Genomic DNA, 46897 nt, shown 5'->3' with positions numbered 1-46897 from the left:
GAAGGGCCGCGTAGCGGTCCAAGAAATCGTCCGCAGTCCCAGTCTCCACAACTGGGACACATGGCCCATTTTTCATCCGGCACATAGGGACACTCCTTGCCGCGGGTAGTCATTGGGCGCTCATTGGGGACGTACTTAAATGAGTGGTGCTTAAATGAGTGGTGGAGGCCGCGGGGCCCACGTCCGATGAACGCTTCGATGCCTTCGTCGTCACCTTTGGGCTTACAAAGCGCGAGCGCGATATTCTTGAGGTCTTGGTCGTTTCGGACCAGAGCGTCCAGGACATCGCCACAACGCTTTTCCTCTCGCGCTCCACCGCCACATTTCCTTGATCAACAAAAAGACCGACACCGCCTCGCGTGTGGCCCTTATCAACTTCTTCTGGTCCTGGACACCCAAGGACTAGCTAATCCCCCAATAAGTTGCGGTGGAATAGTCCCTAAATTAAAGTCACGGGGCTTTAAGCGGGAACTATTTCACCGCAACTGCTGAGGGGATAGACTGCGACAGCGGCAGAGGCAGCGGCATCGGTGGCGGCAGAGGCAACGGCAACTGGCAGGGTGTTTTCCGTCTGCTTGCTACAGCAGCTCGCCGTGGCGGGCGATGTAGTGGCGCTTGGCCAGCTGAGTGAGTGCGATGTAGGCGGCGACGATGCCGATGAGCAGCGCGAAGAAGCTCGTCGGCAGCGGCGTGAGGCCCAGTGCATCGGCGATGGGGCTTGCCGGTAGCCAGGTGACGAGCACCAGGCCCAGCACGGTGAGGAGGCACAGCGCGGGCGCGGCGTGGTCGCGCGGGCGTGGCAGGCGCGGGGAGCGCAGCATGTGGACCACGAGCGTCTGCGACCACATGGACTCGACAAACCAACCGCTCTGGAAGAGCGCCGTAAAGGCCGCCATGCCTGCGACGTCGCCTATAGCGGCAAGCTCTGCCCAGCTTGCGCCCACGGCGGCGGGGCACACCACAAAGAAGAGCGCGGCGAAAGTCACGATATCAAACAGCGAGCTTACGGGGCCCAGCTCGAGCATAAAGCCCTTGATGGACGCAGCGTCCCAAGCGCGCGGGCGGGCAGCCCAGGCGTTGTCGACGGTGTCCCACGGCAGCGCGATGCACACGATCTCGTAGACCAGCGACAGCAGCACCAACTGCAGAGCGCTCATGGGCAAGAATGGCAAGAACAGGCTCGCGACGGTCACGGATAGCACGTTGCCAAAGTTGGAGCTCACCGTGGTCTTGAGGTACTTGAGCAGGTTGCCGTAGGTGCGGCGGCCTTCGATGATGCCGCGCTCGAGCACGCCCAGGTCTTTCTGGAGCAAGATGATGTCGGCGGATTCCTTGGCGATGTCGACGGCCGAATCGACCGAGATGCCGCAGTCGCTCGCACGCATGGCGGCGGCGTCGTTGATGCCGTCGCCCATAAAGCCCACAGTGTGGTCGAGCAGCTCGCGCATGACGCGCACCAGGCGCGCCTTCTGCAGTGGCGAGAGCTTGGCGAAGAGGTGGGTGTGCTCGGCGCGCTCGGCAAGCTCGGCATCGTCGAGCGCATCGATCTCGGAGCCCAGCAAGACGTTACTCGCGTCGATGCCGATCTGCTCGCAGACGGTGGCGGCCACGCGGTCGTTGTCGCCGGTTAAGACCTTGACCGCCACGCCCTTGGCCTCGAGGGTGGCGACGGCGCCGGCGGCACTTGCCTTGGGCGGATCGAGGAAGGCCAAAAAGCCCATCAGCACCATGTCGCACTCGTCGGCGATGCCAAACTCACCCACGCAGCGCGGATTGGTCTTTTGCGCCACGGCGATCACGCGCAGGCCCTCGGCATTGAGTTCGGCGACTTGCTTGCGAATCTGGGCGAGCTTATTTTCGCTGAGCGGCTGGGCGACACAGTCAACCTCGACAAAGGAGCAAATCTCGAGCATTTCCTCGGCAGCTCCCTTGGTAACCATCTGGGTTTTGCCCTGGGCGTCGGCGACGACTACGCTCAGGCGACGGCGTGAGAAATCGAAGGGCACCTCGTCGACCTTGGTATAGCGGTCGCGCAGGCTCTGGCCCAGCGTGGAGTCGGGCGCGACAGTCGAGGGCGTCACGTCGGCACGGTCGATGACGGCCAGGTCGATAAGGTTTTTGAGGCCGGTCTGGAAGAAGCTGTTCAAAAACGCATGGCGCAGCACGCGTGCGTCCTCGTTGCCGTCAGTGTTGAGATAGCGCTCGAGCACGATGCGGTCTTCGGTGAGGGTGCCGGTCTTGTCACAGCACAGGACATCCATGGCACCGAGGTTTTGGATCGCCGGCAGCTCCTTGACGATAACCTGGCGGCGGGCGAGGTCCTTGGCGCCCTGCGACAGGCTCGTGGTCACGATGACGGGGAGCATCTGCGGCGTGATGCCCACGGCCACGCTCGTGGCGAACAGCAGCGCGTCGATGACGTTGCCCTTGGTGGCAGCGTTGATGGCAAAGACGGCCGGCGCCATAACGAGCATGAGGCGCACGAGCAGCATGGAGACGCTCGAGACGCCGCGGTCAAACGCGCTCTTCTCGCCGCGCCCGTTGAGCATCTTGGCGATGCCGCCCAGGTAGGTGTCAGAACCGGTGGCAACGACAAGCGCCATGGCGGTGCCGTTTTGCACGGAGGTGCCGGTAAAGACGATGTTCTTGCAGGCAGAGAGCGGCAGCGCGGAGCTGTCGGCACCCTCGACGACCGCGGCGGCAGCGCTCTTCTCGACGGCCTCGCTCTCGCCGGTGAGTGCGGACTCGATCACAAACAGATCGCGTGCGGTGATGATGCGGGCGTCGGCCGGCACCATATCGCCGGCAGAGAGGCGGATCACATCGCCGGGGACGAGCTCGTCGAAGGGAATCTCGATGCGCTCGCCGTCGCGCAGGGCACAGCAGGTGTTGGAGACCAGGTCCTTGAGGGCCTCGGCCGCATTGCCGCTGCGGGCCTCCTGGATAAACTTCATGCCGCCCGATACCAGCAGCATGATGCCGATAACGATGACCGTGGAGGGGTCGCGCTGGGGCTCGGGCACGGCGAGCACGTCGATGTAGAGCGAGACCAGCGCGAGCGCGGCGAGGATGCCGGCGAAGGGGTCGATGAACGCGTCGGCGATGCGGCGGGCGAGCGTCTTGGTCGGTGCCTCGATGGTGTTGGGGCCGGAGACGTCCAGACGCTCGGTTGCCTGCTCGGCGGTGAGGCCGTCAGCGGTGGCGTCGAGCAGCACGAGGGCATCCTCGGCGCCGTGGGTGGCGGCGAATATGGTGTTCTTGGACATGCCGGTATGAGCGGCGGCGCGCGCCGTGCGGCGGCGCTTGGAGATGGCTTCGAGTACCGTAGCGGTTTTGAGCATCAGCATAGGGTCCTCCTTGTTGAAGGGAGTTAGCGTACGTGTCGTATTTGCTTCAAAAAACCTAGATGTCGCTCACGTCAAGCTCGCGAACCGCCACAAAGGGGACAGGCACCTTTGTGGTGGTTTTGACGATCGGCTGTTGGCGCTTATGCGCGTGCGGAATCCTCGCGGCGTGCCGAGGGCGACATGCAGGTTTTTCGACTATGACTGCCTTCCATGGCACACCTCCTTAAGGCCGGGCGCGGCGCGCTTTGGGTATCTCGTACCCGTTACAATCCGTCCGTATTCTTGATGAGGGGGTTTGTCGTGTCAACCCCAATGTTTGGAAAACCATTGCCCCTGACAAAGCCTTTACAGAACGCCGTGGCCTCAAAGCGCGCCCGCACCGACGCTTCGCCTGCGCTAAACTGGAAAGCACGTACGCAATTACGAGAGGAGCCCACATGGAGGCTTACAAGCAAGAGTTCATCAAGTTTATGGTCGAGTCCGACGTTCTTAAGTTCGGCAGCTTTACGCTCAAGAGCGGCCGTCAGTCCCCGTTCTTTATGAACGCCGGCGCTTACGTGACGGGCAGCCAGCTCAAGCGCCTGGGCGAGTACTATGCGCAGGCCATCCACGATAACTTTGGCGACGACTTTGACGTGCTGTTTGGACCGGCCTACAAGGGTATTCCGCTGGCCGTCGTGACCGCAATTGCCTACCACGAGCTGTACGGCAAGGAGGTCAAGTACTGCTGCGATCGCAAGGAGGCCAAGGACCACGGCGCCGACAAGGGCAACCTGCTGGGCTACGAGCCCCAGGACGGCGACCGCGTGATTATGGTCGAGGACGTCACCACCAGCGGCAAGTCCATCGACGAGACGTATCCCAAGGTCAAGGCTGCTGCCGATGTCGAGATCAAGGGCCTGATTGTGTCCCTCAACCGCATGGAGGTCGGCAAGGGTGGCGTGACCACCGCGCAGAAGGAGATCGAGGCCAAGTACGGTTTCCCCGTCGCGAGCATCGTCTCCATGGCCGAGGTCGTCGAGACCCTCTACAACCACGAGATCGACGGCAAGGTCGTCATCGATGACGAGCTCAAGGCCGCCATCGATGCCTACTACGAGCAGTACGGAGCTCGGGAGTAGTTACGCGGGTTTACCAACCCGCGTAACGGCTCGACGCTGCAAACCCGCCAGAGCGGCAATCTGCCTTTCAACTTCGGCGGCATGATCGAAAGATCAATGCCGCCTCGTTTCAAGGCACCTTGCTCGCTCTGGCGGGTTTTCGCTGTCGTTGCCAAAACATCGGCGTTGCCTTGGTAGTCATTGGGGACAGACATAAATGAGTAGTCATTGGGGCGTTCTTAAATGACTACTCAGGATGAGCGTCCAAAAATCCGCGCTCGTTCGATTGGCGCATGTCTACGCAGCGTAGGTTGTCGAGCCTGGCCTTCAAATGGATACTGACTGTCGAACCGGTTCACTCCATTTCTTCAACTTGATTGGACAGCCCATGAACCAGACACGGCAAACCAATGCTTCCCATACTTTTTTGGCAGCGCATGCCATCAAGCGGCTGCGCGAAGAGCGCGGCCTCACCCAGCGCGCCCTGGCGGAAAGCCTTGGCGTGACCGATAAAGCCGTCAGCAAGTGGGAATCCGGCCGCGGCCTTCCTGACATTTCCCTCGTTGAGCCTTTGGCCCAGAGACTCGGCATAAGCGTGGCTGAGCTTTTGGCTGGTGACATTCGGGCTAACGCCAACCGTGCAGGCAATATGCTCAAAGGCGTCTTTTACGTTTGCCCTATCTGCGGAAACGTTGTGCACGCGCTCGGAGAAGGCAGCTTTAGCTGCTGTGGCTCCACGATGTTTCCCCAGGAGGCCGAAGAGCCGGACGCGGACCATGCCTTTTCCATCGAGCGCATCGAGGACGATTGGTACGTCACGCTCGATCATCCCATGACCAAGGATCACTACATTAGCTTTGTGGCATATGCGACTATGGACGGCATCTGCTTTAAGAAGCTCTATCCAGAGCAATCGGTGCAGCCGCGCTTCCATATTACCGGGCGCGGCAGAATATTTCTTTACTGCAACCAACACGGACTCTTTACGTCGCTGACGCCTCGCAAATAACGGCTGTCTATCCGCCCTCCTCATGCGTTCCCAGGGGACCCAAAATGAGCGTGGATAATCTCCCGGTTTTGGCTCGGTGACGGCCTCAAAGTGGGAGATTGTCCACGCTCGTTAGTTAAGCGTCCAAAAATCCACGCTCGTCGCTACTTGAGCCCGGGCAGGCGGGTGTAGGGAAACGATTGCTCCAGGAACTCGGAGCAGCGGGCGTAGTCTTTGGCAAAGTAGCTGCTGTAGAGCGAATCGAGCACGTATTGCACGGCGATGTGGCACGCGAACTGTGTGATGCGGTGCGTCATGCTCTCGTGGTCGCTCACCGTGAGGTAGGCGGCAAAGCCGGGGTGAATACGCGCGCAATGAGGCGTGCCGATGACGATGGCCGGGACATGCCGACTGCTGATGATCGGCAAGATGTCCTTGAGGTTGGGGGCAAGGCCGCTGTAGGAGATAGCGATTGCCACATGGTCGGGGCCCGAGGCAAGCGCCGTGCGCACCTGGGCTTCGGCATTGTCGTGGCACGTCGCACTTTTACCGTCGGAGAGTAGGCGATCGCGGAACATTCCTGCTGGATAGAGGTTGTGCGAGCCCGTGAAAATATCGACCTGTCGGGCGTTCGCGATGAGCTTGGCGGCGTAGTCGAGCTGTGCGGGGTCGAGCAGCTCCTGCGTCTCGGCCAGCGTAGTCTGGTAGAGTCCTTCCATACGCTCCATGACCTGCGCGGGGGTGGACGTAGCATCGAAGGGAAAGTCGATGTCCACGTCGCGACGGTTTCCCGCCTCAGTTGTCAAGCGAATAAGCTCGACCTTGAGATCCTTGAAGCCCTCGAGGCCGAGCTTTTTGCAAAAACGGTGCACGCTCGCAACGGAAACGTTGGTGCGCGCGGCAAATTCCTTAATAGAAAGCCCGCGGATGTCCTCGCCGATGGCAAGGGCCGCAATGCCGAGTTGTTGCTCGGTGGGGGTGAGGCCCTGCGCCTCGGTAATCTTGCGTTTGATATCCATGCGAACTCCCACACTTGCCAAACCTGGCAAAAAGGAACGGGTTTATTTTGGCACGTTTCGGTCGGTATCAGGAAGTGTCAGGGACGGGGCGGCGGCGGTCCGTGGGCGCGAAAAGAAGTGTCGGGTTTGGCGCGCCCGCTTCTGCCCGTTCCGTGCGCAGACGATACTCGGCTTATCGAGGGTTAATCGACAATATGAGAACCACTGGGGAAAAGGTTTTGGGAAGGGCTTGAAAGGGCTTGCGATTCGAGCCCTCGCCTTAGTATTTTGGCCATTTGGCACTATAATCACCATAGGCATGCGCATAACGTTGCGCTGAATCAAGAGGAGAAAACGTATGGGTCTGTTTGACATGTTCAAGAAGAAGGCTGAGCCCGCGGCTGCCGCTGCTCCGGCCTCCATCTCTGCTTCTGCCGGCGCCGACGTGCTGTGCTCGCCCGTCAAGGGCAAGGTCATCAAGATGGCCGACGTGCCCGATCCCGTCTTTGGTGGCGAGGTTCTGGGCAAGGGCTGCGCCGTGTGGCCCGAGGACGATCTGGTCTACGCTCCCTGCGACGGCAAGGTGACCGTCACCATGGGTCACGCCGTGGGCCTGCAGTCCGATAGCGGCATCGAGGTTCTGGTGCACGTTGGCGTCGATACCGTCAACATGAACGGCGACGGCTTCGAGGGCTTCGTCAAGGCCGACGACGTCGTTAAGGCTGGCCAGCCCATGCTCAAGATCGACCGCGCCAAGATCGCCGCTGCCGGCTACAAGGACTGCGTCGTCGTGGCTGTGTCCAACACCGCCGAGTTCGCCGACGTCGAGCTCGCCGTCGAGGCTGACTCCGCTGTCTCCGCTGGCGATGCCATCGTCAAGGTCGTCCGCAAGTAGTCTGCGGCAACATAAGGGTGTTTTGGGGTGGTCGGGTTATCCGGCCGCCCTTTTTTATTGCAATGCGGCGGAACGTTTTATTGCGCGTTGGGCGGACCGGTAAACCGTTCGGACGTTAAATCGAGCCGACTGCGCCTTTGCTTTGCCGGGGGTGTTCGTTATCGGCTAGTATGGCCTTATTGTTACGACGCGCACCGCGTCGGGAAGCGCGGTGCCGCTTGTTGGGAGGAATGTCATGAAGAAGAAGCTGCTGCTTGCGCCCCTGATGGCTGTTCTGGTCGCGTGCGTGGTTGTGCTTTCCGGCTGCGGAGGTCCTTCGGTTGAGGAGCTCATCACCGAGGATCTTACGACGCAGTTTGACGAGGTCAAGAACGGTGGCGACGACTTCCTCGCCGGCCTGGAAGAGGCCTCGGGCGACGAGTTCGAGCAGCTGGGCATCGATCCCAAGGAGTACGCCAAGAGCTATCTCGAGGGCTTTGACTACAAGATCGGCGACGTGACGGTCGACGAGGACAAGGGCACCGCAACTGCCGAGGTCACCATTACCTGCAAGTCCATGAACCAGATCGTTGAGGATTTTGCCACCCAGTATCAGGAGAAGGTCGCCGCGCTCGATTCGATGCCTTCCGATGACGAGCTGTACAAGATGGCCGGTCAGGTTATGGTCGATGTGACCAAGGCTGCTAAGACCAAGGACACCAAGGTCACCTTCAAGTATTCCTGCAATGACGACGGCGAGTGGTCTGCCGACGATTCCGCAACCAACGAGATGATGAATGCGATGATGAGCTAGGGGAGTTACGCGGTAGTTCGTTACGGCGTTTTACCAAACGCCGTAACTGCCCGACGCTGCGCGGGCACCAGAGCGACAACTTGTCATTCAAAGAGGACGGCATGACCAGAAGGTCTATACCGTCCTCTTTTCATGCCAATTTGTTCGCACTGGTGCCCGCTCGCTGCCCGTCCTCTACCTGCGGCGTTGCCATGGTAGTCATTGAGGCGGCACTTGGGGACGTTCCTTTTCTGCCGGCAGTTGGGGACACTCCTTGTATCAACGCCGTATCAAATGCTCGGGAAAATGCGACCCGGTTTTTGGCCGAATTCCGGGTCGCGGTTTCCGGATGGGGCGGGTTGCGGAAACCGCGACCCGGAATATTGCTCCAAAACGGGATGCACTTTCCGCGTGGAAGAATTGTCGCAGCTGCGTTAAGCGGTGTCGCTCGCTACTCGCCCAAGATTAGCTCGGCGAGTTCGTCCTGCGTATCTACCACGTAGTCGGCGCCGGCGGCTTCCAGCTCTGCGCGGCCGCGGAAGCCCCAGCTGACGCCCGCGCTCTTAAGGCCGGCGTTGTGGCCGGTCAGAACATCGACATTCGAATCGCCCACATAGAGCGTGGTTGCCGGATCGGCGCCCAGCTCTTTCATCACATGCAACGTGACGGGTGCCTCGGGCTTGGGCGGAAATGCGCCCACACGGCCCTGTACCAGCGCAAAGCGATCGGGGCCAAAGTATTTCTCGATAAGCGGGGCTGCCGAAATATGATCCTTGTTGGTGAGCACGGCAAGCTGAACGCCCGCTGTGCGCAGACGGTCGAGCATCTCAATCGTGCCGGCGTAGGGTGAGGTGTGGTCCTCCTTGTGCTCGCCGTAATAGGCCCTAAACTCGGCAAGCGTCTGCTCAAACATACGGCCGTCGCCCGCATACTCGGCAGGCATAAAGCGCTCGACCAGCTTGAGCATGCCGTTTCCCACCTTGTAGCGGTACTCGTCTACGGCAAACGTGGGCCAGCCGTGCGTCTCGCAGGTATGGTTGCTGGCGGCCGCCAGGTCCTCGAGCGTGTTGAGGATGGTGCCATCCAGATCAAAGATCACATGGGAAAAAGCTGCTGCCATGGGTGCTCCTGCCGCTTGAGTTGTAAAACGCACCCCATGATACTGGGCATGCGTGCCGGGCATGTTTGGAATCTGAATATCTTTAATAGCCCTGAGCCTTTGTCGTTAGCAAATCCTCGGCAGTTGTTCTCCCACGAGCATGTCGAGGATGCGGGTCGAGCCCCAGCCGGTGCGTACGCGCACGGCGGGACGGGCGCCCTCGGCAAGTGGCAGCACGCGACCGATAATAGCGGCATTCTCGCCGTAGCGCGCGGCGCGCATGGCTGCCAGCGCGGCATCGGCCTGCTCGGCCGGCACCACGGCAACCATCTTGCCCTCGTTTGCTACCTGCAGCACGTCATAGCCGAGCATCTCGCAGGCTGCCTGCACGTCGGGGCGCACAGGCACGGCATCCTCGTCGACCTCCATGGCAACGCCGCTGGCCTGGGCAAACTCATTGAGCGTGGACGCCAGGCCGCCGCGCGTGGGGTCGCGGAAGCAGCGTGTTTCGGGTGCTGCGGCAAGCACATCGGCAATCAGGTGGTTGAGCGGCGCGGCATCGCTTTCGATGGTGCTCGAAAACGCCAAGCCCTCGCGTTGGCTCATGATGGCGATACCGTGGTCGCCCAGCGTACCCGATACCAGAATGACATCGCCGGGCTGGCAGTTGGCGCCGCTGAGCGCTACGCCCACGGGCACTTCGCCCACGCCGGCGGTATTGATGTAGACGCCGTCGGCCCCGCCGCGCTCGACCACTTTGGTGTCGCCGGTGATGATCGCCACGCCCGCCTCGTACGCCGTCTCGGCCATCGTTTGCACAATCTGGCGGAGCTTATCCATGGGATAGCCCTCTTCGAGGATAAAGCCGCACGATAGGTAGCGTACGTTGGCGCCCGAGGTCGCGACGTCGTTGACGGTTCCACATACAGCGAGGCGGCCGATGTTGCCCCCGGGGAAGAACTGCGGCGAGACTACAAAGCTGTCGGTCGACATGGCGATGCGCCCGCTCGTGGGCAGCGCGGCGACGCCGGCATCGTTGCCCTCGAGCAGCTCGGGCGACCCAAAGGCATCCAAAAAGACCTCATCGATGATGCGTTTCATCATCTGGCCGCCGGAGCCGTGGCCCAACAGGACAGTGCTATCGGTGGCAGTACGGGACATATCGAAAACTCCAATCGTGGGTGGTGCCGGTACGCGGGGGCGTCCGGGCTAGTCGCGGTATCTAAAGTACGCCGCGCAGCTGCCTTCGGAGCTCACCATGCAGGGGCCGACGGGGTGTTCGGGCGTACATGCGTGGCCGAACAGCGGGCAGTCGCTCGGTGTGATGGCTCCGCGAAGCACGTCGCCGCAGCGGCACCCGCGTGGCTCGACCGTCGCCTCAACGGGCACGTCAAAGCGGGCGCCGGCATCAAAGCGCGCGAATTCGGGTCGGATGGAAAGACCCGAAGCCGCAATCGGCCCCAGCCCGCGCCACGTGGTGTCGCATGGCTCAAACACCTGCTCGACCAGCTGGCGCGCTACGGGATTGCCGTCTGCATTGACGCCACGGCGGTAGGCGTTGTCGATTGCGGGCCTGTGCTCGACAATCATCTGGACCAGCATGCAGATGCCCTGCAAGATATCGACCGGCTCAAACCCGGTGACTACGCCGGGGGTCTCGAACTCATCGACCAAAAACCCAAAGGGTGCCAGGCCTGTGATGGTAGCGACGTGACCAGGCAGGATAAAGCCGTCGATGGCGGTCTCGGGGTCGTTGGAGATCGCACGCAGAGCCGGCGGCGTGGTCTTGTGAGCACAGTAGACCGAGAAGTTCTGGAGCCCGCGCGCGTCGGCCTCCAGGATAGCGGCGGCAATGGTGGGCGTTGTGGTCTCAAAGCCGACGCCCATAAAGATGACCGGGCGTTCGGGATTTTGCTCGGCAATGTCGAGTGCGTCGAGCGGAGAGTAGACGATGCGGATGTCGCGCCCCGCCGCCTTTTGCGCGGCAAGCGAGGTGGACGATCCGGGCACGCGCATCATGTCGCCAAAGGTGGTGATGATGGCGCCGTCCATCTTGGCGAGCGCGATTGCATGGTCGATATCGCGGTTGGCGGTAACACAGACGGGGCAACCCGGACCGCTCAGCAGTTTGAGCCCCGTCGGCATAATGGAGCGAAAGCCATAGCGGCCAATGCTCACGGTATGCGTACCGCAGACTTCCATAAGGTTGATGCTGCGGTTGCCGACAAGCTCATGAATACGATCGATGAGCTCGCGGGCCAGCTTGGGGTCGCGAAATGCCGAAAAGTCGATACCGGAGCGAACCGGCTGCGCCGCCGCCACTAGTATGCCTCGGCCGGGTTGCTGGCCAGTTGGTCTTCTTCGGCCAGTTCGGTCATGGCATTAACGAGCTCGAGCGTTTCTTGCGCTTCCTGCTCGTCGACGATCTGGATGCCAAAGCCGGCGTGTACGAGAATATAGTCGCCAACCTGCGCCGTCGGCACGAGACGCAGCGAAACGGGGCGCTCGATGCCCATCATGTCGACGGTCGCCTTAAGGTCGTCGTCGCGTTTGACCACTTTACCGGGAACGGCAAGGCACATAATGTTCCCCTTTTATACGTTTTGCGCTGGATAGGCGCCTAATTACCCATCAGTTGATGGTAGCGCTCGCGGGAGTCACGGGCAAACGCGTTACACCTGTGAGACGGCGGCGCGCAGACTGGCAAAACAGCCTATCGCAACGCCGTCTGCGCGAGGCGAGCGCGAGCGATGGCGGCCTGACCGTAGACGATGCAGCCGTCGTTGGCGGGTACAGCGTGGGGGACCAAGGCGGCAAGACCGGCGTCTTTGAGTTCGTGGGTAAGGAGCTGAAGCAAAAGCCGGTTCATGAACACACCGCCCGAGAGCGCGACGGTATCGAGGCCTTCGCGATCGCAGATCTCGCACGCGATGTGGGTCGTAGCGTGCGTAATGGCGATGTGAAACCCGAGGGCGAGCCGGTCGGCCGGCACGCCTGCCTCGATTCCGTTCAGAAGAGCTTCGATGAGCGGTTGGGGGTCCAAGATGGGGGAGTCGTCCGCAGACGTGAATACGCCTGTATGATTGCCGTCGAGACGAACGGGCTTACCGTCAAGCGCGCGCCAGGCGGCGGCTTCGAGTTCTATGGCGGGTTCGCCCTCGTAGGTTGCCTTGTCGCAGATGCCCAGAATCGCCGCCGCGGCATCAAAGAGACGCCCCATGCTGCTGGTACGCGGGCTGTTGATGCCACGCTCGATCATGGTGGCTGTCACGCTGCGTGTTTGCTCGTCGAGGGTGCCCAATAGCCCCGCGGCACCCGGATGCTCGAGCAGGCCGAGCTCGCTCAGCAGGGCAAAGGCATTGCGCCGGGCATCGCGCACGGATGCGGCTCCGCCTGGCAGCGCCCAGGTGCGCAGGTGCGCGGCGCGTTCAAAATCGGCAAGGCCGGCGATAAGAAACTCACCGCCCCATATGGTGCCGTCGGTGCCGGCACCCGTACCATCGAAGGCAATACCGAGGACGCGCGCATCGGGCGCAATCCGGCCAGCGACAATCGCCTCTGCCATTACGCTCGCGATGTGCGCATGATGATGCTGGATTTCGATTAGCGGCAGACTGTGCTCCCGTGCCCGCTCACGCGCCCACTGGCTCGACAGATAGCTGGGGTGCATGTCGCATGCCAGGGCGGCAGGCGTCAGGTCAAAGAGGTTTTCTAGACGTGCGCGGGCGGCGCTCCAGGCATCGAAGGTCGCGCCGTTTTCGACATCGCCGATATGCTGCGACACAAAACAGGCCACATGGCCGTCGGCGTCCTCGCGCGTGAGCGCGATCGTGGCTTTTTGCTGCGGCCCGCAGGCGAGCACGCAGGGTGCAGTGCCGTCGAGCGCCGGCAGCGACAACGGTTGCGGCGCATATCCGCGTGCGCGACGCACAGGCATGACGGTGCCGTCGACCACACGTACCACGGAGTCGTCGTAGCGTGAGAGAATCGCACGGTCGTTGCCAAGTAGCGCGTCGGCGATGCCGGCGGCAACAAGATGTTCCCATGCAAGGGCATCGTTGGTCTCGATAGGTTCCTCGCTCAGGTTTCCGCTGGTCATGACCAGCGCGTGCATGCCATGCGACGAGGCAGCTGCAAGCAGCAGATGCTGAAGCGGTGTATAGGGGAGCATGACGCCGAGCTCGGGTAGATCGTGCGCGACGGATGGCGCGAGTGTAAGGCCGTCGGGGGAATCTCCCTCGCCAACAGCACGGCGGCGCAGCAGCACAATGGGGCGGATGCTGCCGGCCAGCAAGTCGCGCTCGGCATCATCGACATGGCACAGGCGTTCAGTATCGGCAAGGCTGCGCACCATAACGGCAAGCGGCTTGTTGCTGCGGCGCTTGCGAAGGCGCAGCTCGACCACCGCCTGCTCATTGGCGGCGTTGCAGGCCAGATGGAATCCGCCCAGCCCCTTGATGGCGACAATACCGCCGCTGGCCAGCAGCTCGACACAGCGGTCAATAATGGCATCACTGGTTTCGCGCGTGCTGCCGACGGCCGGCATCGCCCCCAGACCCTCGAGCTCCATGTCGCCCGCCGCCTCGCGCCAGGTAATATGTGGCCCGCAGTCAAAGCAGGCATCGGGCTGCGCATGAAAGCGCCGGTCAAGCGGGTCGCCATACTCTGCGGCGCACTCGGGGCACATAGGAAAGCAAGCCATCGACGTGGCCGCTCGGTCATAAGGCAGCGACCGGATGATGGTAAAGCGCGGCCCGCAGTTGGTGCAGTTGATAAAGGGGTAGTGATAGCGTCGGTCGGCGGGGTCGAACAGTTCGCGCAGGCAGTCGTCACAGGTGGCGATATCGGGGGAGATGAGCGTCGTGTGCACGGTCTGATCCTGCGACGCTACGATACGAAAGGCCTGCTCATCGTCGGCAGCCCAAGCGTCTGGCTCCAGGTCTGCAACAGCGACATGCTCAACGTGGGCCGCGGCAGGCGCGTGCTCCGACAGCGCGGCGACAAATTCGTTGAGCGCCTCGCTCAAAGCATGCGCCTCGATGTGCACGCCATCGCCCGCATTGAGCACCCAGCCGCAGATGCCATGCGCTATAGCCTCGCGATACACAAATGGCCGCATGCCGACGCCCTGCACAATGCCCGTTACATGGATATGCACATGTCGCATGCGACCTTCCTTCGTTGAAACCTGTCCCTTTATGGCAGGTGCGCTGTGGGAAATCCCGCTACAGCCCCAGGCTCTGCTTGGTGGCGGCGCACGTGAGCTCGCCGTGCTTAACGCCGCGCAGCCCCAGCAACCGGTCGGCCAGCTCGTAGACACGCTCGCCGCGACCCTTGAGCGCCAGAATCTCCAGGCAGTTGTGGTGGTCCAGATGCACGTGCATGGTCGAGACGATCTCGTCGGTGTAGTCGTGCTGCACCTCGTCCAGACGGCGCGTCAGATCGCCGGTATGGTGGTCATAGATCATGGTGAGCGAACCGATGACCTGCTCGTCGGGCGTGCGCATCTGTTCCTTGGCGATCGAGGCGCGAATCAGATCGCGTACGGCCTCGGATCGGTTAGCCACGTCACCACGGCGCGCGATCTGCTCGTCAAAGCGGCGCAGCAGGTCGTCGGGCGCGGTGACCGAAAAGCGGACCAGCTCGGAGCTGGAGCCGCTGTAGCGGCAGCTCGCATCGTCGTCCGCACCGTGATCGTGCGCGTGCTCGTGCTCGGCCACGTTACACCAGTTTCACAGAGCCGACGGAGTTGTGATCTGCCTCGATGGCCTCCTCGTAGCCCTCGAGCGCATCGTGCGCCTCGTGCAGCGCAGACATGGCGGCCTCGAGCTTGGCGCCAATGCGCTCCATATCAAAGTTCTCGGTCGCATGCAGCAGCTGATGGCTCCACTCGTGAGCGAGCTCAATGGTGTCGTCGACCTGCTTGACGCTCATGGCAAGCTGGCTCATGTTCATTCCGACGTCATGCATAGGAATCTCCTTTTGTACGGGGCGATATGGTGGTTCAGATTCTACTACGCCCGCCTTGGGCGCCGCCGCATAAGAAAACGGGCGCGAGTCCGTCTGACCCGCGCCCGTTCACTGGGGGCTGTTTGTGTCTACCATACTATCCGTGGTCGCATGCCTTGCGTTTGGCACTCCGGTGAGCGGTGCGAAACCGCTCATGGACGGCAGACAAGTAACAAGCGTATTACAGATGTTTCTCCAGCAGTGCCTGAAGTCTTGCCTTGGGCAAGGCGCCGACCGAGCGGTCGACCTCCTCGCCGTTCTTAAAGACGATCAGCGTGGGGATGCTCATGACGCCAAACTTCATGGCCAGGTCCTGGTTGTCGTCGACGTTGCACTTGGCCACAGCCAACTTGCCGGCCAGCTCGTCGGCAACCTCGTCTACGATGGGCGAGAGCGAGCGGCAGGGGCCGCACCACGGGGCCCAAAAATCAACCAGTACGGGCAGGCTATCGTTGACGACAGCGCCGAAGTTCTCGGGGGTAATCTGCTTAATGTCAGCCATGGTGACCTCCATAATACGACGCGGCTCGGCCGCGTAAAACTCAGTACGACCGTGCTTATACCCAGCCGCCCGCAAAGCAACCACTCGCGGGCAGCTCTTTTATATAATGGTGGGCACGCAAACGATTGGAGAGCGCATGTCCACGTCACAAAGCCAGAAAAAAGAAGCCATCGCCCAGGCGGCCGAGCAGGAGCTAACATCGCTTGCGGTCCGTGGCGTGCGCATCGTGGGCAACGCGTGCTCGCCGATCGTACTGGTCAAAGGCGATTTGGACGAGGCCGAGCGTTCGGGTGGCGAGCTTGCCGCCGGCCCGGATGGCGCCGCGTTGCGCAAGGCGCTCGGCGCCATCGGATATGCCCCCGAGGATTTTTGCGTGCTGGCAAGCGTCGCCGGCGCGGGCGACGGAGCGGTCGCGGCGGGCGAGGCCCTGACGTGCGATCTGTTCCGCGAGGCGCTGGAGACCTTAGACCCCGAGGCGGTGCTGCTGCTGGACAACAGCGCGGCCGATGTCATGCGCGAGACCTATGCCGATATGCTTGTGGCGATTGATGACTTTGACACTGCCATGCTCAAGCCCGGCCTGGTCGCCCATGTGCAGGGGCGCCGCGTGCTGGCGCTCGACGGTTTTGAGGCGGCGCTCACCGACAAGGCCGCCAAGCAGCGCATGTGGGCCTACATTAAGCAGCTGACCCCGGCGGCTGCACCGCTGTAGCGAGGCTGGCGGCAGCTCCTACATTACGGCGCGCAGCTCAAACCGGTCGCCGTTAATGCGGAACTGGCAGTTGCCGTTCATGCGCTCGACGGCAAGTTTAATGCTCTTGGTGCCAAAGCCGTGCCCAGTGTGCTGAGCCACGGGCATGCCGTCGACCATGTGCGGCGCACGGCCAAACGTGTTGGAAACCAGCAATAGAAGCTGACCGTCTTCGTAGCGAAGGTCCAGGTCGACAAACCGCTTGCCTTCGGGGGCGGCGCTCGCCGCGGCGATGGCATTGTCCAGGGCGTTCGATACCACACTGAACAGATCGGCATCGCCCACGTGGACGGTTTCGGGCACGGCGGCTCGCAGGTCGGCGGTGATGCCGTGCGCGTTGATGTCCGCGGAAAGCGACGAGAGCGCAATGTTGACCGTTTCGTTGGCGCAGTAGCGGCGCACAGCGGTGCGGTCGTTGGTCTCGCAGAGCGCGTCGATGCGCTCGAGCGCCTCATCGGTGTGACCCTCTTCGATCAGGGCCGCAAGACCGCGCAGGTAGTGGCGCATGTCGTGACGGAGAACCGAGAGCTCGCGTCCGGACTGGCGCCAGGCTTCGAGCTCTTTGATGGCCGCGCTGTCGCGGGTCGCGAGCATCCAGCGCTCGCGCTCGGCGATTTCCTTTGCCTCGTATTCGCGAAGGTAGACGGCAAGAAACATAAGGTAGAACGCGCAGAGGGCGAACGCCAAAAACTCAACGGTTACTACCGAGCCCGAGTGGAAGAGCGTGGTATAGACGTTGGTGGCGTAGTCGAAGATGTAGTAGACGAGCGGCAGGATGAGCAGAATCTCCAGCTCGGTGGGGCTTTTGATCGCCAGGCGGGGGCCGATGTCGCTTGCCCAATGCAACAAGACGGCAAAGACGCCGAGCGTGGTGATGATGCGCGCCACGTAGTACGCGACCTGCGAATCGGTGACGGCGAATGCGGCGATGCCCATCCAGTTGCTAAACTGGCAGCTCAGGTAGGCACTGGTAACGCCCAGGATGGCGAGCAGGGGACTCAGGCGATAGCGTACGCACAGGTAGACGACAAGCGGCAGATGCACGACGAGCGGGTAGGCCTGTCGGGCGAAAAGCTCGCCGCCAACGGCGTTGGCAAGGCCGAATGCGCATCCGGTTGCGGCGCCGACCCCCACCAGCTTCCACCGTATGCCGAAAACACCCGGACGATGCCGTGCAGATCGCTTCGCTCTGCTATAGTCTCCCAAATTCACGTTTTCTATTGGGATGGTGGTTAATATGGGCGACATACTCGAATCGTTCCTGCGCGTGGCGATGGTGGTGTTCATCGTCGGTCCGCTCACTGCATGGGTCGCCCGTCGCGGCGCGCGCGAGCGCAGTGAGGCGACGGACAGCCTCGATCGCTTCACGGTGCGCATGCCCGCTGCCATTCGCACGATCATCGCCTGCTGCGCCGTCGCGTTCGAACTGCTCATGCTGGGTGTCTACGTCTGGCAGGGCGTCTCGTTGGGCGAGTGGGACCACGAACTTGTGTGGTTCGGTCACGCCATGGCGCTCGCGGGCATGGCCATCTGGGCCCTGCTGAGCATCCCGCGCATCGACGTGGACGGTGAGCGAATTCTCTCGCGTAACGCCTTCGGCATCCGCAAGGAGACGACGTTTGGCAACATCACCCGTGCAACGCTTCACACGCAGATGATGAGGATCGACCTGTTCGAGGGCGACCGGAAGTTCTGCTCGATAAGCCTCGAGGGGGTGTGCTCGCTCAACCTCCTCGCCCGTCTGGAGGAAGAGGGCATCGAGGTCTCGGACGCTGTTGACGGCCCGATGACCAAGGCGGGTCTGTGTTGGTCTGCCATCAAGCCGTTGACGATTGTTTTCAACGGTATGGCGCTCGTCTTCTCGCTCGTGATCGCCTTCATGGCTGTTTTCACCGACGCCGGTGCTCGTCTGCTCCTGCTCGTCCCATGCCTCTTCCTGTTCATAGGGGGACTCCTGCCTCTGCTCATGCTCAGCATGCCCGCCCGTGGTATCTACGAGATCGGCAGACAGGAGCGCGAACTCGGTTTCTCCTTCGCCGAGGAGATGGCGAGCCGAGGTGCCACGGGCACCTCGCTTGTCGACGACGATTGGTTCATCGAGATCAGCAACGCCCGCGTCGTGGCGTTCCGCCGCGATTATCTCAAGAAGGTCACGGCGCACGAGGATAGCGAGAGCGGCGACCGTTGCACGGTGACCACGAAAGGCGGTCGCAAAATCAAGGTGTACGCAGCGGGCAGCACGCTCGAGGACCTGCGCTCGTGGTTCAAACAGGGTGCCAAGGCCAGAAGCACGCTCGACCGTGCAGAGGACGTGCTCGAGACGACGTCTGATTGGGTTGTCTGACCTGTATCGTCTTTTCGGACACGCATGCTAGAGGCCCAATCCTTTAGAATGCATTCATCGACGACCGAGAGGACGGTATGCTATGTCCAACCCAGCCGCCAAGTACACCGACGAGTTCAGGCGCGAGACCGCCGACTACATCATCTCGACGGGCAGGCCGATAACGGAATGCTGCGCAGAACTGGGCCTGAATTCCAAGACCGTGAACAAGTGGGTGCAGAGCCGCCGGCGCGAGCTTGCCGGCGGGCCCGACCCCAAGGCCGAGGACCGCGAGCTTCGCGAGGCGAAAAGGCGCATACGCGAGCTCGAGATGGAGAACGCCTTCTTGAAAAAAGCCGCGGCCTTCTTCGCCAAAAGCCAGGCGTAGCCGCATGCTACCGGATGATGTTGGCGGAGAAGGCCGAATTCCCGGTGAAAATGATGGCCCGCGTGCTCGGCGTGAGCCGATCGGGCTTCTACTCGTGGCTCTCCAACGGCTGCCCGCGAGAAGACTGGTCGGCCGAGCGCGAGGCGGTCCGGCGCGTGTGGCTGGAGTCGGACCGCAGGTTCGGCTTCCGGTTCGTGAAATGCTTCCTGCCCGGCGAGTTCTCCGGATTGACCCTGTACAGGGTGCGCAAGCTGATGCGCGAGCTGGGAATACGCGGCTGCACGCCCAACGCCAGGAAGCGCACCACCATCCCCGACCCGAAGGCCAGGCCCCGGCCCGACCTGGTGCGCCGCGACTTCACCAGTCCCGTTCCAACCTGCAAGCTCGTGGGCGACATCACCTACCTGCGCACCGGCGAGGGATGGCTGTACCTGTCGACGGTCATCGACCTCAACACCCGCATGGTGGTGGGCTGGTCGCTCTCCGAGCGCATGACCGCCGACATCGTGGTTTCGGCGCTGGCGTCGGCCAAATCGCGCGGCTACGTGGCCGGCAACGCGATATTCCACGCCGACCGCGGCGCCCAGTACACCAGCAGGCTTCTGGCCGAATGGGCGCGCGACAACGACGTGCGGCTGTCCTGCAGCCGCGCCGGCAACTGCCACGACAACGCGGTGGCCGAGTCGTTCCTCGCCACGCTGAAGAACGAGATGTACTACAGGCGCAGCTTCCCGACCAGGGATTCCGCCAAGCACGCGGTGGTCGAGTTCATCGAGGCGTACTACAACCGCCGAAGGCCCCGCTCGACGATCGGCTACAAGGTGCCGGCCGAGGCCATGGCGGCCTTCTTCGAGAGAACCGAGCCCAAGCTCGAGGCCATGCCTATGGCCGCTTGATTTCTCGAGCATGCGTGTCCGAAATCTTGACACAGGTCAGAAGGCCTCGATGCCAGCGCTGCGCCGATATGGGGCAGCGGCCCCCCGTTGGCCGCCATGGCCCTGACTTCCGAGCGTATGCTGGCGCCGCTCGTCTTAAGACGTTGACCTCCATCCGGAGCCTGCGGTTCTCGCGCTCGGGCTCCAGGATCCGGTTCTACTCGGGCGTGCGGTTGTCGGCGGCGCGCGGCGAGCCGGTCTCGTTTATCGACTTGACCCGCCTCTCCACGGTGCTCTTGTCGAGGTCGCACTCGTCCATGGCCTCGCGCCTGGGCTTTCCGGCGTTGTGGAGATCGACTATCTTCCTCTTGAACTCGTCGGTGAAATGACTCGGTCTGGGGCCGGTCGAGGCCGAGCCCCCGGTCCGGCTGGGGTAGCATGTCGCTGCGGACCATTGTCTTTCCTCTCGTTGAATATCTAGGCGCTGACGATTCTAGGCGATGGCCCTCTCTTGCTTCTTACACCTCGATTGTGCTCGCTACCCCCAGCGGGCCCGGATCGAGCGATTCGGGCCCGCTTTTGGGGTCTGCCGGAAGCCCGGTGGTCAAAAAAGGCCAAATATGAGTACTGTTACCAGTTTAGTGGCAGCCAAATGGCCTCCAAAATCGGTGCCAGCGGCCAAAAGCGCATCGATTTTCGTCCGTCAGAGTCACGATCGGGCTCCAAACAAGGCGATTTTGCTGATCTGGACCGGAAAATCGCTGCTACTAATTTGGTGACAGTACTCATATTTGGCCTTTTTTGACCACTGCCTCTCGGGCCAGGACAAAACGGGCTGCTCGAATCTTGGGGCGGGTCCATTTTCAACTATCCTCAGCTTGCCAGTTCGAAAATGGACCCGCCCCATGATTGAATCTTTATTTCAACTTTACACCTGGCTTTACAGCTGTCTTGTCAGCTGTAAAGTCAGGTGTCATACTAAAGCCCCAAGATTCGCCAAAAGAGAGGGGCCTTGATGGCACAGAGCGCGAACATGGATGCATCGGAGCTTGCACGCGACATTGCGGCCGGCCTGGCATCGGCAACGACGGCAACGGAGCGCGCGGCACTGGTGCCCGCAGAGCTCGTCGAGGCCATTCAGCAACTAAAAACCCAACGTGACGCGGTGATTCTGGCGCACTACTATGTGGCGCCCGAGGTCCAAGCCGTTGCCGATTACGTCGGCGACAGCTTCTACCTGGCAAAGCTTGGCAAAAGCCTGCCGCAGCAGACTATCGTGCTGTGCGGCGTGGAGTTTATGGGCGAGAGCGCCAAGCTGCTCAACCCCACCAAGACCGTGCTGCTGCCCGAGCCGGGTGCGGACTGTCCCATGGCGCACATGGTCAAGCGCGAGACGGTCGACGCGGCGCGCGCCGAGTACGGCGACGACCTTGCCGTGGTCTGCTACGTCAACTCGACGGTCGAGATCAAGAGCTGGAGTGATGTGTGCGTCACCAGCTCCAACGCCGTCAAGATCGTGTCCGAGCTGCCGCAGCAGCATGTCCTGTTCATCCCCGATCAAAACCTGGGCCGCTTCGTAGCCGAGCAGGTGCCGCAAAAGCACGTCATCCTCAACAATGGCTACTGCCCGCGTCATCACATCATCACCGTCGAGCAGATCGTCGACGCGCAGGAGGCGCATCCCGACGCGCTCGTGCTGGCGCACCCCGAGTGCAAGGCCGACGTCCTGGCCGAGGCCGACTACATCGGCTCCACTGCCGGCATCATCAAATATGCCGAGGAGTCGGACGCGAGCGAGTTCATCATCGTGACGGTTCGCGGTGTGCTCTACGAGCTCGAGCGCCGCTGCGAGGGCGCCGGCAAAAAGTTCTATTTTCCCGCGGTGCAGCCTACCTGCGTCAACATGGATCTCATCACGCTCGAAAAGCTCGTGCACTGCCTGGAGACGGGCGAGGGCGAGGTGCAGATTGGCGTGTCGGACGAGGCCGCCGATCAGGCCAAGCTCACGCTCGACCGCATGCTCGAGTACGCGGCGCGCTAAGCCAATGTGACATGAGGGATCATCCCTTATGTCACATTACAAGGGAGAGGATTCCTGTGGAAACCAAACAATACTCCGACATGGAGTGCGACGTCGTCATTGCCGGTTGCGGCGTGGCGGGCCTGTATGCGGCTCTCAATCTGCCGACGAGCACGCGCGTAATCATGCTCTCCAAGGGCGCCGTCGATGAGTGCGATTCGATGCTCGCGCAGGGCGGCATCTGCGTACTGCCCGAGGGCTCTGACTACGATGCCTTCTTTGAGGACACCATGCACGCCGGCCATTACGAGAACCGCCGCGAGAGTGTTGACATCATGATTCGCTCGAGCCGTTCGGTCATCAACGACCTGCTGGCCATGGGCGTGGACTTTGAGCGCAAGACCGACGGCAGCCTCGACTTTACCCGCGAGGGCGCGCACAGCCGCCCGCGCATCGCCTTCCATGCCGATATTACGGGCAAGGAGATTACGACCAAACTGCTCCAGGCTGTCCGCAAGCTGGACAACGTGCAGATTCTCGAACACGTTGCCATGACCGATATCCTGACTGCCGAGCGCGATGGCTCCACGGCGTGCACCGGCGTCGTCGCCGTTTCCGTGGACGAGGACAACTCGGTTCGTCCCGCCGACGAGCTGACAAATGCCGCCGAGGGCGTGCATGCCGGCGAGCCGTTTAAGATCCATGCCCGCCACACGCTGTGGGCAACGGGCGGCATCGGCGGCGTATACGATCACTCGACCAACTACCCGCAGCTCACCGGCGACGCCTGCTACATCGCTCAGGAGCATGGCATTAAGATGGAGCACCTGGACTACGTGCAGATTCATCCCACGGGGCTGTTCTCGCCGCAGCCGGGCCGCACCTTCCTGATCAGCGAGAGCTGCCGCGGCGAGGGCGCAATTTTGCTCAACGCCGCCGGCGAGCGCTTTACCGACGAGCTGCAGCCGCGCGATGTGGTCGCCGCCGCTATTCGCGAGCAGATGAAGCTCGACGGCACCGAGCACGAGTGGCTGAGCTTTGCCCCCGTCGAGCGCGACGTGGTGACCGGGCACTTTGCCAACATCCGCGCGCGCTGCCTGGAGGACGGTCGCGACATCCTGGATGATCCCATTCCCGTTACGCCCACGCAGCACTACTTTATGGGCGGCGTGTGGGTCGACAAGGACGGCCGCACCTCGATGCCCGAGCTCTACGCCGCCGGCGAGACGGCTTGCAATGGCGTGCACGGCAAGAACCGCCTGGCTTCCAACAGCCTGCTCGAGGCGCTGGTCTGGGGCCGCCGCGCCGCGTGGTACATGCGCACAGGCAAGTCGCTGGCCGTGGAGCAAGCCGGTGAGCCCGCACTTGACGGGCGTCACCGCGCCCTGAGCGCCGATACCCTTGCAATCGATGATTTGGCCCGTGCCGCCGGCACGCAGGCCGTGGAGGAGTAGACCATGAATCCCATTACCATGAAGCTCGTCGTCGATGATCTGATTTTGCAGGCTCTGCGCGAGGACATCACGTTTGAGGACGTGAGTACGGCGAGCGTGTGCCCCACGGCGCGCCCCGCTACCGTTGAGCTCATCGCCAAGGCCGACGGCGTTATCGCCGGCCTGGACGTGTTCGCCCGCACCTTTGAGCTGCTGGATCCGCAGAGCTCGGTGCTGTTTGATGTCGCGGACGGCGACGAGGTGCACGCCGGCGACCACGTGGGCCAGGTGCGCGGCGACGCGCGCGTGCTGCTTTCGGGCGAGCGCGTGGCGCTCAACTATCTGCAGCGTATGAGCGGTATCGCCACCTACACACACAACATGGCGGCGGCGCTCGAGGGCACCAAGACCGTGCTTGTCGACACGCGCAAGACCACGCCGGGCATGCGTGTCTTCGAGAAGGCCGCAGTCGAGATCGGCGGTGGCAGCAACCATCGCTATAACCTGTCGACGGCTGTCATGCTCAAGGACAACCACATCGACGCCGCCGGTGGCGTGGCGCGCGCGATTGAGATGGCGCGCGCCCATGCGTCGTTTACCATGACGGTCGAGATTGAGTGTGAGAACCTGGACATGGTACGCGAGGCCGTGGAGGCCGGTGCCGATATTATCATGCTCGACAACATGACCCACGACGACATGGCTGCAGCGATTGAGCTTATCGCCGGTCGCGCCAAGACCGAGTGCTCGGGCAACGTGGACGCCAACAATGTCCGCGCGCTCGCCGACCTGGGCGTTGACTTTATTAGCTCGGGGGCATTGACGCACTCTGCGCCTATTCTCGACCTCTCGCTTAAGCACCTGCGTCTACTGGACGGTAAATAATGAATGCACGCGAGCGTCGCCGTTCCATCATGGCCGTGCTCGAGGAAGCCAAAGATCCTGTCTCGGGCAGTGCTCTTGCCCGCGAGGTGGGCGTGAGCCGTCAGGTCGTGGTGCAGGACATCGCCCTGCTGCGCGCCGACGGGCACGATATCGTCGCCACCAATCGCGGCTATGTACTACAGGAGGCCCCCAGCAGCCCCGCCGTGCCCACGCGCTTGGTCAAGGTTCGCCACAGCGTGGAGCAGGCAGGCGATGAGCTCACGAGTATCGTCGACGCCGGCGGCGCCGTGCTCAACGTGATCGTCAATCACCGCGTGTACGGTAAGATCACGGCCGACCTGGACATTCGCAATCGTCGCGATGTTGAGCGCTACCTGCACGATATCGAGAGCGGCAAGAGCTTTCCACTATTAACGGTGACGAGTGGCTATCACTTCCATCGCATTGCGGCAGATGACGAGCAAACTCTCGACGAGATCGAGGCCATGCTCAAGGAGAAGGGCTACCTTGCCGATTTAATGCCCTACGAGGATGATTTGTCCTAGAACACATGCAAAAGGAGGCCTCCGCGGCGATGCGGAGGCCTCCTTTTTGTGCACGGTGTACTTGTGAGTGTGCAAGCGGGGGAGTTGTTACTCCTCGACGATCTCGGTGATCGCGCCGGCGGGGCAAGCGTCCTGGCAAGCGCCACAGGCGACGCAGGAGTCCTCGTCAGCGACGGTAGCGACGTCCTGGAGCTCCAGAACGCCAGCGGGGCAGGAGTCGACGCAAACGCCACAAGCGATGCACTCGTCGGCATCAATTACGGGATGAGCCATGGTAGTTTCCTCTCTGTTGACCGACGCTACAGGCGATGCGCGCCGGTTTGATTCGGGCAAAAACATACCACGGGAGCGACCGTTTGCAATACCCTCTGGCCGGCATCTTCATACCGTTCGCCGAGTATGCCAAGGTTTACTAAAAAACGCGCAGGTGGGGCCGTTGAGCTGCGCAAATGTTAGCTATAGGTGACTTACAATATTGCGCGATTGAGTGTGCTTGCGGAAACCGCATCCCATTATTTGGCCGAAAAACGGGTCGAACTTTCCCCAGGGAAGCCCGGGGCCGCCATGTGCGCTCCCAAGCCCAAACCTCAGCCATCTCTACATAGATCTCAATAGATCTGCCGAGAACTCAAACAGTGCATCTACCTGCGCATTTGAGAACCTAAACTCTCAGAGATAAGAAATCTTATATGAATTGACTTAGATTTTGTATATTCCGGCCCATAAGGGGATACACTACATCCTGAAAGACAAGCCGAAGCGCCACACGACAGACCGTCGAGGCGGCGCGAACGCACAAGAGAGAGGGAATTTCTAATGAGTAAGATTCTTGGTATCGACCTTGGTACTACTAACTCCGCAATGGCCGTCCTCGAGGGCGGTTCTCCGACCATTATCGTGAACGCCGAGGGCGACCGCACCACCCCGTCCGTTGTTGGCTTCCGTGCCGACGGCGACCGCGTCGTGGGTAAGGCCGCTAAGAACCAGGCTGTCACCAACCCCAAGAACACCGTGTTCTCCATCAAGCGTTTCATGGGCCGCAAGTACTCCGAGTGCACCTCCGAGATCAAGACCGTGCCGTATGAGGTCAAGGAGGGCCAGGGTGGCCGTGCCGTCGTCGATATCGAGGGCAAGGATTATACCGCCGAGCAGGTGAGCGCCATGACGCTCGCAAAGATGAAGGCCGACGCCGAGAAGTATCTGGGCGAGACCGTCACCGACGCCGTCATCACCGTCCCGGCCTACTTCAACGACGCCCAGCGTCAGGCCACCAAGGACGCCGGTAAGATCGCCGGCCTCAACGTCAAGCGTATCGTCAACGAGCCGACCGCTGCTGCTCTGGCCTATGGCCTGGACAAGCAGGGCACCGACCAGCGCATTCTGGTCTTCGACCTGGGCGGCGGTACCTTCGACGTCTCCATCCTCGACCTCGCCGACGGCGTGTTTGAGGTTCTGTCCACCTCGGGCGACAACCACCTGGGCGGCGACGACTGGGATCAGCGCGTCATCGACTGGATGGCTGACAAGTTCCAGCAGGAGAACGGTGTCGACCTGCGTCAGGACCCCATGGCCCTGCAGCGTCTGAAGGAGGCCGCCGAGAACGCCAAGAAGGAGCTCTCCGCAGCCCAGCAGTCCACCATCAACCTGCCGTTCATCACCATGAACCAGTCCGGCCCGCTGCACCTCAACTACACGCTGACCCGCGCCGAGTTCGAGAAGATCACCCGCGACCTGCTCGAGCGCTGCAAGCAGCCTGTCACCAACGCCCTGCGCGACGCTAAGCTCAAGCTCTCCGATCTGACCGAGGTCATCCTCGTCGGCGGCTCCACCCGTATGCCCGCCGTCCAGGATCTGGTCAAGACCATGACCGGCAAGCAGCCCAACATGTCCGTGAACCCCGACGAGGTCGTTGCCGACGGCGCTGCCGTCCAGGGCGGCGTGCTCACCGGCGACGTCGAGGGCATCCTGCTGCTCGACGTTACCCCGCTGTCGCTGGGCGTCGAGACCATGGGCGGCATCATGACCAAGATGATCGACCGCAACACCACGATCCCGACCTCCAAGACCGAGGTCTACTCCACCGCTGCCGACAACCAGACCAGCGTCGAGATCAACGTGCTCCAGGGCGAGCGCGAGCTTGCCCGCGATAACAAGTCGCTCGGTAAGTTCCAGCTGACCGGCATCCCGGCTGCCCGCCGCGGCGTGCCGCAGATCGAGGTCACCTTCGACATCGACGCCAACGGCATCGTCAAGGTCTCTGCTAAGGACAAGGGCACCGGCAAGGAGCAGCAGATCACCATTTCCGGCTCCACCGCTCTGTCCGACGACGAAGTCGATCGTATGGTCAAGGACGCCGAGGCTCATGCCGAGGAGGACAAGAAGCAGAAGGAAGAGGTCGAGGTTCGCAACCAGACCGACAGCCTGTGCTACTCCACCGAGCAGACCCTCAACGAGCTGGGCGACAAGGTTTCCGCCGACGTGAAGTCCAAGGCCGAGACCGCTATTGCCGACGCCAAGAAGGCGCTCGAGGGCTCTGACGTCGAGGCCATCAAGGCCGCCGGCGAGTCCCTGCAGTCCGTGGCCTACGAGCTGGCCCAGGTTGTCTACGCCGACGCTCAGCAGCAGACCGACGGTGCCGCCGGTGCCCAGCCTGCCGACGATGACGTTGTCGACGCCGACTACGAGGTTGTGGACGACGAGGACAAGTAATCATGTCCGCCCGTAAAGCTCGCACGGAGGCGGCCGCCGCTGGCGCCGCCCCCGTTGACTCTGAGGAGAAGGACGTGAAGATTCCCGTAGAGGCCGTCGACGATACCGAGGCCAACGAGGCCGAGGCCGCCGAGGCTGCCGAGAACCAGGTAGAGGATTCCAACAAGGAGGCGACGATGACCGAGGACGAGATGGTGGAAGCCGCTATCCGCGCCGGTGAAGAAGCCGCCGACAACGACTTTAAGCTCAAGTTCGAGCAGGCCCAAAAGGAGCTTGCCGACGTGCGCAAAGAGCTCGATGCTGCGGCAGAGGCTCAGAAGGCCGCCGAGGACAAGGCAAAGGACGCCACCGAGCGTACCGCCCGCCTGCAGGCCGACTGGGAGAACTTCCGTCGCCGCACCGCCAGCGAGCGTATCGCCGAGCGCGAGCGCGCGACCGAGAAGCTTGTCACCGCGCTGTTGCCGGTGGTTGACGATATCGAGCGTGCAATCGACCATGCCCGCAGCCAGGAGCTTTCCGACGACTTTAAGCAGTTCGTCGATGGCGTCGATGCGGTACATGCCAAGCTGCTCGATGTGTTTGCGCACGAGGGCGTTGAGCCCATCGACCCCAAGGGCGAGGCGTTCGATCCGCTCGAGCACCAGGCCGTGGGCCGCGTCGAGGACGCATCGCAGTACGACGAGACCGTCAACGATGTGTACCAGAAGGGCTACCGCATGGCGGACCGCATTCTGCGCTCCGCGATGGTGACGGTGACCTACGGTGGCGAGAAGCGCCCCGCACCGGAGCCCGAAGTGGCGCCCGAGGATGCTGCGGCCGATACGGCTGAGAGCACCGAGGAGTAATTGAGAAGGGCCCCGGGGCAACACCCGGGGCCCTTTCTGGCCTAGTGCCATATGAAAGCATGAGCCGCCGTCCGCTGGACGGCGGATGAAACAGGAGAGGAGCTACGATGGCTGCAGGCAAAACCTTCTATGACATCCTGGGCGTATCCAAGAGCGCCTCCGACAAAGAGATCAAGAGCGCGTTTCGCAAGCTCGCGCAAAAATATCACCCCGATGCCGGCGGCGACGAGGCCAAGTTTAAGGAGATTAGCGAGGCCTACGAGACGCTTTCGGACGAGAAGAAGCGCAAAGAGTACGACCAGATGCTCATGTTCGGCGGCATGCCGGGCGCGGGCGGAGCGTATGGCGGCGGCTACGGTGCCGGCGCGGGCGCCAGCGGCTGGGGCGATATCTTCGACAGCATCTTTAGCGGCAACGGCGCCTGGGGCAGCGATTGGGGCTCGGGCTTTGCCGGGGCCGCGGGCGCTGCCGGTGCGGGCGCGGGCCGCAACCGTGCGCGCAAGGGCGGCGACCTGTCGCTGACTGTCGACGTAACAGCCGAGGACGCGTTTCGCGGCGTGACGCACAAGGTCACCTACCGCATTCCCTCGACGGGCGAGCAGCAGACCATCACGGTCTCGGTGCCTGCGGGTGCGGTCGACGGCGGCAAGCTACGCTACAAGCGTCGCGGCGAGTATGGCGTTGCCGGAGGCGAGCGCGGCGACCTGGTCGTGACCACGCATGTGGAGGAGCATCCGCTGTTTAAGCGCAAGGGTGCCGACGTGACCATGGAGGTGCCGATCTCGGTTTATGAGGCGGCGCTCGGCTGCACGGTGGATGTGCCCACACCCGGCGGCGCGACGGTTCGTCTGAAGGTGCCGGCGGGCACCCAGACGGGCAAGAAGTTCCGCTTTAAGGAGATGGGTGCACCCGACGTTAAGCATCGCGGTCGCACGGGTGCGCTGCTCGTCGAGATCAAGGTGCAGGTTCCCACGAACCTGTCCGACGATGAGCGCGATGCCATGACCAAGCTGCGCGAGGCCGACACGCGCGATTATCGCGAGAAGGTCAACCGTTACAAGGCGACGTTCTAGAGCGGTCATGGCGCACGCCCGCGCCCGCGGGCTTATGATGGACGATAACGAGACGGAAAGGGGTCAGGTAGCATGGCCGAGGACAATAGGAACAAACCGCTGTACATGATCAGCGTGGCGGCCGAGCTGACCGGCATGCACCCGCAGACTCTGCGCGTCTACGAGTCCAAGGGCCTGGTGAATCCTCAGCGCTCGGGCGGTAACACGCGCCTGTATTCGCGCGCCGATATCGAGCGTCTGGAACTCATCAACCAACTGACCGATGAGGGCATCAACCTCGCCGGCGTGGTGCGCATCCTCGATATGAAGGAGCGTGCTGAGGAGCGCGAGCGCGAGAACGAGAAGCTCCGCGCCCGCGTACGCCAGCTCGAGGACGAGCTGCACGAGTATAAGATGCAGAAGAAGATCACCGCCCTGGCCCCGCGCGACGGCTCAGTCAACCCCGAGCAAGTCATGCGCAAGCTACTGGGCGCCGGCGGGGACTTATAGTTACGCGGTTTTACCAAACCGCGTAACGGCTCGACGCTGCAAGCCCGCCAGAGCGACAATTTGTCATTCAAAAGGCAAGGCATGACCAGAAGGTCTATGCCTTGCCTTTTTCATGCCAACTTGTTCGCTCTGGACGTCGCTCGCTGTCCGTCCTCTACCTGCGGCGCTGCCTTGCTCCGGATGCGGTAGGGTAGTCATTGGGGACGTTCTTAAATGACTAGTCGAAAGGGACACTCTTGCACCAAATCTGCCGGCCCACGCTGGGCTCGTCCTTTACTTTACTGAGATAAAGTGAACGTGTAGATTCGCAACCCACTCGCAACCGTTCTATGGCACGATATTGAACGAATGTATGCTATGCGCCCAAATCTTTTGGGCAGAGTGGGAGACAGTATGGTCAAGCTGTACGAGGACGGCATCTACCTGCGCCGTGGCAGCGAGGTTGTGCCTGCGGCCGAGGCTGCCGAGCGTGGTATTACGCAGACGCCCGAGGATGCCAAGCGCGGCACCATCGCGTATTCGATCCTTCAGGCACACAATACGTCCGGCGACCCCGAGGCGCTCAAGATTCGCTTCGATGCCATGGCGAGCCACGACATCACCTTTGTCGGCATCATCCAGACGGCGCGCGCCTCGGGCATGGAGCAGTTCCCGCTGCCTTACGTGCTCACCAACTGCCATAATTCGCTGTGCGCCGTGGGCGGCACCATCAACGAGGACGACCACGTCTTTGGCCTCTCGGCTGCCAAGAAGTACGGTGGCATCTTCGTTCCGCCGCATATCGCCGTTATCCACTCCTTTATGCGTGAGAACTTGGCGGGCTGCGGCAAGATGATCCTGGGCTCCGACTCGCACACCCGCTACGGCGCTCTGGGCACCATGGCCGTGGGCGAGGGCGGCGGCGAGCTGGCAAAGCAGCTGCTGCGCGACACCTACGATGTCGCCTATCCCGGCGTCGTCGCCATCTACCTCACGGGTGCCCCGCGCCCCGGCGTTGGCCCGCACGATGTGGCACTCGCCATCATCCGTGCCGTCTTTGCCAAGGGCTACGTCAAGAATAAGGTCATGGAGTTTGTGGGCCCCGGCATCGCGAGCATGACGACCGACTACCGCAACGGCGTCGACGTCATGACCACCGAGACCACCTGTCTGTCGAGCATCTGGGCTACCGACGAGGACACACACGCGTTTTTGACCATGCACGGCCGCGGTGACGACTACCGCGAGCTCAAGCCCGCCGATGTCGCCTACTATGACGGCTGCGTCGAGGTCGACCTGTCGAGCGTCAAGCCCATGATCGCGCTGCCGTTCCATCCTTCCAACGGCTTTGAGATTGACGAGCTCAACGAGAACCTCGAGGACATCCTGCACGAGGTCGAGCTCGAGGCCGCTAAGATCGGCGAGGGCAAGACGCACTTTAGCCTGCTCGACAAGATCGTCGACGGCAAGCTGCACGTGCAGCAGGGCGTTATCGCCGGCTGCTCGGGCGGCAACTACGACTCCGTGGTCCAGGCTGCCCGCGTGCTCAAGGGCGCCAACACCGGCTGCGGCGAGTTCTCGCTGTCGGTCTATCCCACGAGCCAGCCCGTGGCACTCGAGCTTACACGCCGCGGCTATATCTACGACCTTATGGAGGCCGGCGCGATCGTGCGCACGGCATTCTGCGGCCCGTGCTTCGGTGCCGGCGACACGCCCGCCAACAACGGCCTGTCCATTCGCCACACCACGCGCAACTTCCCCAACCGCGAGGGTTCCAAGCCGGGCAATGGCCAGCTGAGCGCCGTGGCCCTGATGGACGCCCGCTCCATTGCGGCGACGGCTGCCAACGGCGGCGTTCTGACGCCGGCGACCGACCTGCCCGAGGAGACTTGGGACGAGGCCTGCGAGTACACCTTTGATGACGCACCGTACAAAAAGCGTGTGTACTGGGGCTTTGGCAAGGCGGAGCCTGCCGACGAGCTGGTTGAGGGCCCCAACATCAAGCCGTGGCCCGCGATGGAGCCGCTCGGCGACGATATCCTGCTCAAGGTGTGCTCCAAGATCATGGACCTGGTCACCACGACCGACGAGCTCATTCCCTCGGGCGAGACGAGCTCCTTCCGCTCCAATCCGCTGGGCCTGGCTGAGTTTACGCTCAGCCGCCGCGACCCGGCCTACGTGGGTCGCTCCAAGGAGGTCGACGCTGTGGAGAAGCGTCGCGTTTCCGGCGAGTCCGCGAGCGACCTGGCGGCGCTCGATGCCGAGCTTGCCGGTGTGTTTGAGGCGCTGGCCGGCGCGGGTGTCGCGGCCGATGCCAAGGCGACCGAGTTCGGTTCCATGATTTACGCCAAGAAGCCTGGTGACGGCAGCGCCCGCGAGCAGGCCGCGAGCTGCCAGCGCGTAATTGGCGGCCTGGCCAACATCGTCCACGAGTACGCCACCAAGCGCTATCGCTCCAACGTGATGAACTGGGGCATGGTGCCCTTCCAGATGGAGGCCGAGCCCAACTTTGAGGTGGGCGATTACGTCTTTGTGCCGGGTATCCGTGCCGCGCTCGATGGCGACCTGAAGGACATCGCCGCCTACGTGGTGCACGCCGATGGTGCGGTCGAGCAGATTGAGCTCTACATTGCCGATATGACGGCCGAGGAGCGTGCCATCGTCAAGGCCGGCTGCCTGATCAACTACAACAAGTTCAAGGCCGCTGCCGAGTAACGCTGCTGTACGCCCCGGCCACACCTTTCCCTCGTGCTCACGCGCTTCGCGAGGGTCGCCCGAGGGAAAGGTGTGGCAGGGGCTACCGCGACGTTCTCGTTGGGTCTTGAGGGACGCTAAAAATAGACTTGCTTGATGCCGCCTCTGTTATCGGAGCGGCTTCTTTTTTGGACCACCACAAAGGGGACAGGCACTTTTGTGGTGGTGGGGACGAGCTCGATGTTGTTGTGATCGTTGAGCGGCATGTTAATGGGCGGCCCTACAGAATATCATCCGGGTTGGCGGGTTTGGTTGTTTTGGGGATGCCGAGTTTGGATGACGCGAAATCGTCAACATCGTCCTTGATTCCATCTTTGGTGTAGACAGTGACCATATAGGTGCTGTGTCCGAATTCGCCCTTGTCGCGTGTTGCCCAGGCATCCCAGTAGGCGGCCCCGTTTCGCCCTTTGATTTTTCCGACACGGCGGAGTTCTGTTCGCTTTAATTTCTGGTTGCTATAGATGGTTCGACCGGCCTCCTCGGTGAGCCCGCACTGTCCAAGCATCTTGTCGAGGACTTGGTTCATGTGGCGCTCATCGGTGTTTGGTGCGTAGTCGTAGGCGAGGGTGATGGAGTCGAGTGGCTGGTCGTCGATTAGATAGTTTAGCGCCTGAGGTCCAAGGCAGAAATAGGGGGAGCATCCGTCGATCTGACCGAGCAGTGGCAACTTTGACTGCCAAATTCCGGTGGGAATTCCATCTTCGTAAAACACGCCGCGACAGATAAAGGAGAGCGAGGTGGCACGCGAGCCGGCGTCGACCATTCCGCATAAATCGAAGGGCGAGGTGATACCAAGGGAAAAGGGCGTGATGACGATAAGGAAGAGCATCACGATGGGTATGGCGAGAATGGCGATGACGTTGCGACCGGTGGAATGAGGCGGCTTCATATGCGCTCCTCGAGACTAAGAGCAGGCAAGCTCGATGACAAATGAATAATCTCAGCTAACAATTCAATTTTAATCTCATAACGTGTGACAGCTGGCCGTCGAAACCGAGAACCACCACAAAGGCGCCTGTCCCCTTTGTGGTGGTGAGGAGCGCGCGGCTTCTTTTGGTAATAGTGCTGGCTGGCGATATCATTAGTGCAGGTAGCGAAGGTTTGCGTTGCGAGGTGCTTTGCTGTGAGAAGTCCTGCCCGTATTGGATTGATTGTTTTGGCGCTTGCGATCACTGTGGTTGGCATGGGCGCTGTCGGCATGGCGTTTCTACCTGCTGCGGTGACGGAGCCGGTGGTCAAGCCTGTGACTCAATCTGTCGAACTTCTGACCGGCGACGACAAGCCCGAGACCATTACCGTTGATTTTGATGAGCAGCCGGCTGTGCTGGGTATTAGCAATTATCCGCGTATTCAGCTTGGGGCCATGCGCTATACCACGGATACAAGCCTGATCGATAGGGCGTCCAAGCTACTCAAGGGCAAAACATTTAAGCGTTGGTACAGATATGCGTCCTATCGGGCAAAAGCGAACGACATGGTTGGCGGATGCCACTCTTCCATCGAGCTGGACACTGCAAACGGCGCAAAGTTATGTGATGTCTCGTACGATCCGGGCTACGAGGGCAATGAGGGTCCGGGCATCTACATCATGGACGGCGATGTCGCCTATGTCATGGAGGGCGACCAGACCGAGCTCAACGATTTTATGGGTCAGTGTATCCAAGATGCCTATAAACAGACCTGCTTGCCTGACCCGCAGACTGCACGCGATAGTGGGTCTGCCCGTACATGGCTGTTCGAGGATGAGATGCCCTGGACCGTCGAATCGGGAAGTACGGGTTCGGCGAAGGAGTAGAGACCGCGACTACCACAAAGGTACCCGTCCCCTTTGTAGTAGTTCTCGGTTTGTCTCGATCTGTAACATCTTGGCCGCTAAAAGTGGGCCTGGTGTTACAGATTTAGATTTTCGACTCAGGTGTCTTCGTTCGTCTCGATTTGTAACAGTTAGACCCTAATTTGCCGAGTAGATGTTACAGATTGAGACAAACGGTTGCCGCTGGTCATTTCATCTTGATCCGTAACATCTAGGATCAAAAATGGCTGCTAGATGTTACAGATCGAGACGGTAGTGCGCCTGGGCAGCGGCGGGCTGACATCTCAGTACCCTATCCATCAATCACTCAGAAAATCTTATATATAGAGACTTAGATTTGTGTATAAGATCGTACAAAGCTGGCAACAATACTTCTCGAACAACGTGAAGCCGCCCCGTAGGGCGGCCGCCCCAAGAGAGGTGATTCCATGAGAATCGATAAGCTAGCAATGACGTCGCGCGAGGCGCTGCAGACCGCCATGAGCACGGCTGCCGACGCGCAGGCCGGCGCGGTGGAGCCGATTCACCTGCTGTCCGCCCTGCTCGGTGCCGGCGAGCGCAATATCTCCGTGATCATCGAGCGCATCGGCGCCGACCCGGCTCAGCTTGCGCGCTCCACACAAGATGCCATCGACCGCGCGCCCAAGGTTTCGGGCGAGGGCCAGCAGATGGGCCTGTCCAATGAGCTCGTCCGCGTCATCGAGAAGGCCGAGAAGAAGGCCACCAAGATGGGCGACAGCTTTGTGGTGACCGAGCATTTGCTGATGGCGCTTGCCGAGGACAAGGGCGAGGCGGGCCGCGTACTGCGCGACGCCGGCGTCACCAAGGAGCGCATCGAGCAGGTCTACGAGGAGCTGCGTGGCGATGACCGCGTGACGTCTGCCGAGGACAAGACCCAGTTTGAGGCGCTGGAGCAGTACGGACGCAACATCTGCGACCTGGCCCGCGCCGGCAAGCTCGACCCGGTCATCGGCCGTACCGACGAGATCCGTCGTACTATTCAGGTCCTGTCCCGCCGCACCAAGAACAACCCCGTGCTCATCGGCGAGCCGGGCGTCGGCAAGACGGCCATCGTCGAGGGCATCGCCCAGCGTATCGTGGCCGGCGACGTGCCGAGCACCCTGCGCGATCGCGACCTCATCGAGCTCGACATGAGCGCGCTGGTCGCCGGCGCCAAGTACCGCGGCGAGTTCGAGGACCGCTTGAAGGCTGTGCTCAAGGAAGTGCAAAAGTCCGAGGGCAAGGTCATCCTGTTCATCGATGAGCTCCACACCATCGTGGGCGCGGGTGCCACCGAGGGCTCCATGGACGCCGGCAATATCCTCAAGCCGGCGCTCGCTCGTGGCGACCTGCACGCGATCGGCGCGACCACGCTTGACGAATACCGCAAGTACATCGAGAAGGACGCGGCGCTCGCCCGTCGTTTCCAGACCGTTATGGTGAGCGAGCCTACCGTCGAGGACACCATCTCGATCCTGCGTGGCCTCAAGGAGAAGTACGAGATCTTCCACGGCGTGCATATCACCGATAGCGCGCTCGTGGCCGCCGCCGACCTCTCCGATCGCTACATCGCCGACCGCTTCCTGCCCGACAAGGCCATCGACCTGGTCGATGAGGCCGCAAGCCGCCTGCGCATGGAGCTCGACAGCATGCCGGTCGAGATCGACGCCACCACGCGTCAGCTCACCCAGCTGCAGATCGAGGAGCAGGCGCTCATGAAGGAGACCGATGACGCCTCCAAGGAGCGTCTGGAAGCCCTGCGCCAGGAGATTGCCGAGGTCCAGGAAAAGCTCAACGTGCAAAAGGCCGGCTGGCTCAACCAAAAGAACGCCATCGACCACGTGCAGGAGCTCAAGGGCCAGCTTGACGAGGCCAAGAGCGAAGAGGAGCGCGCGACGCGCAACGGCGACCTGGGCCGTGCGTCCGAGCTGCGCTACTCTGTGATTCCGGGTCTGCAGCAGCAGATTCAGGATGCCGAGGCCGCGCTCGAGGCGCAAAAGCGGCAGGACGGCGAGGGTCTCAACGAGCAGGTGACCTCCGATGAGATCGCCGAGGTCGTGAGTGCCTGGACCGGCGTGCCCGTGTCCAAGATGATGCAGGGCGAGCTCGACAAGTTGAAGGGCCTGGAGGGCGAGCTGCATAAGCGCGTCATTGGCCAGGACGAGGCCGTGTCCGCCGTGGCCGCGGCCGTGCGCCGCAGCCGTGCGGGTCTCTCCGATCCGGACAAGCCCATCGGCAGCTTCTTCTTCCTGGGCCCCACCGGCGTAGGCAAGACCGAGCTCGCCAAGGCGCTGGCCGAGTGCCTGTTCGATGACGAGCGCGCGCTCGTGCGTATCGACATGTCCGAGTATATGGAGAAGTTCAGCGTCCAGCGTCTGATCGGTGCGCCTCCGGGATACGTGGGCTACGACGAGGGCGGCCAGCTCACCGAGGCCGTGCGCCGTCGTCCGTACTCCGTGATCTTGCTCGACGAGATGGAGAAGGCTCATCCGGATGTCTTTAACGTGCTATTGCAGGTGCTTGACGACGGCCGTCTGACCGATGGCCAGGGTCGCCAGGTGTCCTTCAAGAACACGATTATCATCATGACGTCCAACGTGGGTTCCAAGGCTATCGCCGATCTGTCCGGCAAGGACGAGGAGGAGATGCGCCATCAGGTCGACGCGGCCATGGCTCAAACCTTCCGCCCCGAGTTCCTCAACCGTATCGACGATATCGTGGTGTTCCATCCGCTCGGCATGGCGCAGATCGAAAAGATCGTCGATATTCAGCTCGCCGACGTCCGCGCACGTCTGGCCAAGGAGCGCATGACGCTTGCCATCACCCCGGCGGCCAAGCAGATGCTCGCCGTGGGCGGCCTGGACCCGGTCTTTGGCGCCCGTCCGCTCAAGCGCCTGGTCCAGCGCGAGGTCGTGGACGCCATCGCCGCCGCCATCATCGACGGTACGGTGCGCGAGGGCGATCAGGTGACGGTCGATGCCGACAAGGACGGCGGCTTTACCGTCGTGTGCGATAACACGCCGACGGCCACCTACGAGGTCCCAGACGCCGAGTAGATTTTGGGACCGGCTTAAAACCGCCCCTCATCGCAAAACGCCAAGGGCGGCGGATCCAATTGGATCCGCCGCCCTTTTTCGTGCGACAATCGATGATGTTGAACGGATGCGATGCAAGGAGATGCGCAGATGACAGACAAGAACAAGACGAACACGCCGGCGACCGATGCCGCACCCGCCGCACCCAAGCCTGCGCCTAAGCCGGCACCCAAGCCGCGCGACCCCTACATCCGTGCCGAGAACGAGGATGACGACGGCTACGATCCCTACAGCGACCGCCGCCCCGAGCGCGAGCCGCTGTTCGAAGCCGACCCCTGGCGCTAACGAACTCATTTGGGACGGGGCTCTTTTAGCTACTTGGGCTGCTATGTGAGCCAGCATCTAATAGGAGCCGCTAGCCCTGGCCTTTGATGTTCGGCAACAGAAAAACTTGCTTAGCTACTAATCAAGTTACACGTAATCTTGCTCTCCTGCTAATCAAGAATCGATATAATCTTGATTAGCATATAAGCAAGATTGGAGAATCATGGCATTCAACGACTTGGTGGCCCAGAAAATAAAGGACTTTGAGCAACAAGGAGTTCCACAGGTCTTTGAGCGCGACCTTGATCTGGGAAACCCGCAGGAACCCAAGCGCGACAACATCGTAAATCTGATTGTGGGAGCCCGTCGTTGTGGAAAGACGTATCGCCTGTATCAGGAGATGCAGCGGCTTCAGGGTCAAGGTATCGAGCTTGACCGGATGCTTTATTTCAATTTTGAGGATGAGCGCTTGCGTCCGTATGAGCCGTCGCTGCTAACGGACGTGCTCGATACATTCTATGCGCTATATCCTGCTGCTCGAACCGAGGGCGCCTACATTTTCTTCGATGAAATCCAGGAAATTCCCGAATGGGGTGCGTTTCTGCGGCGTGTGGTCGATACGAAGAAAGCGACCGTCTACGTGACGGGATCTTCTTCTAAGATGCTGTCCTCGGAACTTAAGAGCGAGTTCAGGGGCCGCTCTCTTGTGCGAGAGCTGTTTCCGTTGAGTTTTTCGGAATACGTCCGATATAAGACGGGGAGCGTTCCTGAGCCGGATGCACCCTTTTCATCGAGCGATGCAGCACTGCTTCGACATCATCTGATCGGATATCTTGAGCGAGGGGGATTCATCGCGACGCTAGAGCAGACGCCCGCGGACGCGATTCAGCTGCTACAGGAATATGCGTCGCGAACGGTCGCCATGGACGTCGTTGAGCGCTACGACATCAAGAACCCTCGTTTGGCTTCACTGTTCCTGACGCGGTGTATGGCATCTTCGGCACGAGAGCTGTCAGTGAACAAGGTGTACAACGAGTTCAAAAGTAGGCAGATACCCGTCAGTCGTAATTCGCTCGGCGACTTACTTGAGTATTACGAGGACGCCTACCTGTTGTTTTCGGTGCCGGAGTTCACGCGCTCACTTGCAAATAATGCGCGGTCCGCATCTAAAGTCTACGCTGTCGATCCTGCGATGTTCGGAGCATTCTCTCCCGCATCGGCATTTGATCAGGGCCAGAGGCTCGAGACTGCGGTGTTCAATGCGCTCAGAAGAAGGGCTCCAGCCGTGCGGTCCGGTTCGGTTTGCCGCCTGCTGATTAAAGATAAGAATAAAAGCCATGAGGTGGACTTTGTGGCTGGGGATGCACTGCTCATGCAGGCTTACGGCCTGATTCAGGTAAGTGTGGATATGACAAGCGAGAAAACGCGCGAGCGCGAAATTGCCGCGCTTGATGCCTCGATGGTCCAGTTCGATCTTGGCGAGTCGGCAATCGTTACCATGGATGAACAGACCGATATTCCGTGCGAGCACGGTGTGGTACACGTTATGCCCGCATGGAAGTGGCTCCTTGCCTAATCATCTATGGACCTGTGGGGTCAGGACCTCCTGGCTCCTTCATCACAGTTGGGGAGCACCTTGCTGCGCCAGGCTAGTCCTGGGCCTTGATGCTCGGCAGGAGAATCTGGGCGAGATAGTCGGTCTCGAGTTTGGTCGCGGCGTCTGCGTTGCCGTCTTTGCCAACCAGGTCGTTCTTGATCTGGCTATACGTATAGCGGTTGCCGGTCGTGAGCTCGACAAGCTCAATGGCCGTGTCCATGGGATAGGTCGACACGGGGCTCTGCGTGCGCCCGTTGATAGTCTGGGGCACCACGTATGGATAAACGGGGCCGCTGGCGTAGACGGTGTAGCCGTTGCCGAGGTTTGCCGCACCCAAAACCGCGTCGCCCTCATCGGGCGTAAAGCTTTCGCCGTCGCGCACCGTGACAAGCGTCACAAGCGGCGTATCGCTGTCGCCGGCAAGATAGATGCATAGCGTGCTGCCATTCTGCCAAGTCTCGACCTTGCCGTACCACTCGACGGGAATATCGAGCTGGTAGAGGTCGGTTGCCTTGTGGCGAGCGTCAGCATCACGGGCCGCCTGTGCCTTTTGCGCGCCCACGGCATTGACGGCAGCATTGCGACGCGCAGTTGCCGCCTGCTGGAGCACCTTGGCGGTGGCGGCGGAGCTCGTGCCTCCCTCCTCGGCATATTTGGCGGCGGCGTCGATCTGGTCGTTGGTTACCGTGTCGGCCGAAGGCACCTTGAGTTTAAAGGCAGCCTGGGCGCTTAAATCCTGTCCATCGCTCTTAACGGTGACCTGCGTCTTAGTGGTCGGGACGGTATAGATGGTGCCGTCGGCCGCGATGGGGGAGGCAGCGATGGAGAGCGTGTAATCGCCGGGCAGCAGTTTGATGCCGCGGCCGTGCTCGTCAACGTAGAGCGTTTCGCTCACAGAAGAGCCGTCGGAGTCCTGGCCACTCACCTGCACGGGGATCTTTGAGCCGGTGGAGCAGTCGAGTCCCGCGGCATGCACGCCAATCTGCACCGACATCATCGTGTGCGCACTGGCGGCGACAGCGGCAGCCTGCTCTTGCTGATATCCGTTCCAGGCAGCATAGCCTGCGCCGCCGGCGACGAGCGCGACGGCCACAACGCCGGCAACCATCAGGTTGCGGCGCTTGGGCGGCATCTTACGATGACGAGCCTCGGCTTCGCGTGCCGAAGGAACGGACGGTAGGGGAATATCGCCCATGGCGATGGTCTCGTCCACGGCTGGTGCGGAACCCAGGCCAGGAAGCTCGCGGGTCAGCGAATCCTCGGCCGGCAAGCTGTCGAGCAAGACGGTTTCCTCGCCCGTGTCGGATTCGGGCTGGTTGCCGGCCTCGCTTTCGGTGTCTTCGTGATCTGCCTCATCCTCGGCAGGCTCAACGTCGTCTGCATCCTGATCATCGGACTGCGCCTCGGCTTCCGGCTCATCCTGCACGTCAGCGCCCGAATCGTCAAACGCAATCTCATCGAGTGAAATCCGGTCTAAGCTCTCCAAGGCCTCAGCGCAAGCTTCTGCATCTTGGGCCGCATCCTCTTGGCCCATCGTTTCATCTTTCATACATCCCCCAAGCTCAATATCGGGACAACAATGTACCCAAAAACAGGGTCATATAGAGCTGTCAGGCAATTGGAAATCTGATTTTATCTGTGCGAGAGGTTTTGAATATGGATGCGCGCAACAGCAAAAAGCCCCCGGAAAGCGGGCAAATCGCTTTCCGGGGGTATGCAATACGTTGCATTGCGCGGAGTCGGCCAGGCGACTTCGCATTCAAGCGGCATGTGCACCGGGCGCGTTACTCGGCGTGTGCGTAATCCACCTTGGCGCGGCGAGCGGTAGCCTTCTCCCAATCGCTGGTGCCCTCAAAGACATCCTGCTTGTAGGGATTGCGGCCGAGCTTCTTGGCGCGGTAGGCGATGTAGATGATCGCGGCGATGTTGGCGATCAGCGCGGCGATCGAGACCGCGGTGGCGGCGACGGGGTCGAGCGTGGAGTGGGTCACAAAGATGGACTCCTCCTGGAAGAACGGGAACACCTGGGCAAACATGCACCAAATGGCCAGCGTAAAGGCGCGGTTCTGAATCCAGCCGCCCTTGTTCCAGATAAAGGCGGCGACGGTGGGCGCCAGCAGCAGCGCAAAGCCGCAGAACCAGGAGTGGGCGGGCAGGCAGTTGTAGGTGTAGCAGAAGTTCCAGATATCGTAGGCGATGATGTAGACCCAGGTCATGTCGGGCCACAGCATGTCGGTCTTGTCCTCGGAGGCGTAGACGCTCCACCAACCGGTCATGCAGAAGATGTTGATGATACCGGCGATGCCGTTGAACACGTTGTTCCAGCCGGCAAGTTGCGTAGCACCTTCGGAGGTGACCCAAGTGGACTGGCCCAGGACAAAGAAGTGATAGGCGCTCTCAAAGTCGGACACGACGGCGATCATGATGTTGATGGCGACGATCACAAACGGCCACGCGCGGAACCAGTGTGCCTTGCCGATTTTGCCCCACTGATACTTAATGGCGATGAAGCCCCAGCAACCGGCCAACGCCGCGTAGACCTTGGCGTAGTGGAACCAGCTGTTCTGGTACACATGGGTGGGGTTGGTGAGCGCCCACTCGGCGCCCTGCGAAACGCCGATGGCGATGGCGACGCAGTAGATGGTCATGGCCAGCGGAGCCACGCCAAAGATGATTGCCGCGCCCAGCTTGGTGCGGCGGCCGACCTCGTTGAGCACGATCAGGCCAATAAAGACCATGGCCCAGCCGGCCCAGTGGATAAGGGTATCGCTACCCCAAACATCGAACAGCATGCTGCTCTCCTTTCACACGCCCGCGGCCCCTCTTCCGATCGCGGGCAGTTTGGCCAAATGTCGTCAGTTCTGGGGCTTGCGCTCCGGATACTTGGCGGTATAGCCCTCGATGTGGAGTGTCGAGGCGATGATTTCCTTGACTGTCTCGTCGGGCACATCGGGGTGCGTGCGGATATACATCAACAACCCCATGATGAGGGTGTAGAACGTCTCGTAGACATGGTCGATGCGTAGCTCATGATGGGCGACAAAATCCACCACGGTGGTGTCGCAGATATACTGCGCCACGCGTTGGACCACGTTGTGCAAAAAGCCGCCGTAGAGCGCGCCGCTGCTGGAGGTCAGGGTGCTCGGCAGTTCGTGGCCGCTGGCGACCAGGCGCTTAAAGAGCGGGGCGACGGTGTCGAGCGCCCCCTCGATGTCGCCAACCGTGCGGCCGGCGTTCCACTGCTCGAGCTCGGAGATAAAGCCGTCGATCGCCTCGTCCATAACAGCGGTGACGGCGGCGTCCATATCGGCAAAGTAGTGGTAGAACAATGAACGCGTGCAGCCGGCTCGCTTGGTCACGGCCGATACCGATAGGTGGGACACGCCCAGCTCGGAGCTTACGGTGCGCACGGCATCGAGGATCTCGCGACGGCGTTCGTCGCCCGTCAGGCGCTTTGCCGCACTATCGGATGCGGGGACGGCATCGACCACAGAGGTATCTGCTGTTTTGCCGCCCATGTTTTGCCGCCTTCCATCCTCTTTTGCCTGACCGTTCGCCTAACAGTCTTGAATATTGTTGACGGTTCGTCAATACTATTTTTGACACAATGTCAACTAATGGCGGGTGAACGGCATGGGGGCATGTCCGGCCTGCAAAAAAGAGGGGCGCCGCGGCCTCGTCGGGCTGCGGCAAGAGAAGGGACAACCATGATTCTCAACGGACCGGGAATTAGCTACACCGAGCCTGACATCGGTTCGGAGTTCGTGCCGCCGCTGCCGGAGCATCCGCGCGAGGCCATCGTCAAGCTGTGCGAGCACTGCACCAACCGTCTGCTGCATCGCGACGAGCTGCTGGGCTACGAGTACTGGTCGTTTGCCGAGGCCGCAACCGACGAGCAGGCCGAGGTACTCTGCAAGATGAAGATGCGCCGTCCCTATACGCTGCCCGAGATGGTCAAGCTCACCGGCATGCCCGAGGCCGATATCGAGAAGATGCTCGACGACATGAGCTACACGGGTCTGCTCGAGTACAACTGGGAAAATCCCGAGCGCGCCAAGCAGTGGGTGCTGCCCATGCTGGTGCCGGGTTCCGCCGAGTTCCTCAACATGCGCGTGAGCCAGCTCGAGGAGCACCCGGTCTATGCCAAGTTCTTTGAGCAGGCGTCCAAGGGACCGCTGTCCAAGGCCACGCCGATGGTGCCGCCCGGAGGCGCCGGTATCGGCATGCACGTCATTCCGGTCGAGAAGGCCATCGATGCCGCGAGCACGTCGGTGCCGATCGAGCATATCGAGCATTGGCTCGACAAATACGATGGCAAGTATGCCGCCAGCACCTGCAGCTGCCGCGCGAGCCGTCGCGTGATGGGAGAGGGCTGCGCCGACGACCCGGCCGATTGGTGCATCGCCGTGGGCGATATGGCCGACTACGTGGTCGAGACCGACCGTGGCCATTACGTGACGCGCGACGAGGTCTACGACATTTTGCGCCAGGCCGAGGACAACGGCTTTGTGCACCAGATCACCAATATCGACGGCGAGAACAAGATCTTCGCCATCTGCAACTGCAACGTCAACGTGTGCTACGCCCTGCGCACCTCTCAGCTGTTCAACACGCCCAACCTGTCGCGCTCGGCCTATGTTGCCAAGGTCGAGAAGGACAAGTGCGTTGCCTGCGGTCGCTGCGTTGAGGTGTGCCCGGCCGGCGCCGCCAAGCTGGGCCAAAAGCTCTGCAGCAAAAAGGCCGGTGGACAGGTACCCGAGTATCCGCGCCAGGAGCTGCCCGATGCCACCAAGTGGGACCACACCAAGTGGTCGCCCAACTACCGCAACGATAACCGCATCGAGACGCATGAGTCCGGCACCGCGCCCTGCAAGACGGCCTGCCCCGCGCACGTTGCCGTTCAGGGCTATCTGAAGCTCGCGGCGCAGGGTCGCTATGACGAGGCCCTGGCGCTCATCAAGCGCGAGAACCCGCTGCCCGCTATCTGCGGCCGTGTGTGCAATCGCCGCTGTGAGGATGCCTGCACCCGCGGTCGTGTGGACGCCGCCGTGGCTATCGACGAAGTCAAGAAGTTTATCGCCCAGCGCGATCTGGACGCAGCGACCCGCTATGTCCCGCCCGTGGTGACCCCGACGCGTGCTGGCGGCTTCGACCAGAAGATTGCCATCATCGGTGCCGGTCCGGCTGGTCTGTCCTGCGCTTTTTATCTGGCCGAGAAGGGCTATAAGCCCGTCGTGTTCGAGAAAAACGAGCGCCCGGGTGGCATGCTCACCTATGGCATTCCCAGCTTTAAGCTGCAGAAGGATGTTATCGAGGCGGAGGTCGAGGTCATTCGCCTGATGGGTGCCGAGTTTCGCTATGGCGTGGAAGTCGGCCGCGACGTGACGCTCGACGAGCTGCGCGCGCAGGGCTTTAAGGCCTTCTACGTTGCCATTGGCTGCCAGGGCGGCCGCCTTGCCGGCATTCCGGGCGAGGACGCCGAGGACGTGACCGTGGCCGTCGACTTTTTGCGCGAGGTCAACAGTGGCAAGATCGATGCGCTGCCCGGCCGCACCATCGTGGTGGGCGGCGGCAACGTGGCCATCGACGTTGCCCGCAACGCCTGCCGTCTGGGTTCCGAGCACGTTGAGATGTTCTGCCTGGAGAGCGAGGCGCAGATGCCCGCCAGCGAGGAAGAGCGTCGCGAGGCCATCGAGGACGGCGCGCACATCAGTTGCGGTTGGGGCCCCAAGGAGGTCCATCTGGACGAGGCCGGCCGTGTGTGCGGCATCACCTTTAAGCGCTGCACGCGTGTCTTTGACGACGAGGGCCGTTTTGCGCCCGAGTATGACGAGAACGACTTGCGCCGTGTCGATGCCGACCGTGTCGTCATGTCGATTGGCCAGTCCATTGTGTGGGGCGACCTGCTGGCTGGCTCCAAGGTGGAGCTCGGCCGCAGCCAGGGTGCCCTTGCCGATCCGCAGACGTACCAGACCGCCGAGCCCGACATCTTTGTGGGCGGCGACGTCTACACCGGTCCCAGCTTTGCTATCGACGCCATCGCCGCCGGTCACGAGGCCGCCGTGTCCATCCATCGCTTTGTGCAGCCGGGCTCCACGCTCACCATCGGCCGCAACCAGCGCCGCTACGCCGCGCTCGACCGCGACGATGTCGTGATCGAGAGCTATGACAACGCGAGCCGTGAGGTTGCCCACGTGGACCACGAGCGCGAGAAGGCCGCGCCCTTCAGCGAGTACGTCGAGACCTTTACCGAAGAGCAGGTGCGCGCCGAGACCGCCCGTTGCCTTGGCTGCGGTGCCTCAATCGTCGACCCCAACAAGTGCATCGGCTGCGGCCTGTGCACCACCAAGTGCGCGTTCGATGCCATCCATCTGGATCGCGATCGCCCCGAGTGCTCCACGATGGTCAAATACGAGCAAAAGCTCCCGAGCCTTGGCAAGTATGCTTTAAAGCGTGCAATCAAAATCAAGTTCGGTCGTAAATAGGTAACCATGGCGGGTAAGGGGACGGCGCAGACTAGATTTCGCCGTCCCCTTGCTTTGAGTTTGCATCGCATCAACCGTTGTTGAAAGGTTTCTACCTTGCATGAATTGGGAATCGTTTATCACATTATTCGCGATGTTGAGAACGTGGCGCGCGCCAATGGCGTGCGTCGCGTTTCGAGCGTCACGCTGCTGCTGGGCGAGGTCTCGGGCGTCGTTCCCGACTTGCTGCTCGACGCTTGGCGCTGGGCGGCAGATAAAAAGTCCATCACGCAGGGCGCGGAGCTTATCGTGGAGCCCGTCGAGGCCGTGACGCATTGCGAGGCGTGCGGCCGCGACTATGCGACAGTCGAGCACGGCAAGACCTGCCCCCATTGCGGCAGTGGCGATACCTATTTGCTCCAGGGCCAAGAGGTCATGATCAAGCAGATCGAGACCCCCGACGAGGATCCGGCAGACGCTGCCCCCGGCGGCCCTTCTGACGCCCCCGACGCCGTCGACGCCGCTAACCCTCTCCACATCGTCTAGCCCCTAGTCGTTGGGGACGTTCTTGTTTGACTAGTCGTTTAAGAACGTCCCCAACGACTACTTGCACTAGAGCATAAGTTATACAATTAGTCAAGTTATGTCTGTTTAAACAAAATAGCGGCACGCAGGCGCATTGGGATTAACCTAAAAGCGGCGTTAATGAACAGAGTGTCTGTATATATCTGTGAAAGTAATTGGGAAATCACGTTTTAGTAGGCAATGAGCTGTAAATCAGCAACGTAATCAATTTGTAACAAACTTAGACGTTTAAACAAATAATGCAACCGTTTGCGAATTTAGGTTGATTTCCGATCTCAGCCGAACACATTGAGCAAATAG

General features: G+C 61.4%; 39 protein-coding genes and 1 pseudogene. 24 read left to right on the top strand and 16 right to left on the bottom strand.

The features are described 5' to 3' along the window. The first annotated feature begins 158 nt into the window (after positions 1–158). Positions 159–332 (top strand): LuxR C-terminal-related transcriptional regulator, encoded by a 174-nt coding sequence (locus DW151_RS07915; protein WP_118335271.1) that lies wholly within the window; start codon positions 159–161, stop codon positions 330–332. Positions 333–578: 246 nt separating this feature from the next. Here the strand turns inward: DW151_RS07915 and mgtA are convergent, their stop codons facing one another. Further along, on the bottom strand, positions 579–3347 hold the full coding sequence (gene mgtA / locus DW151_RS07910) for a magnesium-translocating P-type ATPase (RefSeq protein ID WP_118335269.1): 2769 nt from the start codon (positions 3345–3347) through the stop codon (positions 579–581). Positions 3348–3784: 437 nt separating this feature from the next. On the opposite strand from mgtA, the gene pyrE reads away from it, so the two are divergent. Further along, positions 3785–4468 carry an orotate phosphoribosyltransferase gene (gene pyrE / locus DW151_RS07905; protein ID WP_118335267.1) on the top strand — a complete coding sequence of 228 codons (684 nt, stop codon included), beginning with the start codon at positions 3785–3787 and terminating at the stop codon, positions 4466–4468. A 367-nt stretch (positions 4469–4835) separates the two neighbouring features. Beyond that, a complete protein-coding gene (locus DW151_RS07900; protein ID WP_118335265.1) occupies positions 4836–5456 on the top strand; it encodes a helix-turn-helix domain-containing protein in 621 nt (206 codons plus the stop codon). Positions 5457–5599: 143 nt separating this feature from the next. Here DW151_RS07900 and DW151_RS07895 read toward each other — a convergent pair whose 3' ends face one another. Continuing rightward, positions 5600–6454: a MurR/RpiR family transcriptional regulator gene (locus DW151_RS07895; protein WP_118335263.1), complete on the bottom strand. Its 855-nt coding sequence runs from the start codon at positions 6452–6454 to the stop codon at positions 5600–5602. 337 nt (positions 6455–6791) lie between these two features. On the opposite strand from DW151_RS07895, the gene DW151_RS07890 reads away from it, so the two are divergent. Both DW151_RS07890 and DW151_RS07885 read left to right on the top strand, forming a co-directional pair. Beyond that, positions 6792–7328, top strand: a complete 537-nt coding sequence (locus tag DW151_RS07890; RefSeq protein WP_117629667.1) for a PTS glucose transporter subunit IIA — start codon at positions 6792–6794, stop codon at positions 7326–7328. Positions 7329–7563: 235 nt separating this feature from the next. Further along, complete coding sequence (locus tag DW151_RS07885; protein WP_117634513.1) at positions 7564–8121, top strand: hypothetical protein; 558 nt, start codon at positions 7564–7566, stop codon at positions 8119–8121. Positions 8122–8551: 430 nt separating this feature from the next. Here the strand turns inward: DW151_RS07885 and DW151_RS07880 are convergent, their stop codons facing one another. The 8 genes from DW151_RS07880 to trxA all read right to left on the bottom strand — a co-directional run bounded on the left by DW151_RS07880 (position 8552) and on the right by trxA (position 15710). Further along, positions 8552–9220: an HAD family hydrolase gene (locus DW151_RS07880; protein ID WP_118335261.1), complete on the bottom strand. Its 669-nt coding sequence runs from the start codon at positions 9218–9220 to the stop codon at positions 8552–8554. 105 nt (positions 9221–9325) lie between these two features. After that, on the bottom strand, positions 9326–10360 hold the full coding sequence (gene hypE, locus DW151_RS07875; protein ID WP_118335259.1) for a hydrogenase expression/formation protein HypE: 1035 nt from the start codon (positions 10358–10360) through the stop codon (positions 9326–9328). A 48-nt stretch (positions 10361–10408) separates the two neighbouring features. Beyond that, positions 10409–11521: a hydrogenase formation protein HypD gene (gene hypD, locus DW151_RS07870; protein WP_118335257.1), complete on the bottom strand. Its 1113-nt coding sequence runs from the start codon at positions 11519–11521 to the stop codon at positions 10409–10411. Then, entirely contained in the window at positions 11521–11781 is a 261-nt protein-coding gene (locus tag DW151_RS07865; protein ID WP_022094793.1) for a HypC/HybG/HupF family hydrogenase formation chaperone, read from the bottom strand. Before DW151_RS07865 ends, hypD begins: the two co-directional genes overlap by 1 nt. Before the next feature lie 131 nt (positions 11782–11912). Further along, complete coding sequence (gene hypF, locus DW151_RS07860) at positions 11913–14366, bottom strand: carbamoyltransferase HypF (protein WP_118335255.1); 2454 nt, start codon at positions 14364–14366, stop codon at positions 11913–11915. Positions 14367–14424: 58 nt separating this feature from the next. Then, a complete protein-coding gene (nikR, locus tag DW151_RS07855) occupies positions 14425–14919 on the bottom strand; it encodes a nickel-responsive transcriptional regulator NikR (RefSeq protein WP_117634502.1) in 495 nt (164 codons plus the stop codon). Position 14920: 1 nt separating this feature from the next. Continuing rightward, positions 14921–15169: a hypothetical protein gene (locus tag DW151_RS07850; RefSeq protein WP_117564540.1), complete on the bottom strand. Its 249-nt coding sequence runs from the start codon at positions 15167–15169 to the stop codon at positions 14921–14923. A 220-nt stretch (positions 15170–15389) separates the two neighbouring features. Continuing rightward, the gene (trxA, locus tag DW151_RS07845; protein WP_117629728.1) at positions 15390–15710 is read right to left on the bottom strand and encodes a thioredoxin; all 321 of its coding nucleotides are present in this window, start codon (positions 15708–15710) and stop codon (positions 15390–15392) included. Positions 15711–15846: 136 nt separating this feature from the next. Here trxA and DW151_RS07840 point away from each other — a divergent pair, with 136 nt between their 5' ends. Further along, a complete protein-coding gene (locus tag DW151_RS07840) occupies positions 15847–16422 on the top strand; it encodes a hypothetical protein (protein WP_118335253.1) in 576 nt (191 codons plus the stop codon). Positions 16423–16440: 18 nt separating this feature from the next. On the opposite strand, the gene DW151_RS07835 is transcribed toward DW151_RS07840, so the two are convergent. Then, positions 16441–17595, bottom strand: a complete 1155-nt coding sequence (locus DW151_RS07835) for a sensor histidine kinase (RefSeq protein WP_158571679.1) — start codon at positions 17593–17595, stop codon at positions 16441–16443. Between the two features lie 103 nt (positions 17596–17698). Between DW151_RS07835 and DW151_RS07830 the strand changes: the two genes are divergently transcribed. The 7 genes and pseudogenes from DW151_RS07830 (at position 17699) to DW151_RS07800 (ending at position 24930) form a co-directional block, all read left to right on the top strand. Beyond that, the gene (locus DW151_RS07830) at positions 17699–18805 is read left to right on the top strand and encodes a hypothetical protein (protein ID WP_233503821.1); all 1107 of its coding nucleotides are present in this window, start codon (positions 17699–17701) and stop codon (positions 18803–18805) included. A gap of 82 nt (positions 18806–18887) precedes the next feature. After that, a pseudogene (locus DW151_RS10770) lies at positions 18888–19115 on the top strand (transposase); the annotation flags it as partial. Beyond that, positions 19016–20068 (top strand): IS3 family transposase, encoded by a 1053-nt coding sequence (locus DW151_RS07825; protein WP_158551670.1) that lies wholly within the window; start codon positions 19016–19018, stop codon positions 20066–20068. The pseudogene DW151_RS10770 and the gene DW151_RS07825, both read left to right, overlap by 100 nt. Positions 20069–21062: 994 nt before the next feature. Beyond that, positions 21063–22088 (top strand): quinolinate synthase NadA, encoded by a 1026-nt coding sequence (gene nadA, locus DW151_RS07815; protein ID WP_118335251.1) that lies wholly within the window; start codon positions 21063–21065, stop codon positions 22086–22088. Between the two features lie 56 nt (positions 22089–22144). Continuing rightward, positions 22145–23521: an L-aspartate oxidase gene (locus DW151_RS07810; protein ID WP_233543369.1), complete on the top strand. Its 1377-nt coding sequence runs from the start codon at positions 22145–22147 to the stop codon at positions 23519–23521. A 3-nt stretch (positions 23522–23524) separates the two neighbouring features. Beyond that, complete coding sequence (gene nadC / locus DW151_RS07805) at positions 23525–24385, top strand: carboxylating nicotinate-nucleotide diphosphorylase (protein WP_118335249.1); 861 nt, start codon at positions 23525–23527, stop codon at positions 24383–24385. Then, entirely contained in the window at positions 24385–24930 is a 546-nt protein-coding gene (locus DW151_RS07800; protein WP_118335247.1) for a transcription repressor NadR, read from the top strand. Before nadC ends, DW151_RS07800 begins: the two co-directional genes overlap by 1 nt. Positions 24931–25017: 87 nt before the next feature. On the opposite strand, the gene DW151_RS07795 is transcribed toward DW151_RS07800, so the two are convergent. Continuing rightward, positions 25018–25203: a DUF362 domain-containing protein gene (locus DW151_RS07795; RefSeq protein ID WP_006235216.1), complete on the bottom strand. Its 186-nt coding sequence runs from the start codon at positions 25201–25203 to the stop codon at positions 25018–25020. A gap of 543 nt (positions 25204–25746) precedes the next feature. Here DW151_RS07795 and dnaK point away from each other — a divergent pair. The 5 genes from dnaK (at position 25747) to DW151_RS07770 (ending at position 32740) form a co-directional block, all read left to right on the top strand. Then, a complete protein-coding gene (gene dnaK, locus DW151_RS07790; RefSeq protein ID WP_117778744.1) occupies positions 25747–27639 on the top strand; it encodes a molecular chaperone DnaK in 1893 nt (630 codons plus the stop codon). A 2-nt stretch (positions 27640–27641) separates the two neighbouring features. After that, positions 27642–28484, top strand: coding sequence for a nucleotide exchange factor GrpE (locus DW151_RS07785; protein WP_118335245.1), 843 nt, complete (start codon positions 27642–27644; stop codon positions 28482–28484). Positions 28485–28591: 107 nt separating this feature from the next. Continuing rightward, entirely contained in the window at positions 28592–29557 is a 966-nt protein-coding gene (locus DW151_RS07780) for a DnaJ C-terminal domain-containing protein (protein WP_118335243.1), read from the top strand. A 72-nt stretch (positions 29558–29629) separates the two neighbouring features. Beyond that, positions 29630–30046: a heat shock protein transcriptional repressor HspR gene (locus DW151_RS07775; protein WP_006235210.1), complete on the top strand. Its 417-nt coding sequence runs from the start codon at positions 29630–29632 to the stop codon at positions 30044–30046. Between the two features lie 393 nt (positions 30047–30439). After that, positions 30440–32740: a hydratase gene (locus tag DW151_RS07770; RefSeq protein WP_118335241.1), complete on the top strand. Its 2301-nt coding sequence runs from the start codon at positions 30440–30442 to the stop codon at positions 32738–32740. A gap of 259 nt (positions 32741–32999) precedes the next feature. On the opposite strand, the gene DW151_RS07765 is transcribed toward DW151_RS07770, so the two are convergent. Continuing rightward, positions 33000–33668, bottom strand: a complete 669-nt coding sequence (locus DW151_RS07765; RefSeq protein WP_118335239.1) for a hypothetical protein — start codon at positions 33666–33668, stop codon at positions 33000–33002. A gap of 234 nt (positions 33669–33902) precedes the next feature. On the opposite strand from DW151_RS07765, the gene DW151_RS07760 reads away from it, so the two are divergent. From DW151_RS07760 to DW151_RS07745, 4 genes are all read left to right on the top strand, one after another. Then, positions 33903–34574, top strand: coding sequence for a hypothetical protein (locus DW151_RS07760; protein ID WP_147351774.1), 672 nt, complete (start codon positions 33903–33905; stop codon positions 34572–34574). A 446-nt stretch (positions 34575–35020) separates the two neighbouring features. Next, complete coding sequence (clpB, locus tag DW151_RS07755) at positions 35021–37648, top strand: ATP-dependent chaperone ClpB (protein WP_118335235.1); 2628 nt, start codon at positions 35021–35023, stop codon at positions 37646–37648. 129 nt (positions 37649–37777) lie between these two features. After that, positions 37778–37972, top strand: coding sequence for a hypothetical protein (locus DW151_RS07750; RefSeq protein ID WP_232049598.1), 195 nt, complete (start codon positions 37778–37780; stop codon positions 37970–37972). Between the two features lie 202 nt (positions 37973–38174). Then, a complete protein-coding gene (locus DW151_RS07745; protein WP_118335233.1) occupies positions 38175–39527 on the top strand; it encodes an ATP-binding protein in 1353 nt (450 codons plus the stop codon). Between the two features lie 73 nt (positions 39528–39600). Here the strand turns inward: DW151_RS07745 and DW151_RS07740 are convergent, their stop codons facing one another. The 3 genes from DW151_RS07740 to DW151_RS07730 form a co-directional block, all read right to left on the bottom strand. Continuing rightward, positions 39601–41097 (bottom strand): hypothetical protein, encoded by a 1497-nt coding sequence (locus DW151_RS07740; protein ID WP_147351773.1) that lies wholly within the window; start codon positions 41095–41097, stop codon positions 39601–39603. A 235-nt stretch (positions 41098–41332) separates the two neighbouring features. Continuing rightward, positions 41333–42340: a DUF5692 family protein gene (locus DW151_RS07735; RefSeq protein ID WP_118335229.1), complete on the bottom strand. Its 1008-nt coding sequence runs from the start codon at positions 42338–42340 to the stop codon at positions 41333–41335. Positions 42341–42403: 63 nt separating this feature from the next. After that, a complete protein-coding gene (locus DW151_RS07730; protein WP_118093969.1) occupies positions 42404–43066 on the bottom strand; it encodes a TetR/AcrR family transcriptional regulator in 663 nt (220 codons plus the stop codon). A 189-nt stretch (positions 43067–43255) separates the two neighbouring features. Here DW151_RS07730 and DW151_RS07725 point away from each other — a divergent pair, with 189 nt between their 5' ends. After that, positions 43256–46033 (top strand): FAD-dependent oxidoreductase, encoded by a 2778-nt coding sequence (locus DW151_RS07725; protein WP_199579924.1) that lies wholly within the window; start codon positions 43256–43258, stop codon positions 46031–46033. 96 nt (positions 46034–46129) lie between these two features. Continuing rightward, positions 46130–46558, top strand: coding sequence for a hydrogenase maturation nickel metallochaperone HypA (locus tag DW151_RS07720; protein WP_117736762.1), 429 nt, complete (start codon positions 46130–46132; stop codon positions 46556–46558). Positions 46559–46897 lie beyond the last annotated feature (339 nt).

Source organism: Collinsella sp. AM13-34 (assembly GCF_003473055.1).
GTDB lineage: Bacteria > Actinomycetota > Coriobacteriia > Coriobacteriales > Coriobacteriaceae > Collinsella.
This window is presented reverse-complemented; position numbering and strand designations above follow the sequence as displayed.

Excerpts from the sequence above, each read along its gene's own strand:
- DW151_RS07850 (WP_117564540.1), bottom strand. The coding sequence starts at position 15,169 with ATGCATGACGTCGGAATGAACATGAGCCAGCTTGCCATGAGCGTCAAG.
- trxA (WP_117629728.1), bottom strand. The coding sequence starts at position 15,710 with ATGGCTGACATTAAGCAGATTACCCCCGAGAACTTCGGCGCTGTCGTC.
- DW151_RS07890 (WP_117629667.1), top strand. The coding sequence starts at position 6,792 with ATGGGTCTGTTTGACATGTTCAAGAAGAAGGCTGAGCCCGCGGCTGCC.
- dnaK (WP_117778744.1), top strand. The coding sequence starts at position 25,747 with ATGAGTAAGATTCTTGGTATCGACCTTGGTACTACTAACTCCGCAATG.
- DW151_RS07895 (WP_118335263.1), bottom strand. The coding sequence starts at position 6,454 with ATGGATATCAAACGCAAGATTACCGAGGCGCAGGGCCTCACCCCCACC.
- DW151_RS07880 (WP_118335261.1), bottom strand. The coding sequence starts at position 9,220 with ATGGCAGCAGCTTTTTCCCATGTGATCTTTGATCTGGATGGCACCATC.
- DW151_RS07750 (WP_232049598.1), top strand. The coding sequence starts at position 37,778 with ATGACAGACAAGAACAAGACGAACACGCCGGCGACCGATGCCGCACCC.
- clpB (WP_118335235.1), top strand. The coding sequence starts at position 35,021 with ATGAGAATCGATAAGCTAGCAATGACGTCGCGCGAGGCGCTGCAGACC.
- DW151_RS07780 (WP_118335243.1), top strand. The coding sequence starts at position 28,592 with ATGGCTGCAGGCAAAACCTTCTATGACATCCTGGGCGTATCCAAGAGC.
- DW151_RS07730 (WP_118093969.1), bottom strand. The coding sequence starts at position 43,066 with ATGGGCGGCAAAACAGCAGATACCTCTGTGGTCGATGCCGTCCCCGCA.
- DW151_RS07775 (WP_006235210.1), top strand. The coding sequence starts at position 29,630 with ATGGCCGAGGACAATAGGAACAAACCGCTGTACATGATCAGCGTGGCG.
- DW151_RS07800 (WP_118335247.1), top strand. The coding sequence starts at position 24,385 with ATGAATGCACGCGAGCGTCGCCGTTCCATCATGGCCGTGCTCGAGGAA.
- DW151_RS07725 (WP_199579924.1), top strand. The coding sequence starts at position 43,256 with ATGATTCTCAACGGACCGGGAATTAGCTACACCGAGCCTGACATCGGT.
- DW151_RS07900 (WP_118335265.1), top strand. The coding sequence starts at position 4,836 with ATGAACCAGACACGGCAAACCAATGCTTCCCATACTTTTTTGGCAGCG.
- hypF (WP_118335255.1), bottom strand. The coding sequence starts at position 14,366 with ATGCGACATGTGCATATCCATGTAACGGGCATTGTGCAGGGCGTCGGC.
- DW151_RS07740 (WP_147351773.1), bottom strand. The coding sequence starts at position 41,097 with ATGAAAGATGAAACGATGGGCCAAGAGGATGCGGCCCAAGATGCAGAA.
- DW151_RS07795 (WP_006235216.1), bottom strand. The coding sequence starts at position 25,203 with ATGGCTCATCCCGTAATTGATGCCGACGAGTGCATCGCTTGTGGCGTT.
- DW151_RS07765 (WP_118335239.1), bottom strand. The coding sequence starts at position 33,668 with ATGAAGCCGCCTCATTCCACCGGTCGCAACGTCATCGCCATTCTCGCC.
- DW151_RS07770 (WP_118335241.1), top strand. The coding sequence starts at position 30,440 with ATGGTCAAGCTGTACGAGGACGGCATCTACCTGCGCCGTGGCAGCGAG.
- DW151_RS07885 (WP_117634513.1), top strand. The coding sequence starts at position 7,564 with ATGAAGAAGAAGCTGCTGCTTGCGCCCCTGATGGCTGTTCTGGTCGCG.
- pyrE (WP_118335267.1), top strand. The coding sequence starts at position 3,785 with ATGGAGGCTTACAAGCAAGAGTTCATCAAGTTTATGGTCGAGTCCGAC.
- mgtA (WP_118335269.1), bottom strand. The coding sequence starts at position 3,347 with ATGCTGATGCTCAAAACCGCTACGGTACTCGAAGCCATCTCCAAGCGC.
- DW151_RS07785 (WP_118335245.1), top strand. The coding sequence starts at position 27,642 with ATGTCCGCCCGTAAAGCTCGCACGGAGGCGGCCGCCGCTGGCGCCGCC.
- DW151_RS07735 (WP_118335229.1), bottom strand. The coding sequence starts at position 42,340 with ATGCTGTTCGATGTTTGGGGTAGCGATACCCTTATCCACTGGGCCGGC.
- DW151_RS07745 (WP_118335233.1), top strand. The coding sequence starts at position 38,175 with ATGGCATTCAACGACTTGGTGGCCCAGAAAATAAAGGACTTTGAGCAA.
- DW151_RS07865 (WP_022094793.1), bottom strand. The coding sequence starts at position 11,781 with ATGTGCCTTGCCGTTCCCGGTAAAGTGGTCAAACGCGACGACGACCTT.
- nadC (WP_118335249.1), top strand. The coding sequence starts at position 23,525 with ATGAATCCCATTACCATGAAGCTCGTCGTCGATGATCTGATTTTGCAG.
- DW151_RS07830 (WP_233503821.1), top strand. The coding sequence starts at position 17,699 with ATGGGCGACATACTCGAATCGTTCCTGCGCGTGGCGATGGTGGTGTTC.
- DW151_RS07840 (WP_118335253.1), top strand. The coding sequence starts at position 15,847 with ATGTCCACGTCACAAAGCCAGAAAAAAGAAGCCATCGCCCAGGCGGCC.
- nadA (WP_118335251.1), top strand. The coding sequence starts at position 21,063 with ATGGCACAGAGCGCGAACATGGATGCATCGGAGCTTGCACGCGACATT.
- hypE (WP_118335259.1), bottom strand. The coding sequence starts at position 10,360 with ATGTCCCGTACTGCCACCGATAGCACTGTCCTGTTGGGCCACGGCTCC.